This window comes from Allobosea sp. FW305-C-101, from assembly GCF_058783685.1.
The window spans coordinates 221,194-275,748 of the sequence record NZ_JBYSYT010000005.1 but is presented as its reverse complement, the minus strand read 5'-3'; the positions used below and the strand labels follow the sequence as shown (position 1 = coordinate 275,748).

At 66.9% G+C, this 54,555-nt stretch carries 59 protein-coding genes (2 of these 59 cut by a window edge); 28 read left to right on the top strand and 31 right to left on the bottom strand.

From position 1 onward, the window contains the following. Positions 1–166, top strand: partial view of a cellulose biosynthesis protein BcsS gene (gene bcsS, locus AC3WMA_RS21420; protein WP_492287354.1) — the 3' end only. It extends 566 nt beyond the left edge of the window; only the last 166 of its 732 coding nucleotides appear in the window; the start codon falls outside the window, past its left edge; the stop codon is at positions 164–166. A 9-nt stretch (positions 167–175) separates the two neighbouring features. Here bcsS and AC3WMA_RS21415 read toward each other — a convergent pair whose 3' ends face one another. The 10 genes from AC3WMA_RS21415 to AC3WMA_RS21370 form a co-directional block, all read right to left on the bottom strand. After that, on the bottom strand, positions 176–1,777 hold the full coding sequence (locus tag AC3WMA_RS21415) for an NTP transferase domain-containing protein (protein WP_492287353.1): 1,602 nt from the start codon (positions 1,775–1,777) through the stop codon (positions 176–178). 9 nt (positions 1,778–1,786) lie between these two features. Then, positions 1,787–2,479, bottom strand: a complete 693-nt coding sequence (locus AC3WMA_RS21410) for an XdhC family protein (protein ID WP_492287352.1) — start codon at positions 2,477–2,479, stop codon at positions 1,787–1,789. A 3-nt stretch (positions 2,480–2,482) separates the two neighbouring features. After that, a complete protein-coding gene (locus AC3WMA_RS21405; protein WP_454656424.1) occupies positions 2,483–3,112 on the bottom strand; it encodes a LysE family translocator in 630 nt (209 codons plus the stop codon). Between the two features lies 1 nt (position 3,113). After that, positions 3,114–3,437 carry an XdhC family protein gene (locus tag AC3WMA_RS21400; RefSeq protein WP_047574650.1) on the bottom strand — a complete coding sequence of 108 codons (324 nt, stop codon included), beginning with the start codon at positions 3,435–3,437 and terminating at the stop codon, positions 3,114–3,116. Between the two features lie 197 nt (positions 3,438–3,634). Continuing rightward, on the bottom strand, positions 3,635–4,834 hold the full coding sequence (locus AC3WMA_RS21395; protein ID WP_492287351.1) for a vWA domain-containing protein: 1,200 nt from the start codon (positions 4,832–4,834) through the stop codon (positions 3,635–3,637). Then, positions 4,831–5,211 (bottom strand): nuclear transport factor 2 family protein, encoded by a 381-nt coding sequence (locus AC3WMA_RS21390; protein WP_492287350.1) that lies wholly within the window; start codon positions 5,209–5,211, stop codon positions 4,831–4,833. Before AC3WMA_RS21390 ends, AC3WMA_RS21395 begins: the two co-directional genes overlap by 4 nt. A 32-nt stretch (positions 5,212–5,243) precedes the next feature. After that, complete coding sequence (locus tag AC3WMA_RS21385; protein WP_492287349.1) at positions 5,244–6,158, bottom strand: AAA family ATPase; 915 nt, start codon at positions 6,156–6,158, stop codon at positions 5,244–5,246. Positions 6,159–6,315: 157 nt separating this feature from the next. After that, the gene (locus tag AC3WMA_RS21380; RefSeq protein WP_492287348.1) at positions 6,316–7,119 is read right to left on the bottom strand and encodes an FAD binding domain-containing protein; all 804 of its coding nucleotides are present in this window, start codon (positions 7,117–7,119) and stop codon (positions 6,316–6,318) included. Between the two features lie 124 nt (positions 7,120–7,243). Then, entirely contained in the window at positions 7,244–9,607 is a 2,364-nt protein-coding gene (locus tag AC3WMA_RS21375) for a xanthine dehydrogenase family protein molybdopterin-binding subunit (RefSeq protein WP_492287347.1), read from the bottom strand. Between the two features lie 96 nt (positions 9,608–9,703). Further along, a complete protein-coding gene (locus AC3WMA_RS21370; RefSeq protein ID WP_492287346.1) occupies positions 9,704–10,216 on the bottom strand; it encodes a (2Fe-2S)-binding protein in 513 nt (170 codons plus the stop codon). 288 nt (positions 10,217–10,504) lie between these two features. Here AC3WMA_RS21370 and AC3WMA_RS21365 point away from each other — a divergent pair, with 288 nt between their 5' ends. Further along, positions 10,505–11,860 (top strand): methyl-accepting chemotaxis protein, encoded by a 1,356-nt coding sequence (locus tag AC3WMA_RS21365; protein WP_492287345.1) that lies wholly within the window; start codon positions 10,505–10,507, stop codon positions 11,858–11,860. Between the two features lie 122 nt (positions 11,861–11,982). Here AC3WMA_RS21365 and AC3WMA_RS21360 read toward each other — a convergent pair whose 3' ends face one another. After that, positions 11,983–12,435: an SRPBCC family protein gene (locus AC3WMA_RS21360; protein ID WP_199085851.1), complete on the bottom strand. Its 453-nt coding sequence runs from the start codon at positions 12,433–12,435 to the stop codon at positions 11,983–11,985. 146 nt (positions 12,436–12,581) lie between these two features. Between AC3WMA_RS21360 and AC3WMA_RS21355 the strand changes: the two genes are divergently transcribed. Together AC3WMA_RS21355 and AC3WMA_RS21350 are read left to right on the top strand one after the other, a co-directional pair. Next, complete coding sequence (locus AC3WMA_RS21355) at positions 12,582–13,841, top strand: aconitase X (protein WP_492287344.1); 1,260 nt, start codon at positions 12,582–12,584, stop codon at positions 13,839–13,841. Beyond that, positions 13,832–14,242, top strand: coding sequence for an aconitase X swivel domain-containing protein (locus AC3WMA_RS21350; protein WP_492287343.1), 411 nt, complete (start codon positions 13,832–13,834; stop codon positions 14,240–14,242). The genes AC3WMA_RS21355 and AC3WMA_RS21350 overlap by 10 nt, the downstream gene beginning before the upstream one ends. 15 nt (positions 14,243–14,257) lie before the next feature. Here AC3WMA_RS21350 and AC3WMA_RS21345 read toward each other — a convergent pair whose 3' ends face one another. Beyond that, the gene (locus AC3WMA_RS21345) at positions 14,258–14,773 is read right to left on the bottom strand and encodes a flavin reductase family protein (protein WP_492287342.1); all 516 of its coding nucleotides are present in this window, start codon (positions 14,771–14,773) and stop codon (positions 14,258–14,260) included. 273 nt (positions 14,774–15,046) lie between these two features. Here AC3WMA_RS21345 and AC3WMA_RS21340 point away from each other — a divergent pair, with 273 nt between their 5' ends. Continuing rightward, positions 15,047–15,373, top strand: coding sequence for a cupin domain-containing protein (locus tag AC3WMA_RS21340; protein WP_492287341.1), 327 nt, complete (start codon positions 15,047–15,049; stop codon positions 15,371–15,373). 22 nt (positions 15,374–15,395) lie between these two features. On the opposite strand, the gene AC3WMA_RS21335 is transcribed toward AC3WMA_RS21340, so the two are convergent. Then, positions 15,396–15,569 (bottom strand): hypothetical protein, encoded by a 174-nt coding sequence (locus AC3WMA_RS21335; protein ID WP_492287340.1) that lies wholly within the window; start codon positions 15,567–15,569, stop codon positions 15,396–15,398. Between the two features lie 213 nt (positions 15,570–15,782). Between AC3WMA_RS21335 and AC3WMA_RS21330 the strand changes: the two genes are divergently transcribed. The 6 genes from AC3WMA_RS21330 (at position 15,783) to AC3WMA_RS21305 (ending at position 21,437) form a co-directional block, all read left to right on the top strand. Continuing rightward, positions 15,783–16,706 carry an ABC transporter permease subunit gene (locus AC3WMA_RS21330; RefSeq protein WP_492287339.1) on the top strand — a complete coding sequence of 308 codons (924 nt, stop codon included), beginning with the start codon at positions 15,783–15,785 and terminating at the stop codon, positions 16,704–16,706. A gap of 4 nt (positions 16,707–16,710) precedes the next feature. Continuing rightward, on the top strand, positions 16,711–18,096 hold the full coding sequence (gene livM, locus AC3WMA_RS21325) for a high-affinity branched-chain amino acid ABC transporter permease LivM (protein ID WP_492287338.1): 1,386 nt from the start codon (positions 16,711–16,713) through the stop codon (positions 18,094–18,096). 5 nt (positions 18,097–18,101) lie between these two features. Beyond that, positions 18,102–18,962: an ABC transporter ATP-binding protein gene (locus AC3WMA_RS21320; RefSeq protein ID WP_492287446.1), complete on the top strand. Its 861-nt coding sequence runs from the start codon at positions 18,102–18,104 to the stop codon at positions 18,960–18,962. After that, a complete protein-coding gene (locus AC3WMA_RS21315; RefSeq protein WP_492287337.1) occupies positions 18,959–19,690 on the top strand; it encodes an ABC transporter ATP-binding protein in 732 nt (243 codons plus the stop codon). Before AC3WMA_RS21320 ends, AC3WMA_RS21315 begins: the two co-directional genes overlap by 4 nt. 127 nt (positions 19,691–19,817) lie before the next feature. After that, complete coding sequence (locus tag AC3WMA_RS21310) at positions 19,818–20,192, top strand: DUF6867 family protein (RefSeq protein WP_492287336.1); 375 nt, start codon at positions 19,818–19,820, stop codon at positions 20,190–20,192. A 129-nt stretch (positions 20,193–20,321) separates the two neighbouring features. Then, positions 20,322–21,437, top strand: coding sequence for a branched-chain amino acid ABC transporter substrate-binding protein (locus tag AC3WMA_RS21305; RefSeq protein ID WP_492287335.1), 1,116 nt, complete (start codon positions 20,322–20,324; stop codon positions 21,435–21,437). Between the two features lie 118 nt (positions 21,438–21,555). Here the strand turns inward: AC3WMA_RS21305 and AC3WMA_RS21300 are convergent, their stop codons facing one another. Continuing rightward, the gene (locus AC3WMA_RS21300; protein ID WP_492287334.1) at positions 21,556–21,768 is read right to left on the bottom strand and encodes a hypothetical protein; all 213 of its coding nucleotides are present in this window, start codon (positions 21,766–21,768) and stop codon (positions 21,556–21,558) included. Between the two features lie 188 nt (positions 21,769–21,956). Between AC3WMA_RS21300 and AC3WMA_RS21295 the strand changes: the two genes are divergently transcribed. Then, positions 21,957–22,598: a phosphoglycerate mutase family protein gene (locus tag AC3WMA_RS21295; RefSeq protein ID WP_492287333.1), complete on the top strand. Its 642-nt coding sequence runs from the start codon at positions 21,957–21,959 to the stop codon at positions 22,596–22,598. Between the two features lie 50 nt (positions 22,599–22,648). Here AC3WMA_RS21295 and AC3WMA_RS21290 read toward each other — a convergent pair whose 3' ends face one another. The 5 genes from AC3WMA_RS21290 to AC3WMA_RS21270 form a co-directional block, all read right to left on the bottom strand. Further along, positions 22,649–23,227 (bottom strand): RBBP9/YdeN family alpha/beta hydrolase, encoded by a 579-nt coding sequence (locus tag AC3WMA_RS21290; protein WP_492287332.1) that lies wholly within the window; start codon positions 23,225–23,227, stop codon positions 22,649–22,651. Positions 23,228–23,412: 185 nt separating this feature from the next. Continuing rightward, positions 23,413–24,720 (bottom strand): adenylosuccinate lyase, encoded by a 1,308-nt coding sequence (gene purB, locus AC3WMA_RS21285; RefSeq protein WP_492287331.1) that lies wholly within the window; start codon positions 24,718–24,720, stop codon positions 23,413–23,415. A gap of 149 nt (positions 24,721–24,869) precedes the next feature. Next, a complete protein-coding gene (gene rpe, locus AC3WMA_RS21280; protein WP_492287330.1) occupies positions 24,870–25,553 on the bottom strand; it encodes a ribulose-phosphate 3-epimerase in 684 nt (227 codons plus the stop codon). Between the two features lie 175 nt (positions 25,554–25,728). Beyond that, positions 25,729–26,421 (bottom strand): glutathione S-transferase family protein, encoded by a 693-nt coding sequence (locus AC3WMA_RS21275; RefSeq protein ID WP_492287329.1) that lies wholly within the window; start codon positions 26,419–26,421, stop codon positions 25,729–25,731. Between the two features lie 44 nt (positions 26,422–26,465). Then, the gene (locus AC3WMA_RS21270; protein ID WP_492287328.1) at positions 26,466–27,437 is read right to left on the bottom strand and encodes a hypothetical protein; all 972 of its coding nucleotides are present in this window, start codon (positions 27,435–27,437) and stop codon (positions 26,466–26,468) included. 264 nt (positions 27,438–27,701) lie between these two features. Between AC3WMA_RS21270 and AC3WMA_RS21265 the strand changes: the two genes are divergently transcribed. Both AC3WMA_RS21265 and AC3WMA_RS21260 read left to right on the top strand, forming a co-directional pair. Further along, positions 27,702–28,952, top strand: a complete 1,251-nt coding sequence (locus AC3WMA_RS21265; RefSeq protein ID WP_492287327.1) for an NAD(P)/FAD-dependent oxidoreductase — start codon at positions 27,702–27,704, stop codon at positions 28,950–28,952. 286 nt (positions 28,953–29,238) lie between these two features. After that, positions 29,239–30,378 carry a dipeptidase gene (locus AC3WMA_RS21260; RefSeq protein ID WP_492287326.1) on the top strand — a complete coding sequence of 380 codons (1,140 nt, stop codon included), beginning with the start codon at positions 29,239–29,241 and terminating at the stop codon, positions 30,376–30,378. Positions 30,379–30,454: 76 nt separating this feature from the next. On the opposite strand, the gene AC3WMA_RS21255 is transcribed toward AC3WMA_RS21260, so the two are convergent. Together AC3WMA_RS21255 and AC3WMA_RS21250 are read right to left on the bottom strand one after the other, a co-directional pair. Beyond that, on the bottom strand, positions 30,455–30,955 hold the full coding sequence (locus AC3WMA_RS21255; RefSeq protein ID WP_492287325.1) for a Clp protease N-terminal domain-containing protein: 501 nt from the start codon (positions 30,953–30,955) through the stop codon (positions 30,455–30,457). Positions 30,956–30,964: 9 nt separating this feature from the next. Continuing rightward, a complete protein-coding gene (locus tag AC3WMA_RS21250; protein WP_492287324.1) occupies positions 30,965–31,186 on the bottom strand; it encodes a hypothetical protein in 222 nt (73 codons plus the stop codon). A gap of 193 nt (positions 31,187–31,379) precedes the next feature. On the opposite strand from AC3WMA_RS21250, the gene AC3WMA_RS21245 reads away from it, so the two are divergent. Next, positions 31,380–32,207 carry an RNA methyltransferase gene (locus AC3WMA_RS21245; RefSeq protein ID WP_492287323.1) on the top strand — a complete coding sequence of 276 codons (828 nt, stop codon included), beginning with the start codon at positions 31,380–31,382 and terminating at the stop codon, positions 32,205–32,207. A 56-nt stretch (positions 32,208–32,263) separates the two neighbouring features. Here AC3WMA_RS21245 and AC3WMA_RS21240 read toward each other — a convergent pair whose 3' ends face one another. Continuing rightward, a complete protein-coding gene (locus tag AC3WMA_RS21240) occupies positions 32,264–34,552 on the bottom strand; it encodes a TonB-dependent hemoglobin/transferrin/lactoferrin family receptor (RefSeq protein WP_492287322.1) in 2,289 nt (762 codons plus the stop codon). A gap of 396 nt (positions 34,553–34,948) precedes the next feature. Between AC3WMA_RS21240 and AC3WMA_RS21235 the strand changes: the two genes are divergently transcribed. After that, positions 34,949–36,226: a flavin monoamine oxidase family protein gene (locus AC3WMA_RS21235; protein WP_492287321.1), complete on the top strand. Its 1,278-nt coding sequence runs from the start codon at positions 34,949–34,951 to the stop codon at positions 36,224–36,226. Between the two features lie 4 nt (positions 36,227–36,230). Here AC3WMA_RS21235 and AC3WMA_RS21230 read toward each other — a convergent pair whose 3' ends face one another. After that, positions 36,231–37,172: a bifunctional helix-turn-helix transcriptional regulator/GNAT family N-acetyltransferase gene (locus AC3WMA_RS21230; protein ID WP_492287320.1), complete on the bottom strand. Its 942-nt coding sequence runs from the start codon at positions 37,170–37,172 to the stop codon at positions 36,231–36,233. 136 nt (positions 37,173–37,308) lie between these two features. On the opposite strand from AC3WMA_RS21230, the gene murI reads away from it, so the two are divergent. From murI to AC3WMA_RS21215, 3 genes are all read left to right on the top strand, one after another. Continuing rightward, complete coding sequence (gene murI, locus AC3WMA_RS21225; protein ID WP_492287445.1) at positions 37,309–38,196, top strand: glutamate racemase; 888 nt, start codon at positions 37,309–37,311, stop codon at positions 38,194–38,196. A 175-nt stretch (positions 38,197–38,371) separates the two neighbouring features. Beyond that, positions 38,372–38,989: a 30S ribosomal protein S4 gene (gene rpsD / locus AC3WMA_RS21220; protein WP_199085872.1), complete on the top strand. Its 618-nt coding sequence runs from the start codon at positions 38,372–38,374 to the stop codon at positions 38,987–38,989. 141 nt (positions 38,990–39,130) lie between these two features. Continuing rightward, positions 39,131–39,349: a hypothetical protein gene (locus AC3WMA_RS21215; protein WP_492287319.1), complete on the top strand. Its 219-nt coding sequence runs from the start codon at positions 39,131–39,133 to the stop codon at positions 39,347–39,349. Between the two features lie 120 nt (positions 39,350–39,469). Here the strand turns inward: AC3WMA_RS21215 and AC3WMA_RS21210 are convergent, their stop codons facing one another. After that, the gene (locus tag AC3WMA_RS21210) at positions 39,470–39,622 is read right to left on the bottom strand and encodes a hypothetical protein (RefSeq protein ID WP_156407051.1); all 153 of its coding nucleotides are present in this window, start codon (positions 39,620–39,622) and stop codon (positions 39,470–39,472) included. Positions 39,623–39,822: 200 nt separating this feature from the next. Here AC3WMA_RS21210 and AC3WMA_RS21205 point away from each other — a divergent pair, with 200 nt between their 5' ends. Then, positions 39,823–40,065 (top strand): hypothetical protein, encoded by a 243-nt coding sequence (locus AC3WMA_RS21205; protein ID WP_492287318.1) that lies wholly within the window; start codon positions 39,823–39,825, stop codon positions 40,063–40,065. Positions 40,066–40,159: 94 nt separating this feature from the next. Here the strand turns inward: AC3WMA_RS21205 and AC3WMA_RS21200 are convergent, their stop codons facing one another. After that, positions 40,160–40,780: a Spy/CpxP family protein refolding chaperone gene (locus AC3WMA_RS21200; RefSeq protein ID WP_492287317.1), complete on the bottom strand. Its 621-nt coding sequence runs from the start codon at positions 40,778–40,780 to the stop codon at positions 40,160–40,162. Positions 40,781–40,955: 175 nt separating this feature from the next. Here AC3WMA_RS21200 and AC3WMA_RS21195 point away from each other — a divergent pair, with 175 nt between their 5' ends. From AC3WMA_RS21195 to AC3WMA_RS21170, 6 genes are all read left to right on the top strand, one after another. Next, positions 40,956–41,954: a P1 family peptidase gene (locus AC3WMA_RS21195; RefSeq protein WP_492287316.1), complete on the top strand. Its 999-nt coding sequence runs from the start codon at positions 40,956–40,958 to the stop codon at positions 41,952–41,954. A gap of 117 nt (positions 41,955–42,071) precedes the next feature. Continuing rightward, positions 42,072–42,386, top strand: a complete 315-nt coding sequence (locus AC3WMA_RS21190) for a hypothetical protein (protein ID WP_492287315.1) — start codon at positions 42,072–42,074, stop codon at positions 42,384–42,386. Then, positions 42,383–43,843, top strand: coding sequence for a methyl-accepting chemotaxis protein (locus AC3WMA_RS21185; RefSeq protein WP_492287314.1), 1,461 nt, complete (start codon positions 42,383–42,385; stop codon positions 43,841–43,843). Before AC3WMA_RS21190 ends, AC3WMA_RS21185 begins: the two co-directional genes overlap by 4 nt. 42 nt (positions 43,844–43,885) lie before the next feature. Then, positions 43,886–44,674, top strand: coding sequence for an ATP12 family chaperone protein (locus AC3WMA_RS21180; protein WP_492287313.1), 789 nt, complete (start codon positions 43,886–43,888; stop codon positions 44,672–44,674). Positions 44,675–44,679: 5 nt separating this feature from the next. Continuing rightward, positions 44,680–45,066 (top strand): DUF1801 domain-containing protein, encoded by a 387-nt coding sequence (locus AC3WMA_RS21175; RefSeq protein WP_492287312.1) that lies wholly within the window; start codon positions 44,680–44,682, stop codon positions 45,064–45,066. A gap of 98 nt (positions 45,067–45,164) precedes the next feature. Then, positions 45,165–46,694: an acyl-CoA carboxylase subunit beta gene (locus tag AC3WMA_RS21170; protein WP_492287311.1), complete on the top strand. Its 1,530-nt coding sequence runs from the start codon at positions 45,165–45,167 to the stop codon at positions 46,692–46,694. A gap of 9 nt (positions 46,695–46,703) precedes the next feature. On the opposite strand, the gene fabF is transcribed toward AC3WMA_RS21170, so the two are convergent. The 6 genes from fabF to AC3WMA_RS21140 form a co-directional block, all read right to left on the bottom strand. After that, positions 46,704–47,969, bottom strand: coding sequence for a beta-ketoacyl-ACP synthase II (fabF, locus tag AC3WMA_RS21165; protein ID WP_492287310.1), 1,266 nt, complete (start codon positions 47,967–47,969; stop codon positions 46,704–46,706). Between the two features lie 9 nt (positions 47,970–47,978). After that, complete coding sequence (locus AC3WMA_RS21160; protein WP_492287309.1) at positions 47,979–48,494, bottom strand: winged helix-turn-helix transcriptional regulator; 516 nt, start codon at positions 48,492–48,494, stop codon at positions 47,979–47,981. Positions 48,495–48,567: 73 nt separating this feature from the next. Next, positions 48,568–49,710: an ABC transporter permease gene (locus tag AC3WMA_RS21155; protein ID WP_492287308.1), complete on the bottom strand. Its 1,143-nt coding sequence runs from the start codon at positions 49,708–49,710 to the stop codon at positions 48,568–48,570. After that, positions 49,707–50,600 carry an ABC transporter ATP-binding protein gene (locus AC3WMA_RS21150; protein WP_492287444.1) on the bottom strand — a complete coding sequence of 298 codons (894 nt, stop codon included), beginning with the start codon at positions 50,598–50,600 and terminating at the stop codon, positions 49,707–49,709. The genes AC3WMA_RS21155 and AC3WMA_RS21150 overlap by 4 nt, the downstream gene beginning before the upstream one ends. A 29-nt stretch (positions 50,601–50,629) precedes the next feature. Beyond that, positions 50,630–51,589 carry an HlyD family secretion protein gene (locus AC3WMA_RS21145; RefSeq protein WP_492287307.1) on the bottom strand — a complete coding sequence of 320 codons (960 nt, stop codon included), beginning with the start codon at positions 51,587–51,589 and terminating at the stop codon, positions 50,630–50,632. Next, positions 51,586–52,248 carry a CerR family C-terminal domain-containing protein gene (locus AC3WMA_RS21140; protein ID WP_492287306.1) on the bottom strand — a complete coding sequence of 221 codons (663 nt, stop codon included), beginning with the start codon at positions 52,246–52,248 and terminating at the stop codon, positions 51,586–51,588. Before AC3WMA_RS21140 ends, AC3WMA_RS21145 begins: the two co-directional genes overlap by 4 nt. Positions 52,249–52,420: 172 nt before the next feature. On the opposite strand from AC3WMA_RS21140, the gene AC3WMA_RS21135 reads away from it, so the two are divergent. Next, complete coding sequence (locus AC3WMA_RS21135) at positions 52,421–53,794, top strand: MBOAT family O-acyltransferase (protein ID WP_492287305.1); 1,374 nt, start codon at positions 52,421–52,423, stop codon at positions 53,792–53,794. Continuing rightward, positions 53,769–54,555 carry the 5' portion of a hypothetical protein gene (locus AC3WMA_RS21130; protein ID WP_492287304.1) on the top strand. The gene runs 236 nt beyond the window's last position, so only the first 787 of its 1,023 coding nucleotides appear in the window; the start codon lies at positions 53,769–53,771; its stop codon lies off the right edge, out of view. The genes AC3WMA_RS21135 and AC3WMA_RS21130 overlap by 26 nt, the downstream gene beginning before the upstream one ends.

Sequence of the window (54,555 nt, the reverse complement as noted above, 5' to 3'; positions counted from 1 at the left end):
ACTCGAGGCCTATCGCGAGCGCGACTACCGCAAGCTGCGCCTCGGGCTGCACCTCACAGGCCTGCGTTTCCTCGGGCTGGAATGGCGCCTCTCCGGCGGCCTCCAGTCAACGAGCAATAGACCTTCCGAATATTACGGCACCTTCGGGCTGCACTGGCAGCGCTGACGCCCGCCCTCAACCCCGCAGCGCCCGCAGAGCCTCCGGCGTATCGACATCGATCGCGATCGCCGGGTCCTCGAACGCGACCTCGATGACACGCTCCGCGGCCTCGTCGAGCAGTCTCCGCGCCCCGCGATCGCCGCTCAGCAAGGATACGGCAGGGAAGATCGCCCGCGCGAGCAGCACAGGATTGCCGCGCTGGCCGAACAGCGTCGGCACGGCCGCCAGCGCCTCAGGCTGCCCGCGATGGGCGTCCATGAGACGCTCGATCACGGACGGCGTGACATTCGGCATGTCGCCGAGCGAGATCACCGCCGCCGGCACCTCGGACGGCAGCGCGGCGACGCCAGCCTTCAGCGAGCCGGCGAGTCCAGAGGCATAGTCGGAATTATGAACGAGCCGGACCGGCAATTCCGCCAGCGCGGTCTCGACCTCGGCGCGCTGATGGCCGGTCACCACGATGACGGGGCTCAGGCCCGCCTCGATCTGCGCCTCGACGGCATGGCGCAGGATCGGCTTGCCACGCAGCGGTTGCAGCAGCTTGTTCTCCGCGCCCATCCGCGTCGATTGCCCGGCCGCCAGCACGATCCCTGCGAGCGGCCCACTCTCGGCGGAGCCCGGAGCGCGCGGCTGCGGCCGGGAGACGATCTCCATCAGCAACCCGCCGACGCCCATCTTCTGGACGTCGCTGCGCCCGACGGGAACACCGGCGAGATAACGCTGCAACACCCAGTCGAAGCTGTTCTCCTTGGGCGAGCGGGCGCAGCCCGGAGCGCCGATCACCGGCTTGCCGGCGATGCGGCCGAGCATCAGCAGATTGCCGGGATCGACCGGCATGCCGAGATGCTCGACCTCGCCGCCGGCCTCCACCAGCGCCTGCGGGATCACGTCACGCCGATCGGTGATAGCGGAGGCGCCGAAGACGACGATGATATCCGCCTCTCCCGCTGCCTGTTCGGCGATGGCGGCAGCCAATGGCTCGGCCTCATGCGGCACGCGCTTATCCGCCGCCAGCACCGCTTCCGCCGGCTCCAGCCGGTCACGCATGATCCGAAGCGTCTTGTCGACCACGCTCGGCTTCAGCCCCGGCAGCAGCGTCGAAATCACCGCGACATTTGACCGACGATAGGGCGCGACCGAGACCGGCGCCGCCCTGCCGAACGCGGCGAGCGCCTGTTCCACCAGCGCTTGCGGCACCGCATAGGGGATGATCTTCACGGTGGCGACGAGCTCGCCCGCAACGACCGCCTTGAGCGCCGGCAAGGTCGCGACGGTGATCGCCTCGTCCACTGCATTGAAGGCGTCGATCGCCGCGACATCGATGCGCAGCACGCCCGCCTGCGTGGCGAACAGATTGACCCGCCCGGTGAAGGGCGCCTCCGCCACGATCGCCTCGCCGACCATCCGCTCGGCCAGTCGCGCCGCCGCGGCGTTCTCGTCGATATCGCCCGGCTCCAGCCGGACCGCGACGATTTCGGTGACGCCGGCCGCTGCAAGCTTCGCGGCCAGCTCCGCTGTGACGGTCGCGCCCTTCTTCACGATGGTTCCGTCGGCGCGGATGGTATGCGCCGCGATGCTGCCGACGGCGTCGGCGATGGCGACCGGTCCGAATTTCATGCTCGATCCTCAGGCCGGCTTGCGGCGCGGGCCGCGCAGCGTCTGGACGATCTCGGCCAGGATCGCGAGCGCGATCTCGGCCGGCGAGACCGCACCAATATCGAGCCCGATCGGCGCATGGATGCGGTCCGTCGCGGCAGCGTCGAAGCCCGCCTCCGCCAAGCGCTCCAGCCGCCGACCATGCGTCTTCCGGCTGCCCAGCGCACCGACATAGAAGCAATCGGAGCGCAGGGCCGCGACGAGGCCGGGATCGTCGATCTTCGGATCATGGGTCAGCGCGACGAAGGCGGTATAGGCATCGAGCCCGATCCGACCGATCGCCTCCTCCGGCCATTCGGCGAGCAGCGTCACCTCCGGAAAGCGCTCGGGCGTGGCGAAGGCGGTGCGCGGATCGATCACCACGAGATCGAGATCGAGCGCCCGCGCCATCGGCGCCATCGCCTGCGAGATATGGACGGCGCCGGTCACCACCACACGCGGATGCGGAGCCTGCACGGTCAGGAAATAGGATGTCCCCTCCGCCTCGACCATCCCGCTCTTGCCGGAGCGCAATTGCCGCTCCAGCACGTCCGCCAGCGGATCGCCGGCGATCGCGGCCTGCTTCACCAGCCTTTGCGTGCCACTGGCGAGGTCGCTGACCAGCACGGCCGCGCGGCGTGCCTGCCGCTCGGCGTTGAGCGCGGCGAGGATTGAAAGCTCCACCGCTCAGCCCCTGTCCGTCGCGAGCTTGAGACCGAGCGCGATCATCAGCGAGCCGCCGATCCAGCGCCCGAAGGCGAAGCTCGCCTTGGTCTTCTTCATCGCGCCGACGACGAGCGAGGCGCCGAAGACGGTGACGAGGTCGGCCGAGGAGAAGGCGAAATTCACGATCGTGCCGAGGATCAGGAACTGCACCCAGACCGGTAGCGCAGCGGCGGGATCGACGAACTGCGGCAGCAGCGCGATGAAGAACAGCGCGACCTTGGGGTTCAGGATCTCGACGATGAAGGAATCGAGCAGCGCGCGCTTCACCGTCTTGGGCGGCGCGACCGGCTGATCGGGCGAGCCCATGCGCGAGCGGATCATGCCGATGCCGATCCAGATCAGGTAGAGCGCACCGGCGATCTTCACGGCCATGTAGAGTTCCGGCACGTGCTTGAATACCGCTGAAAGCCCGAAGGCGGCGGCGAAGACATGCAGGTAGCAGCCGAGATGGATGCCGAGCATCGCCATCAGGCCGGCCTTGCGGCCATGGCTGATCGTCTGGGCGGCGGTGTAGAGCAGTGCCGGCCCCGGAAAATAGGCGACGAGGATCGTCACCGTCGCGAAGGCGACGAGGGTTTCCCAGGAGGCCATCTCAGTTCACCTTCTCGACATAGACCTTGATGCGCCCTCCGCACGAAAGCCCGACCTGCCAGGCGGTCTCGTCGGCGACACCGAATTCCAGCATCCGCGCCTTGCCGTCGGCGATGACATCGGCGGCCTCGGCCACCACGGCGCCCTCGACGCAGCCGCCCGAGACCGAGCCGAGGAAATTCCCCTCCCCGTCGATGACGAGATGCGAGCCAACGGGGCGCGGCGCCGAGCCCCAGGTCTCGACCACGGTCGCGATGGCAACGCCGCGTCCGCCGCGCGCCCAGTCCTCGGCAGCGCGCAGGATGTCGGTTTCGGTGCTGATCATGGTCGGAGGACCTTGTTGGCTCGCAGGGGAACGCGACCGGCCCCCTCTCCCCCTGCGGGAGAGGGTTGGGGTGAGGGGTCGCGCGACGCTTCTCGATATGTCGAGAGACCCCTCATCCGTCTCGGCTTCGCCGAGCCACCTTCTCCCGCAAGGGGAGAAGGGAGGCGCGCGGGACGGCATTATACAGACATCATGCCTCAACCGGCCTTCTTCAACCACAGGCGCGGATCGCTCTCCCGCCCTGCATCCAGCGAAAGCGCCGCGCAAAGATCGGCCATCGCCGCAAGGTTGTGGATCGGCCGGAACGAGTCGACATGGGGCAGCATTGCCCGGATGCCGCTCGCCCGCGCCGCGAAGGCATCGTAGCGCAGCAGCGGATTGAGCCAGACGAGCTGCCGGCAGGAGCGGTGCAGGCGGTCCATCTCGAAGCCGAGGCTGTCGTCGAGATGCCGCTCCAGCCCGTCGGTGAAGAGCAGGACGATCGCCCCGCCCGCCAGCACGCGCCGCGACCAGATCCGGTTGAAATCATGCAGGGCGGTCGCGATGCGCGTGCCACCCTCCCAGTCCGGAGCGGCCTTGCCGGCGAGCGCCAATGCCTCGTCGGGATCGCGCGCCCGCAGCATCCGCGTGACATTGGTCAGGCGCGTGCCGAACACGAATGAATGCACGCGCCGGCGCTTCTCGGTCAGCGCGTGCAGGAAATGCAGGAAGATGCGGGAATACTCCGCCATCGAGCCGGAGATATCGACCAGCGCCACAATTGGCGGATGCACCTCGCGCCGCTCGCGGAAAGCGAGATCGATCGAGCCGCCGCCGCCGCGCAGCGACTGACGGAAGGTCCGGCGCGGATCGATACGCGTGCCGCGATGCGCCGCCCGGAAACGCCGCGTCACGATGCTGTCATCGGGCAGCCGGAGCTCGGCGATCAGTTGCTTGGCCCGCGCGATCTCGGCCGCGCTCATCTGGGCGAAATCGCGCGATTTCAGCATCTCGCGATCGGAGACGGTCAGCCGCGCCGTCAGCTCGGTCAGCTCCTTCGGCGGCTCGTCCTCGCGCGGCGGTGGCGCGAAGGCCTCCGCCACTCTGAGCGCCCCGGCCTCGGCCTTCTCCGGCTGGCTGTCGGCGCGGGGCGAGACCGGCGACATCTGCGCCATGATCTTCTCGATCAGGTTGCGCCGGCGCCAGAACAGCCGGAAGGCCTGATCGTAGACGGGTGAATCCTCATGCTTCTTCACGAAGATCGCGTGCAGCGCCCAGTAGACATCGTCGCGCCCGCCGAGCGCACCGCCTTCCAGAGCCGAGATCGCCTCGACCACGGCGCCCGGCCCGACCGGCAGCCCCGCCGCGCGCAAGGCGCGAGCGAAATAGGCGACGTTCTCGGCGAGCTTGCCGCTCACGCGCCTCGCGTCTCCGTCATGAAGACCTTCTGGACGATCTGCCAGCGGCTCTCGATCTTCAGGAGCGAGAGCAGGTCGGTGAAATAGCGCGGCGGCATCTGGCACTTCACCTTGACCAGCGCCAGCGTCGGCCCGACGAGATCGATGGTCAGGATATGGTCGTCGCGCTGCAACCCGGCCGCCTGCGGCGCCGGCCGGTTGCGCACGGCGTCGAGCCAGGCATCGCGCGTCACGATCTGGATCGCGCCGTCGTCGCGCGCCGTGGTCAGCGCGCTCGTCGGATGGAAGACATGGGCGAGCTTCTCGGCATCGCCCTCATAGAGCCCATCGAGATAGGTCCGGACCGTCGCCTCGACGGCCTTGATGTCGGCGTTCATGGCAGCACCCTCTCGCTTCGCGGCGCGGGAAACTAGCGCCCCGCCTCCGCCTTGGCCCGATCCAGAAGCTCCTTCACCTGCGAGCCCTGCATCGCCTGGATATCGTCCTGATACTTCAAGAGCGCCCCCAGCGTATCCGAAACGATGGCCGGATCGAGCGCGACCGCGTCGAGCTCGACCAGGGCCGTCGCCCAGTCCAGCGTCTCGGCGACGCCCGGCGCCTTGAACAGCTCCTCCTTGCGGATCGCCTGCACGAAGGCAACGAGCTGCTTCGAGAGCTTGGCCGGCGCATCCGGCACTTTCGCCTTCAGGATCGCCAGCTCGCGCACGGCATCGGGATAGCCGACCCAGTGATAGAGGCAGCGGCGCTTCAGCGCGTCGTGGATCTCGCGGGTGCGGTTCGAGGTCAGGATCACGATCGGCGGCTCGGCCGCCCGGATCGTGCCGAGCTCGGGGATGGTCACCTGCGCATCGGCCAGAACCTCGAGCAGGAAGGCCTCGAAGGCCTCGTCGGTGCGGTCGAGCTCGTCGATGAGCAGGATCGGCGCCCCACCCTCCTGCGGCTCCAGCGCCTGCAGCAGCGGCCGCTTCACCAGATATTTCTCGGAGAAGATGTCGCCTTCCAGCCGCTCGCGATCGTCAGCGGCGCCGCCAGCCTCCGCCAGCCGGATCGCCATCATCTGCCCCGCATAGTTCCACTCGTAGACGGCGGAGGCTAGGTCGAGTCCCTCATAGCATTGCAAACGGATCAATCGGCGGCCGAGCCCTGCCGCCAGCACCTTGGCGATCTCGGTCTTGCCGGTGCCGGCCTCGCCCTCCAGCAGCAGTGGCCGCTTCATCCGGAGCGCCAGGAACAGCACCGTCGCGAGCGCGCGGTCGGCGACATAGCCTTGGCCCTGCAGGAGCGCGAGCGTGGCGTCGATCGAGGAAGGCAGCGGCAGGGTCATAGGTACTCGCGTCATTCCGGGGCGACCGCAAAGCGGTCGAGCCCGGAATCCATAACCGCCGACGGAGCCAATGACGAGCACCGACAGCGGTTATGGATCCCGGGCTCTTCGCTTCGCTCGCCCCGGGATGACACCGGTGGCGAGACCAATCGCACGCTTACTTCCCCGTCGCCTGCGCGACGGCCTGCTTGGCCATCACGCCGATGAGATGAGCGCGGTACTCGGCATCGGCATGGATGTCGCCGTTGATGCCCTTGGCGGTGTGCTTCAGCCCATCCAGCGATTTCGGCGCGAAGCGCGCCTTGAGCGCGGCCTCGGCCTCCGGCCAGCGGAAGACGCCGCCCTCACCCGCGCCGGTCACCGTGACGCGGATATCGCTGCCGCGCTTGGCGACGAAGACGCCGACCATCGCATAGCGCGAGGCCGGGTTGCGGAACTTGGCATAGCCCGCCTTCGAGACCAGCGGGAACGAGACCTTGGTGATGATCTCGCCTTCGTCCAGCGCGGTTTCGTAAAGCCCGGTGAAAAACTCCTCCGCCGTCAGCTTGCGCTGGTTGGTGACGACGGTCGCGCCGAGCGCCAGCAGCGCCGCCGGATAATCCGCCGCCGGATCGTTATTGGCGACCGAACCGCCGATCGTGCCGCGATGGCGCACATGCGGATCGCCAATACTGCCGGCGAGGAAGGCGAGCGCGGGGATCGCCTCCTGCACCTCGGCAGAGGATGCGACTTCGGCATGGGTCGTCATCGCGCCGATGACGATGTTGCGGCCCTTGCGATTGATGCCCTTGAGATCGGCGCAGGCACCGAGATCGACCAGCGCGGTCGGAGACGCCAGCCGCTGCTTCATCGTCGGCAGCAGGGTGTGGCCGCCGGCGAGGAGCTTGGCGTCCTCCTTCTTGGCGAGCAGCGTCGCCGCCTGCCGGGCGCTGGTGGGCTTGTGATAGGTGAAAGCGTACATGATGGGTCTCCGCTCTGTTCGGGAACCGTCATGCTCGGGCTTGACCCGAGCATCTCGTCCAGGAAAGCGCTATGGCGCCTCACCGCGATGAGATGGTCGGGTCAAGCCCGACCATGACGGAAAATCATTCGGCTGCCATACGATTCACGCTCTTCTGCGCCGCGCGCCACACTGCCTGTGGCGTCGCCGGCATCGCGATGTCCTCATGGCCGAGCGCGTCGGTGATGGCGTTGATGACGGCGGGCGGCGAGGCGATGGCGCCGGCCTCGCCGCAGCCCTTGATCCCAAGCGGGTTCGACGGGCACGGCGTCACCGTCATGCCGACATCGAAGGACGGCAGGTCGTCGGCCCGCGGCATGGTGTAATCCATGAAGCTCGCGGTCACGAGCTGGCCGTCGCTGTTGTAGCGCGCGCCTTCCAGCAGCGCCTGGCCGACGCCCTGGGCGATGCCGCCATGGACCTGCCCCTCGACGATCATCGGGTTGATGACATTGCCGAAATCGTCGACGGCGGCCCAGCGCTCGATCTTCGTGACGCCGGTCTCGGGATCGATCTCGACCTCGCAGATATGGACGCCGGCCGGGAAGGTGAAGTTGGTCGGATCGTAGAACGCCCCCTCCTTCAGCCCCGGCTCCAGCTCCTGCCCGTTGAACTTGTGCGCGACATAGGCCTGCAGGGCGCAGGAGCCGAAATCGAGCTTGCGGTCGGTGCCCTTCACCGAGAAATGCCCGTCCGCGAAATCGATATCGGCCTCATCGGCCTCCAGCACGTGGGCGGCGACCTTCTTGCCCTTGGCGATCACCTTGTCGATCGCCTTGAAGATCGCGGACATGCCGACCGCGCCGGAGCGCGAGCCGTAGGTGCCCATACCCATCTGCACCTTGTCGGTATCGCCATGGATGATCGAGACATTGTCGATGGGGATGCCGAGCCGGTCGCTGACCAACTGGGCAAAAGTCGTCTCATGGCCCTGGCCGTGGCTATGCGAGCCGGTGAGCACCTCGACCGTGCCGACCGGATTGACCCGGACCTCGGCCGATTCCCACAAGCCTACACCCGCGCCGAGCGAGCCGACCGCAGCCGACGGCGCGATGCCGCAAGCCTCGATATAGGAGGAGAAGCCGATGCCGCGCAGCTTGCCGGCCCGCGCCGAGTCGCGCTTGCGCTTGCCCAGCCCCTTGTAGTCGATCATCTCCAGCGCCTTCTTCAGCGAGGCGCCGTAGTTGCCCGCATCGTACATCATGATGACCGGCGTCTGGTGCGGGAACTTCTTGATGTAGTTCAGCATCCGGAACTTGGCCGGGTCCTTGCCGAGCTGGCGGGCCGTGACCTCGATCAGCCGCTCGACCACGAAGGTCGCCTCCGGCCGCCCCGCGCCGCGATAGGCGTCGACCGGGGCAGTGTTGGTGTAGACCGCGTCGACCTCGCAATAGATCGCCGGGATGTCGTACTGCCCCGACAAGAGCGGCGCGTAGAGATAGGTCGGCACCGACGAGGAAAAAGTCGAGAGATAGGCGCCGAGATTGGCGGTGGTCTTGACCCGCATGGCGAGGATCTTGCCCTCGGCATCGGTCGCGAGTTCCGCATGAGTGACATGGTCGCGGCCATGCGCGTCGGAGAGAAAGGCTTCGGTACGATCCGCCGTCCATTTCACCGGCCGCCCGACTTTCTTCGCCGCCCAGACGCAGACCGTCTCCTCGGCATAGATGAAGATCTTCGAGCCGAAGCCGCCGCCGACATCCGGCGCGATCACGCGCAGCTTGTTCTCCGGCGCGATGCCGATGAAGGCCGAGAGCACGAGCCGCGCCACATGCGGGTTCTGGCTGGTCGTGTAGAGCGTGAAGATGCCGTCACCCGCATCGTAGTCGCCGACGGCAGCCCGCGGCTCCATCGCGTTCGGCACGAGCCGGTTGTTGACGAGGTCGAGCTTGGTGACGTGCTTGGCGGCCCTGAAGGCCTTCTCGGTCGCGTCCTTGTCGCCGAGATGCCAGTTGAACACGCTGTTGTCGGGCGCCTCGTCATGGACCACGGTCTTGGCGCCGATCGCCTTGGCGGTGTCGACCACCGCCGGCAGCTCCTGATAATCGACCGCGATCGCCTCGGCCGCGTCGCGCGCCTGCGCCAGCGTCTCCGCCACAACAACGGCGACATGGTCGCCGACATAGCGCACCTTACCCTGCGCCAGCGCCGGATGCGGGCCGGCGCGCATCGGCGAGCCGTCCTTGTTGTGGATCATCCAGCCGCAGATCAAACCGCCGATCTTGTCGGTGGCGAGATCGTCTCCGGTGAAGATGCCGAGCACGCCCGGCATGCCGGCAGCGGCTTTCGTGTCGATCGACTTGATCTTCGCATGCGCATGCGGCGAGCGCAGGAAATAGGCATGGGCCTGGCCCGGCCGGTTGACGTCGTCGGTATAGCGGCCCTGGCCGGTGATGAAGCGGTGATCTTCCTTGCGGCGGACTGCGGCGCCGATTCCGGTGGCGGACATGGTGTTCCCTCCTCGCACGGCACCTCTGGCGGGCGCCTCATTGCCTGGAACGCAAGACAGACGGGAAACGCGCGCCGTTCGGCGCGGGCAGATGCCTCACTCGGCAGCGCGGCGGGGAGCTTCGCGGTCCTTCGATGATCCGCCGGCCATGGCCTCGGCCCCGGCGGCGATCGCCTTGACGATGTTGTGGTAGCCGGTGCAGCGGCAGATATTGCCGTCGAGATCCTCGCGGATCGTCTTCTCGTCGAGATCGTGGCCGCGGCGGTTCACCATGTCGACGGCGGACATGATCATGCCCGGCGTGCAGAAGCCGCATTGCAGCCCGTGATGCTCGCGGAAGGCTTCCTGCATCGGGTGCAGCTTGTCGCCTGCCGCGAGCCCCTCGATCGTCGTCACGGAAGCGCCGTCCACGGAGACGGCAAGCGTCGTGCAGGATTTCACCGCCTTGCCGTCGAGATGCACGAGACAAGCACCGCACTGGCTGGTGTCGCAGCCGACATGGGTTCCGGTCAGCCGCAGGTTCTCTCGCAGGAACTGCACCAGAAGGGTGCGCGGATCGATAGTGGCGGTGACGGCTTTGCCGTTCACCGTCAGCGAAACAGTGGCCATGAGCATATCTCCTGTGACCCGTCTCTGACGCCGATCCGTCCCCTCCCCGGGACTGGACCGTGCTGAAACCCAGGGAGTGGCCGGCCTCATCAGGCAGGCTTTCCTTGGAACAGCTCAAAAATGAATGTGGACCCGCGTTTTTCCGGGGTCAAGCGGGACGACGCGCTCCCAAAGCCCTGATTTTCGCCGAATTCCGGGAGATTTCGCCGCCCCGGTCTTCCCGTGGCGCATATTGGCGAAATCTTAATGAGCCCCTGTCAGGCTCTTCCGCGTGGCAGGCCTTCCCGCATGAGCGACTTCGTGCCTCTGATCATGGACCAGATCCAGCGTCGCCTGAGGGCGATCGGCTATGGGGAGGTGCAGCGCGAGCGCTTGCAGCGCTACCGGCCGCTCGTCGACCGGCTGATCGAGGGACTGGTCCAGGCCGATTTCGATCGGGCCTTCATCATCCACCCGCCGCTGCGCGATACGGTCCTCCCCGTTGCCGAGGCCCTCTACCCGGCTGAGGCGGCCCATTTCCGCCTGCTGTTCGTCGGCGCCTTCGACGCGACTTACCTCGACTCGATGGATCGGCTTTGCCAGCTCGAGCGGCAGGCCAATGTCCGCACCCGCGCCCGCGCCTCTATCGCCTTCTCGCTGGTGAGGGAGATCTGCCTGGCGAGCCGCAAGCGCTCGCTCGTCTCGCCCGCGAAATTCGCCGAGGACCTCTTCATCATCGAGCGAATCCTGACCTATGACGTCAACACGGCGATGACGATCAGTCAGGAGGTCGAGGCGAGCGACGCCCGCCGCCGCGTCGCCACGCTCGACGAGGCCGCGGTCAAGCTCAAGACCCGCATCGCCAATCTCGACGGCACGATCAGCGATGCCGTCGAGCAATTCGTCGCAACGGCCGACGAAACCGGGCGGACCACCAGCTTCATCAAGGACACCGTCGGGAAGGTCGCCAGCGCCTCGGTCATCGTGCGCGAGAAATCGCTCCAGACCGCGGCCGCGACCGAGGAGATGTCGGCCAACATCGCCGATATCGGCCAGCGCGCCCGGCAGAGCCTGTCGATCACGCATCAGGCCGTGCTCGATGCCGGCGAGATGAACGAGGCGGTCGTACGCCTGCGGGAAGCCACCGGCAGCATCGGCAAGGTCGTCGGCATGATCGCCGATATCGCCGCCCAGACCAATCTGCTCGCCCTCAACGCCACGATCGAGGCCGCCCGCGCCGGTGAGGCCGGGCGCGGATTCGCCGTCGTCGCCGCCGAGGTGAAGTCGCTGGCGACCCAGACAGCGAGCGCGACGCAGGATATCGCCGGCCAGATCGCCGAGCTTGCGGCCAGCGCAGAGGCTTGCGGCACTCACGCCGCCGCCATCGCCGCGACGGTCGATGCCATCCGCCTCGATTCCGAGGCGATCTCGGAAGCCGTCACCCAGCAGAGCAAGGTCACCGCCTCGATCGCGCACGACGCCGCCATGGTCGCGGATAGCTCGGACGCGGCGATCGAGAGCGCGAATGCCGTCAATGGCAGCCTCGACATGACCCAGACCGCGCTGGAGCGGGCCAATGCCGCCGCCGCCGATATCGCGCTTCAGGTCGGCGCAGCAGAAGCGGCCGTGACCCAGGCTCTGGCAGCGCTGCGCGAAGCCTCCTGAGACGTTACGCCGTCATTCTCGGGCGAAGCGAAGCGCAGACCCGAGAATCTCATGCAGGATAAAAAGCCCTTTTGGGCCTGAGATGCTTGGGTCAAGCCCGAGCATGACGAGCATGGAATTGCTCAGCCCTCGCTGACCGCCTTGGCGAAATTGGCGAAGAATTCGTCGGCCAACTTCTTCGAGACCGAATCGATCAAGCGCGAGCCCAACTGCATCAGCTTGCCGCCGACCTGCGCCTCGACCTCGTAGCGCAGCAGGGTCTGGCCGCCCTCCGCGTCGCTCAAGTGAACACGCGCGCCGCCCTTGGCGAAGCCCGCGATGCCGCCCTCGCCTTCGCCGGAGATGCGGTAGCCGTTCGGCGGATCGAGCTCGCTGAGCTCGACCTTGCCCTTGAAGGTCGCTTTCACCGGCCCGAGCTTGACCTTCACCACCGCCGAGAGATGCGTGTCGTCGTCCATGGTGAGCTGCTCACAGCCGGGGATGCAGGCCTTCAGCACCTCCGGGTCATTCAGCTTGGCCCAGACCACGTCCTTGGCCGCCGGCAATGTCGCCTCGCCATTCATCGTCATCGCCATGGCGTGTCTCCCGTATCAGGTCACCGCGACACGGACGATTGCGGCCGGCGCGGTTCGAAGGTTATCCAGTTCCTATCCATGGTCGCAAAGCCACCGCCTGCACAAGAGGCGCCCGGCATGGAGCTTGCGCCCATCCGGGAGAACCGATGCTGGAACTCACCCAAGACGAACGCGCGATCGCCGGCGGCGCTTCCGGAGAAGGCGCGGCCATGGCGATGCGGATCGTGGCCGAGGCCGCCCGCCTGATGGGCGCGCCGCGCCTGATCCCTGTCGCCTCCGCCCATATCGACGGCGCGCTCTACCATGGCGATTCCGGCACGCTCTTCGCCGAGAAGCTGGTCGCAGGCGGCGCGCGCGTCGGCGTACGCGCCAGCCTGAATGTCGGCTCGCTAGCTCCCGCCGGCTGCGCCGCGATCCGCTTGCCGCCGCATGAGCGCGACATGGCCCGGCGCATGATGCGCGCCTATGAGGCAATGGGCTGCGAGCCGAGCTGGACCTGCGCGCCCTATCAGGCCGGGCATCGCCCGGCGCTGGGCAGCGACGTAGCCTGGGGCGAATCCAACGCGGTCGTGTTCTGCAATTCCGTACTCGGCGCCAGGACCAACCGCTATGGCGATTTCCTCGACATCGCCTGCGCCATCGCCGGCCGCGCGCCGGATTACGGCCTGCACCGCCCCGAGAATCGGATCGCGACCCTGCTGATTGATGTCGGCAGCCTCTCCCGCGAACTCCGCTCCTCCGACGTGTTCTATCCCGTGCTCGGCACGATCCTTGGCCGCCGGGCCGGCAGCGACGTCGCGGTCATCGAAGGCCTGCAGGGCTGCACCAGTGAGGATCGGCTCAAGGCACTCGGCGCGGCGGCAGCCTCGGCCGGCGGCGTCGGGCTGTTTCATGTCGCGGGCGTGACGCCCGAGGCTCCGGACGCTGCGACCGCTCTGGGTGGTATTGCACCACGCGAGACGATCACCCTGACGCCGAACGATATCGCCACCGCCCTCGCCCGCCTCTCGACGGCCGGGCCGACCGACCGCGTCGATGCCGTCGCCATCGGCTCGCCGCATCTCTCGCTGGCCGAGATCGACGAACTCGAAGGCCTCATGGCCGGGCGCCAGCTGAGGGTGCCGCTCTACGCCAATACCGGCCGCCATGTCATTGGCCCGCTTGAAGCGCAAGGCCGGCGCGCAGCACTGGAAGCGGCGGGCGTGGTCTTCGTGGTCGATACCTGCGTCGTCGTCACCCCGATTCTGCCCGAGCTGGAAGGCGCGGTGCTGATGACCAATTCCGGCAAGTTCGCTCATTACGCGCCGGGCAATACCGGCTACGCCGTGACCTATGGCTCGCTCTCGGAATGCGTCGAGAGCGCCATTGCCGGCCGGCTCGTCAGGGAAACCCGCGTATGGAGCTGAAGGCGGAAATCCTCCTGCCTGGCGACGCCGTCACCGGCGCTTGCCTGGCCCTCACCGCCCCGATCAGCTTCTGGGGCGGTGTCGATCCGGCGAGTGGCGCGATCATCGATGCCCGCCATCCCGAGCGGGGACAGAACATCGCCGGCCGCATCCTCGCCTTGCCCGGCACGATCGGCTCGTCCTCGGCCTCGGCGGTGCTGCTGGAGCTGGTCCATGCCGGCAAGGCGCCGGCTGCGCTCCTGATGGATGCGCCGGACGCCATCCTCCTGCTCGGCCTCGTCGTCGCCCGCGAGATGGGTTGGCCGACGCCGCCGGCCTTCCGCTTGCCGGCGGTCGATCAGAAGGGACTCGCCGACCGCGGAATCGCGATCTCGGCAGAAGGGCTGATCACCGTCGTTTGAGGCGGAAAGCGCGTTCTAGACTGCGCTGAAGCGGCGATGCCGATAGATCAGCCCCGCCCCGCGCCCGGCGCCGCCGAGGCCGACGACCTCGCCGATCACGATGCGGTGGCTGGCGACGTCATGCGTCGCGACCAGCCGGCAATCGAAGGCCGAGATCGCGTCGAGCAGGATCGGCGCCCCGGTGGCGAGTGTTCCCCAGCGAGCGGTCGCGAAGCGCGCCTCGCCCTCGACACCCCGCCGGCTGGCGAAAATCTCCGCGAGTTCGACAAGCTGCTCCGGCAAGGTGTTGATGCAGAACGCCCCGCTAGCCTCGATCGCGGCCAGCGTACGGCTGCCCCGCGCGATGCAGGCGAGCACGGTCGGCGGCGAATCGGAAACGGAAGCGATGGCTGTCGCGGTCAGCCCGATGCGCCCGCCCGGCCCGTCGGTGGTCACCACATGCACGGCGCTCGCGACCTGCGCCATGGCATCGCGGAAGACATGGGGCTCCGGGTGGTCCAGCGGCGGCAGAGGGTGGACGGTCTTCGTCATCGGCTCGATCGGTTCACTGTCCCGCATCCGGCGGAACAGCTGTCCATGTAGAGATTCAGGGCTGCCGGCGCCAGCCACCGCAAGCCGAGGCATGGCGCCGGCTATAGCGGCAGCCCCGCTCCATCCGCTAACGGCCCGGCGCAACCGGGGGGCCGCGCCCGGTGGCTTGATCTCGCGAAGGCGATCGCTCACGCTCGACCGATATCGGCTGCCAGCGGCCGGGCCGGAGCCTGATCCGATGCCGGCGCGCGGCGTCCGATCGAGGAGATTCCGATGGCCTTCACCTGCACGATTCCCGCCACGCCCACCGTCCAGCAGGACGACGCGACGATCCGGATCACCCGCTGGGATTTCGAGCCCGGCGCCGTGACCGGCTGGCACGAGCATGGCTGGCCCTATTTCGTCGTCATGCTCGTGGCGGGCACGCTGCGCATCCATAACGGCACCGATGTCACCGACGTGCCGCTGGCGCAGGGCCAGGCCTATATGCGCCCGGCCGGCATCCGCCACGACGTCATGAACGGTTCCGATCACCCGATCGCCTTCGTCGAGATCGAGGTGAAGCAGCCCGACGCCCTCAAGGAACTCACGTTGCCGTGACGGCGGCAGCCACACGGCAGCCCTAGCCGGCACTGCCGAGGCCCGACGCGACGCGGTGCCGGTCCATGCATTTTTCCAATCCGACGATCAGCTTTTCGTATTCGTCTTTCGGATGATCCGCCTGCAAGCGCATGACAGGCCGCTGTCGCCGCGATGGCAGGAAATGCCGTTCGCTCAAGTTTTCCCAGCTCGCCACGCAATCATCATGCGCAGAATGCCCGCCACCCCGCAGAGTATTCTGCACATTTTCGCGCCGTTTGGTTCGTAATTGCTTTTGACAGAAATTTGGCGCGGAGCGATTGTCCCCGGCACGAGCCGTTGGTAGCTCTGCATAGAAATCGCATCCCGCATGCGCCGGTGTCATGCCGGTGACGAGAACGGGAGCTGGTTCGAGGGGTCGGCGTTTTTCATGGAAGTCTTCCTGCAGCAGCTCATCAACGGGCTGACACTGGGATCGATCTACGGTCTCATCGCCATCGGCTACACGATGGTGTTCGGCATCATCGGCATGGTGAACTTCGCCCACGGCGACATTTTCATGCTCTCCGCCTTCATCGCGCTGATCTTCTTCATGCTGATCACCGCGGTGGTCGGCACCGGCGCCGGCATGGTCATGCTGGCGCTGGTCGTGGTGCTGGGGCTGGCGATGTTCTTCACCTCGCTGTGGAATTGGACGATCGAGCGCGTCGCCTACCGGCCGCTGCGCGGCTCCTTCCGCCTCGCGCCCCTGATCTCGGCGATCGGCATGTCGATCTTCCTGATGAACTTCGTGCAGGTCGTGCAGGGCCCGCGCAACAAGTCGATTCCGCCGCTGCTCAACAAGTCGATCACCCTGATCGAGAGCACGACCTATTCGGTCCAGATCTCCTACAAGCAGATCGTCATCATCCTGACGACGGCGGTGCTGCTCGCGGCCTTCTGGTACATCGTGCAGAAGACGCCGCTCGGCCGGGCCCAGCGCGCCTGCGAGCAGGACCGCAAGATGGCGGCCCTCCTCGGCATCGATGTCGACCGCACGATCTCGATCACCTTCATCATGGGCGCGGCGCTCGCGGCGGTGGCCGGCGTGATGTACCTCGTGCTCTACGGCGTCGTGAACTTCGCCGACGGCTTCACGCCCGGCGTCAAGGCCTTCACGGCCGCGGTGCTCGGCGGCATCGGCTCGCTGCCCGGCGCGGTCATCGGGGGCCTGCTGATCGGCCTGATCGAGGTGATGTGGTCGGCCTATTTCACCATCGACTACAAGGACGTCGCCGCCTTCACGATCCTGGCGATCGTGCTGGTCTTCATGCCCTCCGGCCTGCTCGGGCGGCCGGAAGTCGAGAAGGTCTGACGCCATGGCGAACAACCCGACCGCAAACCCGGCCGCTCCCGGCCGCGACCTGAAGGCGGCCTTCAAGGAGGCCGGCTTCGCCGCCCTCGTCACGCTCGGCCTCTGCATCCCGATCATCGCCTGGGGCACGCGCCAGAACCTGGACAACGTCCTGGTGCTCGACCCACGCTGGGATGCCGTCGCCTGGGCCGTCGCCATCGTCTTCGTCGGCCGCTTCCTGGTCGCGCTGCGCAAGCAGGGCCAGCAGGAGGGCAAGGCCACGGTGCGCATCCTGCCGCACGGCACCGTCGCCTTCTTCCAGCGCCATTCCCGCATCTTCTCGCTGTTCGGGCTGGGCTTCCTCGTCACCTTCCCGGTGATCGCGATCGGGCTCGCCGGCTGGGGCGGCGCGCTGAAATGGATCGACAATTTCGGCGTCCAGATCCTGATCTACGTCATGCTCGGCTGGGGCCTGAACATCGTCGTCGGCCTCGCCGGCCTGCTCGACCTCGGCTATGTCGCCTTCTACGCCGTCGGCGCCTATTCCTACGCGCTTCTGGCCAAGAATTTCGGCCTGTCCTTCTGGCTGCTGCTGCCGCTGGCCGGCATCCTCGCCGCCTTCTGGGGCATGCTGCTCGGCTTCCCGGTGTTGCGTCTGCGCGGCGACTATCTCGCCATCGTGACGCTGGCCTTCGGCGAGATCATCCGCCTCGTCCTGATCAACTGGACCGAGTTCTCGAACGGCTATGCCGGCATCTCCGGCATCCCGCGCCCGACCTTCTTCGGCATCCCCTTCACGGCGGCGGATAATGGCTTCGCCGCCGTCTTCGGGCTGGAATTCTCACCGATCTACCGAACGATCTTCCTCTACTACCTCATCCTCTGCCTCGCACTGCTGACCGCCGTCGTCACGCTGCGCCTGCGCCGCCTGCCCGTCGGGCGCGCCTGGGAAGCCCTGCGCGAGGACGAGATCGCCTGCCGCTCGCTCGGCATCAACACCACCAACACCAAGCTCACCGCGTTCTCGATCGGCGCCATGTTTGGCGGCTTCGCCGGCGCCTTCTTCTCGGCGCGGCAGGGCTTCATCTCGCCTGAATCCTTCGTCTTCATGGAATCGGCGGTGATCCTCGCCATCGTCGTGCTCGGCGGCATGGGCTCGCTCTGGGGCTGCGCCATCGCGGCGATCGCGATGATCGGCGGCACCGAGCTCCTGCGCGAGCTCGAATGGATGAAGCAGATCTTCGGCAACGACTTCGACCCGACGAAGTACCGCATGCTGATCTTCGGCTTCGCCATGGTGGTGATCATGATCTGGAAGCCGCGCGGCCTGATCTCGATCCGCGAGCCCACCGCCTTCCTCAAGGAGAAGAAGGCGATCTCCTCCGATCTCGTCCAGGAGGGGCACGGCTGATGGCCATGAACGCTCCCCAATTGACGCCGCAGGGCCGCGCCCTGCTGGAGGTCGAGCAGGTCACCATGCGCTTCGGCGGCCTCACCGCCGTCAACGCGCTGTCCTTCCAGGCGCGCAAGGGCGACATCACCGCGCTGATCGGCCCCAACGGCGCCGGCAAGACCACGGTCTTCAACTGCATCACCGGCTTCTACAAGCCGACACAGGGCATGGTCTCGCTCAACCATGACGACGGCTCGAGCTACCTGCTCGAGCGCATGCCGGATTTCCGCATCTCCTGGAAGGCCAAGGTCGCCCGCACCTTCCAGAACATCCGCCTCTTCGGCGGCATGACGGTGCTGGAGAACCTGCTGGTCGCCCAGCACAACCCGCTGATGGCTGCCTCGGGCTTCACCTTCCTCGGCGTCCTCGGCATCGGCGGCTACAAGGCGCGCGAGAAGGAGGCGATCGAGAAGGCCAAGTTCTGGCTCGACAAGATCAACCTGACCCATCGCGCCGACGACCCCGCCGCCGATCTGCCCTATGGCGACCAGCGCCGGCTGGAGATCGCGCGCGCCATGTGCACCGACCCGGTCCTGCTCTGCCTCGACGAGCCGGCCGCGGGCCTGAACCCGCGCGAGAGCCTCGACCTCAACACGCTGCTGCTCTCGATCCGCAAGGACCTCGGCACGGCACTGCTGCTGATCGAGCACGACATGTCGGTCGTCATGGAAATCTCGGACCATGTCGTGGTCCTCGACTACGGCATCAAGATCGCCGACGGCACGCCGGCCGAAGTACAGGCCGACCCGAAGGTCATCGCCGCCTATCTCGGCGTCGATGACGAGGAGGTCGAAGAGGTCGAAGCGGAGGTCGGCATCTCGTGACTCAAGCCCAACCTCTTCTGGCCGTCCGCGGCGTCAAGACCTATTACGGCAAGATCATCGCGCTGAAGGGCGTCGACATCGACGTCAATCCCGGCGAGATCGTCACCATGATCGGCGCTAACGGCGCCGGCAAATCCACGCTGATGATGACGATCTTCGGCAATCCGCAGGCCCGCGAAGGCTCGGTCACCTATGAGGGCCGCGACATCACGCGCATGCCGAGCCACGAGATCGCGCGCCTGGGAATTGCTCAATCGCCGGAAGGAAGACGCATCTTCCCGCGCATGACGGTGTTCGAGAACCTGCAGATGGGCGCCTCCGTCCGCAATTTCGAGAACTTCGACGAGGATCTCGAGAAGATCTGTGTGCTCTTCCCGCGCATCAAGGAGCGCCTGCAGCAGCGCGGCGGCACGCTCTCGGGCGGCGAGCAGCAAATGGTCGCGATCGCGCGCGCCCTGATGGCACGCCCGAAGCTCCTCCTGCTCGACGAGCCATCGCTCGGCCTCGCGCCCCTGATCGTGAAGCAGATCTTCGAGGCGATCCGCGAGCTCAACAAGACGCAAGGGCTCACCGTCTTCCTGGTCGAGCAGAACGCCTTCCACGCGCTGAAGCTCGCCCATCGCGGCTACGTGATGGTCAACGGCGTCATCACGATGAGCGGCACGGGCAAGGAATTGCTCGCCAACCCGCAGGTGCGCGCCGCCTATCTCGAAGGCGGCCGGCACTGACATGAGACGGCGGAGGATCATCTCTCCTCCGCTGCAACTTTTTGATGAGAGACGGCCGCACGCCACCCATGCCATCGCTGTGGTGATGTCAGCCGCTTCCAAAGCCGCTTGAAGCGGGGAGCACGAGATGCAGGGCATCCTCTACGAAGAACCGACGATCTGGCTCTTCCTGCTGGTGACCGTCGTCATGGGCGGCTGGCTCGCCTGGATGGCCGGCCGCGCGATCGCCCTGACCTGGCGGCCGAACTGGCAGCTTTTCGTCTACATGCTGGTGCTCGGCCTGTTCGTGCGCTTCATCCATTTCGCCCTGTTCCAGGCGACGCTGCTGACGCTGCACTACTACATCGTCGACACCATCCTGCTCATCGGCTTCGGCTATGCCGGCTGGCGCTACACCCGCGCCAAGCAGATGACGCGGCAATATCACTGGCTGTTCGAGCCTGCGGGCCCCTTCGGCTGGAAGCCCCGCGCGGGCGCCGAAATACGACCGGAATTGCTCTGAAGGAGCTTGAGTGCTTGGTGCGTGACAGACCCCTGAAAAAGCGCAAGACTGACGCTTAGGGTGACGAGAACGCACCGAGACGGGTGGACCGTCCAGCCCGTTGTCAATCATACAGGGGAGTTGCATCACATGAAGAAACTGCTGTTGGGCGGCATTGCGCTCGGCGCGGTCCTCGCCTTCTCCGGCGTGGCCAACGCACAGATCAAGCTCGGCGTCGGCGGCCCGATCACCGGCCCGAACGCGGCTTTCGGCGCGCAGCTCAAGAATGGCGCCGAACAGGCCGTCGAGGACATCAACGCCGCTGGCGGCGTCCTCGGCCAGAAGATCACGGTGACCGTCGGTGACGACGTCTCCGATCCGAAGCAGGGCGTCTCGGTCGCCAACAAGTTCGTCGGCGACGGCGTGAAATGGGTGCTCGGCCACTTCAACTCCGGCGTCACCATGCCGGCCTCCGAAGTCTATGCCGAAAACGGCATCCTGATGATCTCGCCTTCGGCCACCAACCCGAAGATCACCGAGCGCGGCCTGTGGAACACCTTCCGCACCTGCGGCCGTGACGATCAGCAGGGCAGCGTCGCCTCGGCCTATCTCCTGAAGAACTTCAAGGACAAGAAGATCGCCGTCGTCCACGACAAGACGACCTATGGCCAGGGCCTCGCCGACGAGACCAAGAAGGGTCTCAATGCCGGCGGCGTCAAGGAAGTGCTCTACGAAGGCATCAACGCCGGCGAGAAGGACTTCTCGGCGCTCGTCTCGAAGATCAAGGCCTCCGGCGCCGACTACCTCTACTGGGGCGGCTTGCACACCGAAGGCGGCCTGATCGTGCGCCAGATGCGCGACCAGGGCCTGAAGACGGTCCTCGTCTCGGGTGACGGCATCACCACCGACGAGTTCGCCACCATCGGCGGCCCCGGCGTCGAAGGCACCCTGATGACCTTCCCGCCGGACCCGCAGAAGCGTCCGGAGGCGGCTGCCGTCGTCCAGAAGTTCGCTTCCAAGAACTTCAAGCCGGAAGCCTACACGCTCTACAGCTACGCCGCCGTCCAGATCATGGCCGAAGGCGCCAAGCGCGCGAACTCGACCGATCCGAAGAAGATCGCTGCGGCGCTGCATGGCGGCCAGCCGGTCAAGACCGTGATCGGCGATATCGGCTTCGACAAGAAGGGCGACATCACCCGTCCGGACTACACCGTCTACACCTGGAAGAAGGGTGCCGACGGCAAGATCACCTATGTCGAGAATTGATCTCGGCGGCTGATCCAGCCTCTTGAATGAAAGAGCCCGCTTCGGATCATCCGGAGCGGGCTTTTTTTAATGGGCTTTTGTCGAGGCTTTCCCGTTCAAGCCCGCGGCAGCAACGCCCTCAATGGCGGCCTCCCCCGCGGCCACCGAAGCGGCCCAGCAGGGTAGCTGCTTCGATGAGCGCCATGTTGACGAAGAGCCGCAGGCTCGACGCCTGAGCGCGATCGGTTTCGCGCCGAGCCTCGATCAGATGGTCGCTGGCTCTTTCCAGGGCAGCCGCACGGTCGTCATCCTCGTCGCCATCTCCGTCCGGTCGTCGTTGCGCTTGCGGCATAGGACGCTCCAGTTCTGGTTCGGGAGATAACGAGCACGATTTTCCGTTGTTCCGAACGGATTGAATCCGCCAGTGTCATTCCGACGTAGGCAACCAGGCAGCAAAATGCGGAGCCCGGATAAAGCAAGCGCCCTCCGTTTCTGCCGCATTGCACAAAAACCGAAAGATACACTTAGCCGCCTGGAGCGTTGAGTGAGCAGGAAACGGCCGTCGCTATTCCGATTTACACCTGTGAAGCGGCAGCCGAATATCGCCTCCGGCTGACTCTTGTTTCGCGAGGCTTCATGAAGATACTGGATATTCGGCGGCATGCGATGCGCCAGAAGCCTGGCCAACATTTATCGCAGGACGGGATTGAATTGGCTCGACAAGTAGGAGCTCACCTCGGCCCCTATGATGCCGTTCTCACAAGCAATTTGGCACGAGCAATAGAAACTGCTGTGGCAATGGGGTTTTCCGTCAGTAACACCTCCGAGGAACTCGGCCTGTATCCGGAAGCTCTGCCGGATCGAATTGCATGGCCATCCTCATTGGAGAACATCAGCAATCACCTTGCTCGATTTCATGAGTACCAGACGCTTGCCGCCAGACAGCTTGTGTCATGGAGGAGTATCCTTCCTCAGGTCCGCGAAAGAGGTGCCGGTCTGGTCGTGACCCACGGAGCGTTGCTCGAAATCGGAACAATCGCTCTCTTCAACGAGATCGAGATGCCTATCGAAGGTGCCGCTTTTGCATATTGCGAAGGGTTGCGTATTCACGTTGACGGCGAAGTGGTCAAGACCGTCGAGTTTACCCGACTGCCCGAACAACAGCGGCTGGTCAGCAACTAGTCTATATCCTGCTAGCCTCAGGGCCTTCACCTAGAGCGAAGCCGGCCCGCCTATTGACTCAATGTCTGCGGAACCACGCTCAAGCTCTTGAGAAAGCCTGCGAAACGCAGAAGCCCGTCAGGCCAGGGGCCATGCCCGGATTCGCTGTTGAGATGGCCGCTATCGCCGGCATCGACGAATTCCGAGCCCCAGGCTTCGGCCAGCGCCTTCGCCTCGTCCTGCGTGCAATAGGGGTCGGTCGCGCTGCCGATCAGCACCGACGGGAACGGCAGCTTCTCGCGGCGATGCGCGATGAAGTCCGGCCCCATGCCGGGCACGGCGCCCTTCGCCTTCTCGGAAGCCGGTGCGACCAGGAAGGCGCCGGCGACCTCGCCGGGATGCAGATGCTCGGCGGCGAAGGCGACGGCGCTGCATCCGGCCGAATGCGCGACGAGCACGACGGGGCGCGTGGCTGAGCGCACGGCCTTCACGATCTCATCGGCCCAGACATGGCGGGAAGGCTTGTACCAATCCGCCTGCTCGACGCGGCGCGCCGTCTTGAGCCGGGTCTCCCAGCGGCTCTGCCAATGGTCGGGCCCGGAGCCCGACCAGCCGGGGATGATGAGGATATCGACGTCGGAGGATTTCATGATGGATCAGTAGAGCTGTCTTCCCGTGCGCGCTGCAGCGTGAAACGCTGCTGCGCAGACACGGGACCGTCTCACGAAGAAGCGCCTTTCCGTCATGCGGTTCCGCATCTGCGCAGCAGCACTTGCGTGCTGCGGCGCGTGCGGGATGACGAACCGGTCCAAAATAAGTTGCCCCACCAACGGGTTCAAGCGTCCCCGAACACCCGGCGGAAGATCGTGTCGACATGCTTGAAGTGATAGCCCTCGTCGAACATCGCCTTGAGTTCGGAAGCTGAAAGCTTCTCGGCGACGTCCTTGTCGGCCATCAGGTTGGTCAGGAAGTCCTCGCCATGCTCCCAGGTGCGCATCGCGTTGCGCTGGACCATGGAATAGCTGTCCTCGCGGCTGGCGCCGGCCTGGGTCAGGGCCAGCAGAACGCGCTGCGAATTGTGCAGGCCGCCGAGCCGGTCGAGGTTCTTGCGCATGTTCTGCGGGTAGACCAGCAGCTTGTCGACGACGCCCGTGAGACGCGCCAGCGCGAAATCGAGCGTCACGGTGGCGTCGGGGCCGATCATGCGCTCGACGGACGAATGCGAGATATCGCGCTCGTGCCAGAGCGCCACGTTCTCCAGCGCCGGCGTGACCATGCCGCGCACGAGGCGAGACAGGCCGGTCAGGTTCTCGGTCAGCACCGGATTGCGCTTGTGCGGCATCGCCGAGGAGCCCTTCTGGCCCGGCGAGAAATACTCTTCCGCCTCGTAGACCTCGGTGCGCTGCAGGTGGCGGATCTCGGTCGAGAGGCGCTCGATGCAGGAGGCGACGACGCCGAGCGTCGCGAAATACATCGCGTGCCGGTCGCGCGGGATCACCTGCGTCGAGACCGGCTCGACGGTGAGGCCCATCTTCTCGGCGACATACTCTTCCACGCTCGGGTCGATATTGGCGAAGGTGCCGACGGCGCCCGAGATCGCGCAGGTCGCGATCTCCGCGCGGGCCGCGACGAGGCGGGCGCGGCAACGGTCAAACTCGGCATAGGCCTGCGCCAGCTTCAGCCCGAAGGTCACCGGCTCGGCATGGATGCCGTGCGAGCGGCCGATGGTCGGGGTGAGCTTGTGCTCGAAGGCGCGGCGCTTGATCGCAGCGAGCAGCGCATCGACATCGGCGATCAGGATATCGGTGGCGCGCGCGAGCTGGACAGAAAGCGTGGTGTCGAGGATGTCCGACGAGGTCATGCCCTGGTGGACGAAGCGTGCTTCCGGCCCAACGATCTCGGCGAGATGCGTCAGGAAGGCGATGACGTCATGCTTGGTGACGCGCTCGATCTCGTCGATGCGCGCGACGTCGAAGACGGCGTCCTTGGCCTTGGCCCAGATCGTCGCGGCGGCTTCCTTCGGCACGACGCCGAGCTCGGCGAGCTTGTCGGTCGCATGCGCCTCGATCTCGAACCAGATGCGGAAGCGGGTCTGCGGCTCCCAGATGGCGACCATCTCGGGGCGGGAATAGCGCGGGATCATCGCAAGCCTTTCACACAATGCGCGCCGTCATCCCGGACGACCGCAGGTCGCTCCGGGATCCATCATAGGGCTCGGCGCCCTATGATGGATCCCGGCACTCCGCTTCGCTACGGCCGGGATGACGGCCGCTATCTCCAGTCAAAAAAAGCTCAAACCCACGACCCGCGCGCAGCCTCGGCCGCCTTGCGGATCGCTTCGATATTGCCGGCATAGGCCGAAGGCCCGCCCTTGAACACGGCCGAGCCCGCGACCAGCGTATCGGCGCCGGCCTTCACGACCAGTGGCGCTGTCTCGGGCGTCACCCCGCCATCGATCTCGATGGAAATCGGCCGGTCGCCGACCAGCGCCTTCACCTGCGCGACCTTCTCGACCACCGAGCGGATGAAGCTCTGCCCACCGAAGCCCGGATTGACCGTCATCAGCAGGATGAGATCGACATCCTCGATCAGGGCCTCGGCGGCGCTCGCCGGCGTGCCGGGATTGAGCACGATACCGGCTTGCTTGCCCTGCGCCTTGATCGCCTGCAGCGTGCGGTGCGGATGCGGGCCCGCCTCGACATGGAAGGAGATCAGGTCGGCGCCGGCCTTGGCGAAGGCTTCGACATAAGGGTCGACGGGCGCGATCATCAGGTGCACGTCGAAGAACTTGCTGGTGTGCGGGCGGATCGCCTTCAGCACATCGGGACCGAAAGTGATGTTCGGCACGAAATGCCCGTCCATCACGTCGCAATGAATCCAGTCGGCGCCAGCAGCGTCGATCGCGCGCACCTCCTCGCCGAGCTTGGCGAAATCGGCCGAGAGGATCGAGGGGGCGATACGGATGGGGCTGGTCATGGCCGGGGGTTTAACGCCCCGAGCCGCCTGCCGCAATCGCGAAACCAGGCCAATACAACCTCGTCATGCTCGGGCTTGACCCGAGCATCTCATGACACGGAGGCTCCTATACCCCCTCCTGCAAGAGATTCTCGGGTCTGCGCTTCGCTCCGCCCGAGAATGACGGCCTCGATGTTCAGGCGCTCCGCTGCTGCCGCTGGGCCACAGGCACGGACAGCCTGCGGTCCGCTTCCGCCGTCTCCGCCACCACCTGCGCGAAAGACGGACGCAGCTTCAGGCGCGCATACCACTCCGCCAACCCGGGATAGCCGTCGAGCGACGGCCCACCGAGGCGGCGGATGAAGAGCATGCTCATGAAGATCGCGATATCCGCCACCGAAAGCCGGCTGCCGAAGAACGGACGCCCCGCCAACTTCTGCTCCAGCACGTCGTAATGGCGCAGCAGCCCCTCCTCGGCGATCAGCGCATCCGCCTCCTGGGCGATGCGGCGGTCGCGATCCGGCGAAGGCGGCTCCGTGCGGTACATCAAGGGCTTCAGCGCCTGGAACAGGATCTCGTCGCCATAGAGCTCGTCGAGCCGGCAACGCGCTCGCTCGACCGGCGTATCCGGCATCAGCTTCGGCTCGGGATAGGCCTCGTCGAGATATTCGTTGATCACGGTGGAATCGTAGAGGACGAGCCCGCAATCGGTCAGGATCGGCACCTGCCGCTTCGGATTGAGCGCCAGCACCTCCGGGTGCCGGGGATCGTAGCCGGTCGTCTGGTTAAACGGCACCATGATGCGCTGGAAGGCGAGGCCCTTCTCGGTCAGCGCGATCTCGACCTTGCGTGAGAACAGGCTCAACGGCCCGGAATAGAGGGTGATCATGGCGCGGCTCTCCTGCGACGGGGAAAGCCTCGCAAGCCGCTGCGTCAACGCCCGTCAGCAGCCTCCCGGCGCCGAATCCGCGCTGCGATGCCGCCAAGCAGCCAGGGCAGCAGGTAGATCGGGAACTGCGCCAGCGCGAAATAGAGGAAGGTCGTCGGCGAGACCCCTGCCCCCAAAGCCGCGACGAGCAGGCCCATGTTCCGCTGTCCCGTGCCGTAGCCGATCATGAAGCGCTCGGAGGCCGGCAGCAGCCGCAGCACCAGCCAGCTCGACGCCAGCCCCGCCGCCGAGACCGCGAAGACGCACCCGAGGACGAACAGCACGAGCCTGGGATTGTCGAGCGCAGCCTTGGTCACGCCGTCCATCGCGGCGATGGCAAAGATGAAATACATCAGCACGCCGAAGCCATCGAGATTGGCCTTCATCGCCTTGATGCGCGTAAGGCCGAGCCAGAGCCGGATCGCGGAGGCCACCGCCATGCCGCCGCCGATGAAGATCAGGAGGCGCAGCGTCAGCGCCCAGCGGTCGAGCGGCACCGCTGCCCCCGCCAGCAATTCGACCAGGATCGGCGCGACGATGGGGCTGACGATCGTGGTCAGGATCACGCTGGCGATGATCAGCGAGGGCTCGAAGCCGTAGAGGATCGCGACCGCCGGCGAGGACATGATCGGCGGCGCCGCGCCCATGATGGCGAGCCCGAGCACGATGCCGGGATCGAGGTTCTCGCGCCCGACCAGCAGGAGCGCCCCGCCGATCAGCAGCACCGGCCCGGCGATCAGCCAGGCGCAGCTCGCCGCGAGCTTGGCCGGGCGCCGCAGCAGCCCGAGCGTCACGCTCATGTCGAGCCGCATGAACACGACCGTGGTGAAGCAGAAGATCGTGATCGGCAGCGCCGGCCGCGCCATCGCCGAGAATTGCGGCAGCGCGAGGCCAAGGAAGATCGAGAGCGCGAAGCCTTGCGTGCCATGGCGGCCGAGCCACGCGAGCGCGGCAGCGATGAAGGCAGCGGGATGCATCGGCCGGGCTCTGGAATCGTTTGCGAAACAGACGCACACTGGCTGAAGGCGCGCGCAGCGTCACCTGCGGCAGACGCAAGCCAATCCTGCGCCGGCATAAAATTGCGCAGTCTTTCAGCGATTGCAGCCCATGACCGGACACTCCGGAAAACTGGCGCAGAAATTGCGAAAGATTAGGCTGTTCCGCGCAAAATCCGGTCGCGCCGCTGACAAGCCGGCGCAAACCGGTATCCTTGCGGGAAAAGGGGCTGGCAGGAGCAGGTCATGAAGGTGGATACGATCGTTCTCGGCGCCGGTGTCGTCGGCATTTCGGTCGCGCTTCATCTCCAGAAGGCCGGGCGCGCCACCTTGCTCGTCGACCGTCGTGCTCCCGGCGAGGAAACCAGTTACGGCAATGCCGGCCTGATCCAGCGCGAGGGCGTCTACCCCTACGGCTTCCCGCATGATTTCGGTGCGCTCATCCGCTACGCGATGAACAACACCATCGACGCGCATTATCACTGGAGCGCGATCCCGAAGCTCGCCCCGTTCCTGTTTTCCTACTGGATGCATTCGCGCGCCTCGCAGCATCAGGCGATCGCCCATAAATACGCGACGCTGATCGAGCATTGCGTCACCGAGCATGACGCGCTCGCCCAGGAGGCCGGTGCCACGAACCTGCTGCGCCGTGACGGCTGGATGAAGGTGTTCCGCACCGAGAAGGAGCGCGACACCCGCCTCGCGGAGGCCGCCCGCTGGAACAGCGAATTCGGCCTGAACTACCGGGCGCTCGATATGGCGACACTCAAGGCCGAGGAGCCGCATCTCGACCATGGCAGCCTGATCGGCGGCCTGCACTGGACCGACCCGACCACCGTCGTCGATCCGCTCGGCCTGTCCAAGGCCTATGTCGCGCTGTTCGAGAAGCTCGGCGGCAAGCTCGCCATCGGCGATGCCGGCACGCTCCAGCAGAATGGCGCCGGCTGGATCGTCACCCTCGCCGACGGCACCACGGCCGAGGCCAAGGATGTCGTCGTCGCGCTCGGCCCCTGGGCCGACGTGCTCAGCAACAAGCTGGGTTACCGCCTGCCGCTCGCGGTCAAGCGCGGCTACCACATGCATTACAAGCCGCAGGGCAATGCCGTGCTCAACCATCCGGTGCTCGACACCGAGCGCGGCTACTTCCTCGCCCCGATGCTGCAGGGCATCCGCCTGACCACCGGCGCCGAATTCGCCGACCGCGATGCGCCGAAGACCCCGGTCCAGCTGGCCCGTGCCGAGCCGATCGCGAAGCAGCTCTTCCCGCTCGGCGAGCGTGTCGATGCCGAGCCCTGGCTCGGCCGCCGGCCCTGCACGCCGGACATGATGCCGATCATCGGCCCGGCGCCGAAGCACAAGGGCCTGTGGTTCTCCTTCGGCCACGCCCATCACGGCCTGACGCTCGCCGCCGTGACCGGCCGCATGATCGCGGAAATGGTGACGGGCCAGAAGGTCTTCGTGGATCCGACGCCGTTCGCGCCGGCGCGGTTCGTCTAAGGCGCCGCCTGCTGAAGGGCACCTGTCATCCCGTGCGCGCTGCAGCGTGAAACGCTGCCGCGCAGACACGGGACCGTCATCCGGAAGAGGCGCCTTCTCGTCGGACGATCCCGCATCTGCGCAGCAGCACTTCGTGCCGCAGCGCGTGCGGGATGACACCCTTCACGTGCGAGGTGCCACCCGGCATCGACGCCTCGTCGTCATGGCGCCCCTGCGTCCCGCCCCCTCGCCTCCCGGCGCGCTCCCTGCCACGATCCGGCTCCCGATTCCCGACCGAGACCTCGCCATGGCCCTCGCCAAACCGCCCGTCCAGGACAATGCCTACGCCGCCGCGCTCGCTTTGCTCGACCGCGTCCCGCTGATCGACGGCCATAACGACCTGCCCTATGTCATCCGCAAGGACGCCAGGGCGAAGGGCGATGTCGCCACCTACGGCCTCGACAAGGTCCATGCCGAGGGCGACACCGACATCCCGCGCATGCAGGCCGGCAAGATGGCGGCGCAGTTCTTCGCGGCCTATGTCCCGCCGAAACAGGCCAATCCTGCCGGCTTCGCGCTCGCCCAGATCGCGCTGATGCGCGACATCCTCAAGCGTCACGCGAACGTCTTCCGCCCCGGCCTCTCCGCCGCCGATGTCGAGGCTGCCAAAGCCGAGGGGCGCATCGCCCTGTTCATGACCATCGAGAACGGCTCGGCGGTCGATGGCGAGCTCGACGCGCTCGACGCCTATTACGATCTCGGCGTGCGCCTGATGACGCTCTGCCACAACGATACCACCGACTGGTGCGATTCCGCGACCGACGCCCCGCGCCATAACGGGCTCACCGGCTTCGGCAAGGACGTGCTGCGCCGGATGAACAAGCTCGGCATGGTCATCGACCTCGCCCATGTCGCGCCGAAGGTGATGCATGACGCGCTCGACGTCTCCAGCGCCCCACTGGTCTGGTCGCATTCCAACGCCTTCACGCTCTGCGACCACCCGCGCAACGTCCCCGACGACGTGCTCGACCGCGTCGCCGGCAACGGCGGCGTGGTGATGGCGACCTTCGTGCCGGATTTCATCAGCCAGGCCTCGCGCGACTGGCACCGCCCGGCCAAGGACCAGTACGGCAAGAGCCCCGAAGGCGTTGACCATGACAAGGTCGAGGCCGAGATCGCCGCCAAGTCCGGCCCGCGCCCGAAGGCGACGCTGCCGGAGTATTGCGACCATGTCGAATACCTCGCCAAGCGCATCGGCCACGACCATGTCGGCATCGGCTCGGATTTCTTCGGCTGGATCAACCCGGACGGACTGGAGGACACCACGACCTTCCCGTCGGTGATCGCCGAACTGATCCGCCGCGGCTGGTCGGAGGAGAACCTGACCAAACTCGCCGGCGGCAACATGCTTCGCGTGCTCCGCGCCGTCGAAAAGGCGGCAGGCTAGTTCAACCGGACGATCCGCCGGCACCTTGGGCCGGCTTGGGGGCTGCCCGCACGGCAACGCGCGGGCAGCGACGCGTTCATAGGTTACTCTTCCCGACGATCGCGTCGGCGCTCGATTTCAGAACGGCGGGATCGACGCCGAGGGCACGCAGCGCCCGCAGCGCCACGCCCTGCGGCATGGCGGCGACGATGCTGACGACGTGAGCGCCGAGCAGGGGCGCGTGATCTCTTCGGGCTTCCGCCAGCTCTTGCATCACGACCTGCCCGGACGGCGCGGCATGATAGGCGCTGGCATGGGCCGAAACCGGCATGTCGGGCGGCGCGTCCACCGTCAGGCCGATCGAGAGAAGGGCATCGCCATATTGCCGTTCGATCGCGGCTTTCAGGGCGTCAGGCTCGGCCCCCGCCTGCTCGAAGGCGAGGCGGGCCGTGCCGTCCGGGAGATCGAGGGCGGCAAGCAGGAAATGCTCTGCCCCCGGCTCCCGCTGCTGGTCGTGCAGGGCATGAGCTTCAGCCCGCTCGCAGAGGCGCTTGATCGTACCCATGTCGCCAAGCTTCGATCTGATGCGTTCGAACATCGATTCTCCCTAAGTGGAGCGGTCATCCGCCACCACATCCGAAAGCCTTTTATGGGCGGCTTGCTTGGTGACCCCGAGAGCCAGGGCGATCCGCGACCACGGCCAGCCTTGCTGCAGGGCCGACCGCACGGCCCCGCGCTCGATCCGATCCGCCAGGCGGCGCAAGGCGACGACGGCCGCCAGGGCTTCCTCGGGATCGGTCGGGATGGCGATGTTGCGCAGATCATCCATCCGTCAACCTTAGTTGACGAGCGCGCCGCCGTCAACAAAAGTTGACAACCCGGCTCTCGGCAGCTCTCGGGCAATGCTGCGTCCGTGGCTCTCGCGACCTCGCCGGGCTCGCCATGAGAACCGGCTTGACGTATGGCCTCCCGCGGCAGCCCGTTTGGGTGCTGCACCGAAGATCAGACGAAGCGACTGTCCCATGACCGGTTCCGGCACCGACCGCACCCGCCCAGCCGTCCAGGCCCCTGCCCCCATCGTCATCCTGGTCGAGCCCCAGCTCGCCGAGAATATCGGTATGTGCGCCCGCGCCATGGCGAATTTCGGCTTATCCGAGATGCGTCTCGTCGCCCCACGCGACGGCTGGCCGAGCGGCGGCGGCCTCAAGAAAGGCGCGACGGCAGCGGCCTCCGGCGCGACGCATATCCTGGAGAACGCCCGGCTCTTCGATACCGCCGCCGAGGCGATCGCCGACCTCAACCACGTGCTGGCGACGACGGCCCGCGAGCGCGGCCAGATGAAGCGCGTCCTGACCCCGGCCGAGGCCATGCCGGAGGTCGCCGGCCGCATCGGCTCCGGCGAGCGCGTCGGCATCCTGTTCGGACGCGAGCGCATCGGCCTCACCAACGAGGAGATCAGCCTCGCCGACGCGATCCTGACCTTCCCGGTCAATCCCGCCTTCGCCTCGCTGAACCTCGCCCAGGCCGTGCTGCTCAACGGCTATGAATGGTTCAAGACGACGGGTGGCGAGCCGCCCTTCCGCGAGAATAACCCCTCGCCGCCGGCCAAGCGCGAGATGGTCCTGTCGATGTTCGACTATCTCGAAGGCGAGCTTGATCTTTGCGGCTTCTTCCCGGCCGGCAAGAAGCCGGTGATGACGGCGAACCTGCGCGATATCCTGCACCGCCTCGACATGACCGAGCAGGAGGCCCGCACGCTGCGCGGCGTCTTCAAGTCGCTGGTCGAGGGACCGAAGAAGGCCCGGCTCCTGGCGCGGCAAGCGGATGAGGCGGACGGCGCCGAAGGATAAAAAAAGCCGGCCCCGAAGGGCCGGCTCGTCTGGTCGGGGGGTCTCGAAACGCCCGGTCAGAACTGGTACTTCAACGTAGCCTTCACGGTGCGGCCCGGCTCGCTGTAGTAGTCGCGGGCCTGGGTCAGAGCACCGGTCGGGACGTTGACCGCGTCGAAATACTTGCGATCGAAGATATTGTAGACGCCGACCTGCAATTCAAGGTCGGCGATCTGCGGCGCGGGGCGCCACCAGGCCGAGGCGTTGAACACCGCATAGCCCGGCGTCTTGAAGCCGGCATTGGTGCCGGTCGTCGCGGCGACGTCGTCACGCGCGGCGGCGAGCTTGGCCGAGACCTCGGCACCCCAGCGATCGGTGCCATAGGCGACCGCGACGATGCCCTGCACCGGCGGGATCGAGTTCAGGAAGACGTCATCCGTCTTGTTGCGGCCGCGGGTATAGGCGAACGAACCACGCACCAGCCAGTTCTGCGCGAAAGCGTACTGACCGTTGATCTCGATGCCCTGGATCTCGGCCTTGGGGATGTTCCGGAAGCCGAATTCGCCACCCTGCGGATAGAGCCCGCCAGCCGGGGCAACCTGATAGCTCTCGATGAAATTGTCGTAGTTCGTGTAGAAATAAGCGATCGAGCCGCCGAGCTGTCTGTCGCCGAAGCGGACGCCGACATCGACGCCATTGCCCTTTTCCGGACGCAGCGTGGGATTGCCGGCGCGCAGATAGGTGCCCGGCCCGCCGAAGCGGCCGTAGAGCTCGTTGGCCGTCGGCGCGCGGAACGTCTTGGCCCATTGCGCGAAGACGGTGACGTCCTTCACCCAGGGCGCGTTCTTCAGGATGTCGTATTCGAGCCGCAGGCGCGGCGACCAGGCCGAGTCGCTCGACGACGGCGGCAGGCCGACGGGCTGCGAACCGCCCATCGAATAGGCCGGCGTCTGCTGCGGCTTCTCCTCATACCAGTCGAAACGCACGCCAGGCGTGATGCGCAGGCGGTTGTCGAGCAGGCCGATCTCGTCATGCACGTAGAGGCCGAACAGCTTGCCGTCGACATCGGGCTGGTCGGCCTGGTTGGTGTGCAGGTTGTTGCAGGTCGTGAACGGCGCCAGGAAACGTCCCGAAGCCGGGCGCGCCGGGCAGTTGTCGAGGCCCGAAGAATACTGCTTGAGCGACGAGGCACGCAGCTCCGTGCCCAGCGTCACGCGGTGCGACAGCACGCCGGTCTGGAAGTTCTTCACCACGTAGCCGTTGAAGCCGTAGGCGTTCTCCTCATTCTCGTTGTCGCGAATATGGGGGCCGACGATGCTGGTGAAGCGATAGGCGTGGACGATGTCGTTGCGGACCAGGCGCTGCCAGTAAAGCGTGGCATGTGCCTCGTCGAAGAAGCCGCCGGGCTGCTTGTAGTCATAGGAGAGCGAGATGCGGTTGCGCTCGGTATCCTCGCCTGTGACGTAGTTGCCCGGACGGAAATTCCCGGTCAGCGAGACGCCGGTGCCGGTGAGGGTCTGGGTCCGCTCGGCGCGCTTGAAGAGCTCGCCGGTCAGGCCGAAGCGATGCACCCCGTCGATGGTGTGATAGATCTTGCCGAGGAGGTTGTACTGGTTGAAGTCGCTCGGGCTCGGCGCCGTGCGGGTGACGCCGACCGTCTTGATGTTGCCCTTGCTGTCGATCTCGTGGCCGTCGCGGAAGCCGCCCTGCAGCAGCAAGGAGGTGTTGCCCATGCGCGCCGCCACGGCCGCGCTGCCGAACCAGGCCCGGTCCGTGCTGTCATAGCCGGTCTTGGCCAGCGCGCCATAGGAGCGGCCGGCCTTGATCAGGTCCTCCGGGTCGAGCGTGCGGACCGCGAGCGCGCCGCCGAGCGCACCATTGCCGAGCGTGGCGCCGCCGCTGCCGCCGCGCAGCAGGTCCAGCGTCGACAGCGAGTCGAAATCGAAGGCAGCGCTTCCGCCGCGATTGACGCGCGTATCGATCAGGAAGGGCTGGCGGATGCCATCGACCGTCGTCAGCACGCGCGCGCCGTCGAGGCCGCGGATGTTCAGCGAATTGTTCTGCCGGTTGAAGGTGATGCCCGCCTCGACCCGGTTGGCGAGATCGGTCAGGCTCTGCACCTGCTGGCGGTCGAGTTCCGCCCGCGTCGTGCGCGTCGTCGTCGGGCCGTTGAGCAGCGCGCCCCCGGGGATGCCCTCACCCTGCACGTTGATCTGGTCGAGAACGACTGGACCTTCCGAAGCCTGCGCCGCAGGCGCGATGCGGGTCCGGCCTTGCTGCTGCGCGATCGCAGGCGAAGCCAGCAGCACCACCATCAAAGCGCCGAGCGCGACGCCTTCGCGCAATGTGCCGGAATACGTCCCCATGGCCTTGACCCGTCCTTCTGAACGCTACGGGCCGGAGCCGCCGCGCTTCACAGTTTTAAATTAATACAAACAAGATCTTATCCGCCCCGATAAGACAATATTCGGATATGGAGCGACTCGATAACTGTCAATTGGCTGCCACACGAAGGATATCTTCCGATGCAGGAAGATCACAATAGTAGAATTTCTCTAAAGAATAATATTGGATCGCATCGTTCTAAGCTGACCCTCGCAACCCCGCCTCACCATCCCGTGAGGCTCCCGATCTCGTGATCGCGGCCTGCCTCCCGCTCGCCAGCTTCCCGTTGCAATGCGATGGCAAGGCTCCAACATGCGGGGCAGCACGGGACTTCAGAGATGCTCGACCGCCGGACGATCTTGACGGGAACAGGCGCCATGGCCGCGAGCTTTGCCGTTGCCGGCCGGGCAGCCGCCGCGACAGATGCCGATGTCGTGGTGATCGGCGCCGGGGCGGCCGGCATTGCCGCCGCTCATGCCTTGCGCGCCGCCGGGCGGCAGGCCGTCGTGCTCGAAGCGCGTGGCCGCACCGGCGGGCGCGCCTTCACAGACGCCTCGCTTGGCGCCGCCTATGATGCCGGCGCGATGTTCATCCACTGGGCGGAACGCAACCCCTGGGTCCAGATCGCCCGCGACCTCGGCATTGCAACCCCCGCCGAATCCTGGGGCAGCGGCTTCAGGGTTTTCGCCGACGGCCGGCCCATGGCCGAGCCGGAACGCAACCGCCGCCGCAGTGCCTTCGGCCAGATCGACCGCCGGCTGGAGACGGTCGATCTCACCCAGCGCGACATGTCGATCGCCGAATTGCTCGGCGATCTCGGTCCGGAGCTGGCGCCCGTCGCCGCATCCGGCCTGCTGCTCTCGATCGGCGAGGAATCGAGCCGGATCTCCGCGCGCGACTACCAGCGCCTGTGGTCGGGGGAGGATCTCATCGTCCCCTCCGGCTACGGCAATCTCGTCGCGCGCTCGGCCGCCGGGCTCGATATCCGCCTGAACGAGCCGGTCGAGGCGATCCGCTGGGACGGCCCGGGCGTCACCGTCACCACCCGCTCCGGGACGTTGCGGGCCAATGCCTGCATCGTCACGGTACCCGTCGGCGTGCTGAAGGCCGGCGCCATCCGCTTCATCCCGGAGCTGCCTGCGGCAACGCGCGACGCCCTCGGCGGCCTGCATATGGGCGCGCTGACCAAGATCGCGCTCAAGGTCGAGGGTGACCGCTTCGGTATCGCACCGGGCACGAGCTTTCTCGAAGCGGCGGCGCCGGAACGCCTGATGAATCTCGACATGTTCCCGGGCGGCCAGGACATCGTCATCGGCTATTGCGGCGGCGACTATGCCCGCAAGCTCTCCGAGGCCGGCACCGACGAGGCCCGCGCCCATCTCGTCGATCTCCTCGTGAAGATGGTCGGCGCCGATTTCCGCAAGACGGTGAAGGAGGCCTCCTTCCCGGCCTGGTGGACCGATCCCTTCGCCCGCGGCTCCTATTCGATCTGCGACCCCGGCCACGAGGCGGCGCGCGACGCCCTCGCCCAGCCGATCGGCAACCGCCTCTTCATCGCCGGCGAGGCGACGGCGGGCGGCGGCGCCATGACGGTCGGCGGCGCGACGCTGGCAGGCCGCACCGCAGCAGCCGCAGTCGCCCGCCTGAAGGCCTGACGCGTCAGGCCGCGGTCGGCCGGAGCGTCAGTTCCCAGTTCTGGCCGACAAGGTCCTGGCCGAAGGAATGGTGCTTTTCCTCGGCCACCAGCCGAAAACCCTCGCCGACATAGATGCCCCGCGCCGCATGCAGGATGTCGTTGGTCCAGAGCACCATGCGCTCGTAGCCGGCGGCGCGGGCAAAACCGATCGCCTCGCGGACGAGCCGCTTGCCGAGCCCGAGCCCATGCGCCCGCCTTTCGACCAGCACGAGCCGGAGCTTGGCGGTCGCCCCGTCCTCCTGCACGACGAAGGCCGAACCCACGGGCCCACCGTCCAGCTCGGCGATGAAGCAGCGTTCGCGACCGGGCTTGAACTCCCGCAGGAACTTCGCGGCGATCTCCGCGACGAGCGCCTCGAAGGAGATGTCCCAGCCATAGTCCTCGGCATAGAGCCGGCCATGGGCGCCGATGACCCAGCCCATGTCGCCAGCGCGATGCTCGCGGATGATGGGGACGGGACGGGTGCGCGTCTCTCCTGAAAGAAGGTGTTCCGTATCCGCAAGCGCGGCAACAAGTCTGGCCTGCTCGGACGGCGCCAGGCGTTGCAGGATGGCCCCCGCCTGCGCGCTGGAAGCCTGGTCCAATGGCTGGAAGGCCGCCCTGCCCTGCTCCGTCAAACGCAGGCGCAAGGCACGCCCATCGGCGGCCGAACGAGTCCGTTCGAGCCAGCCCTGACCCGTGAAACGCTTGAGGATGCGCGAGAGATAGGCCGGATCGAGATCGAGCACCCTGGCCATCTCGCCCGCCTGCCAGTCGTCGCGCTGCGCCAGTTCATAGAGTACGCGCGCCTCGGCCAGCGCGAGACCCGAACCATGCAGGCTGCCGCCGAGCGCCCCCACCCAGCGGGTATGAAAGCGGTTGAAGCGGCGGATCGCGGCGACGGCTTCGGTCTCGACGGCATCCATGGCGCACCTCCACACCAATGCCAGTCCATTTAGTGGACGGAGTCAACTAAATTTCGAGACAGTGGATAAACGCGCCATTGACCGTCTCTTAACCGGTGTCTGGCGGAGTCGGGCTTTGAAATCCCTCGGCATCATCATGCAAGTCGATCTCCTCGCCGGCACGGGCCACCGCCCCCTTGCGATCCCCCGGCCCCGGCCGACCATCCTCGTCTTCGATTCCGGCCTCGGTGGCCTCACCGTGCTCGGGCGCACCACAAGGGCCTGCCCCGGCGCCCATACCGTCTATGCCGCCGACGATGCCGGCTTTCCCTATGGCCGCCTGAGCGAAGACGAGCTCGTCATTCGCGTGCTCGCGGTGATGGAACGCCTCATTGCGCGCTTCCATCCCGATCTCGTGGTCATCGCCTGCAACACCGCCTCGACCCTGGTGCTCCCGGCGCTCAGGGCGCGCTTCGCGATTCCCTTCGTCGGCACGGTGCCCGCGATCAAGCCCGCCGCCGCCGCGACCCGCAGCGGCATGATCTCTGTCCTCGCCACCCCCGGCACGGTGGCGCGCGACTACACACGCGAACTGATCGAGACCTATGCGGCCAGTCACCGCGTCACGCTCGTCGGCGCGACGCGCCTCGCCGGGCTCGCCGAGCAGGCCCTGAAGGGCGAGACCGTCGACGACGCGGTTCTCGCCGCCGAGATCGCGCCCTGCTTCGTCGAATCGGACGGCCGCCGCACCGATGTCGTGACGCTCTCCTGCACGCATTACCCCCTGCTGCTGGAGCGGATGAAGCGGCTCGCGCCCTGGCCGGTGGAATGGATCGATCCGGCGCCAGCGATCGCGCGCCGCGTCGCCGATCTGTTGTCCGGCGCCCGCGAGCCTGATCTTGCCTGCCCGGAGGCTGTCGCCGTCTTCACCAACGGTTCCGGCCTCACCGGTCCCTTACGGATCGCGCTGGCCGGCTATGGCCTCGCGCAGGTCGTCGTCGAGCCGATGCCGCTGGCGAACGGCTTTTCGTCGTCCCGGAATTGACTCGAAGCCGGCTTTCCGTCATAGGCCCTCTCGTCGCGCGGCTCCTCACGGGGCCGCGTGGCTTTTTCCGCACCCGTGATCCGCTCTTCTTCGGAAGCTGGATCTGTCGCCTCGGCCAAAGTCGAGGAGCAGGAGGGCGCGGTCCTCAACTCGCGAACCTGAGAGGACACGCGATATGTCGAAGCGCCATGAGGCGAAGTACAAGATTGACCGCCGCCTCGGTCAGAACATCTGGGGCCGCCCGAAGTCTCCGGTCAACCGTCGTGAATACGGCCCCGGTCAGCACGGCCAGCGCCGCAAGGGCAAGCCGTCCGACTTCGGCACGCAGCTGCGCGCCAAGCAGAAGCTGAAGGGCTACTACGGCTCGATCTCCGAGAAGCAGTTCCGCCGCTACTACGCCGAGGCGATCCGCCTGAAGGGCGACTCGGGCGAGAACCTCGTCGGCCTGCTCGAGCGCCGTCTCGACGCGGTGATCTACCGCGCCAAGTTCGTGCCGACCGTCTTCGCCGCCCGCCAGTTCGTCAACCACGGCCACATCACCGTGAACGGCAAGCGCGTCAACATCGCTTCCTATCAGGTCAAGCCGGGCGACGTGATCGCGGTCAAGGAGAGCTCGCGCCAGCTCGCCATCGTCATCGAGTCGGCTGCTCTCGCCGAGCGCGACGTGCCTGACTACATCGACGCCGACCACAGCAAGTCGACCGCCACCTACACCCGCACCCCGACCCTGTCGGACGTGCCCTACGCGGTGCAGATGGAGCCGAACCTGGTCATCGAGTTCTACTCGCGCTGATCGGCGGCAACGCCCTCAGCCTTTCGAGGCCGAGACGCAATTCAGGGGATGGCCTTCGGGCCGTCCCCTTTTTCGTTCTGGAGCCGAGCTTCTCGGGATGATGCGGCCGTCGACTGCAATCGGGAGGATGGCGTGAGGGTTTTGAAAGCGATTGCCGACGCGTTAGCGACCGCCGCATTCCTGCTCGCGATGACGGTGGGATTGAGCGTTGCGCAGCCGTCGGCCGCCTCGGCCGAAGTCCGCTTCGGGCGCAATGTCCGCGTCGGCGGACACGACTTCTCGAATCAGAGCTTCAACCGGAAGCGACGCGCGGAGATTCATCTCTATGACCGCACGCCGTCTCGATCGGGCTGCGTCTAGCGCTCGGATGGCCGCGGCGGCAAGGTGAAGACCTGTCACCTGCGCCGGATCAGGTAGAATGGGCCGCATGACGAAGCGGCGAAGGCGGTCCCGGTCGGAATGAAGCGGACTATCCGCGACTCAGAGATGCGAGCCGACCTCGTTGCGGAAGAAGTAGCAGCCCACGCCCACGCAGCCGATCAGGATCGACAGTGCGTAGGGACCGAACAGGCAGACGATGAAGACGGAGCCGATGAAGGCCCGCATCGCCCAGCATGACCATGTCTGCTTCATGGTTCACCTTTCGCATCGCAATCACTGACAAAGCGTAAATGGCGAGCCGTGAATCCAACCTGAATGGATATGGTAAACGCCTGAATTCCCAGCGAATTCCATGCGTTAGTAATTTTGGCGAAAGCGGGGCGAGATCGGTCTTCTCCGTATCTCCCGGTCGCGGGGTAGCGTAGCGTCATCGTCCCGGAGAGGAGATTCGCATGAAAAGACTTCTGCTGACGGCCTTCGCCCTGTGCTGCATGGCCGGCGCCGCCCAGGCGCAAAGCTGCAACCTTCAGGCCTCGGACAAGAAGCTCGCCGGCGCCGCCAAGACGAGCTTCCTGACCAAATGCGAGAAGGATGCCGGCGCCGCCTGCGACAAGCAGGCCGCCGACAAGAAGCTGGCGGGCGCCGCCAAGAACAGCTTCACCAAGAAATGCGTCTCGGATGCCGTCGGCACCTGAAGCCAACGCCGTCTAACCACATGACGAGAGCCGCGTCCGGATCCGGACGCGGCTCTCGTCAATAATGGGTCTGGCAACGGGTTGAGGTCAGCGCTCAATCGTCGTGCTGGTCGTCGCGATCGCGCCACTGCCTGCGCTCGCCACGATCCCGGCGCTCGCCGCGATCGTCGTCATGCCAGCCGCCGCGCCAGGCGCGCATCTCGCGGAAACGCTCGCGCCCTTCCGCCATCGCCTCGCGTACCGAGCGGCGCAGCACCGTCTTCTGCTCGTCGCTGAGCGTTGTCCAGAGCGGGCGCACGGCATCGGCGAGTTCCTTGGAGCGGGCAGCGCGCTCGCCCTGCTGGTTGGCGGTCGCGTCGAGCCGCTCCATCAGGTCGGCATGGCGCAACGCCTCGCGCCGCTCGCGCATCTGGTTCCAGAGAGCGCCACGATCGGCGCTGCGCTGCTTGATGAGGCCCTCGACCTTATCGAACAGCGCCGTCTGCTCGGGCCTCAGCTTGAGATCGGCCCGCACCTTCGACAGGCGCTCGTCGAGCCGCGCCTTGGCACGCTCGGCCCGGCGCTCACGCCATTCCTCGCGGCGCTGCTCGCGGCTTTCGGTGCGCTCCTGCTTCTGGTCGCCGCCGGCAGGCGGAACCGGTTGCGGCTGCGCCAGCGCGAAGCTGCCGGCGAGCATCGCGATCGACGATGCGGCGATGAGGGCGATGGGTTTCACGGAGCAACCTCCCTTGAAGCAGTCAGTCGAAGCGTCGCGCAGCGGGTCTCGAAGCCGATAGGCGATGACATAAGCCTGATCCTGCAGGCCTGACCCGGCAATGGCCAGCAGATGAAAAGATCGTAATGTAGCGACAACGCCTTCGGCGCGATTCGGTTCGCCATCGGGTTTCCTCATGCACAACCTCATCACCGATGTTCGCGGCCTGCTCGTTGGCCAGGCGCATGACGCTACGGCAGCGACCGGCGTCACGGCCGCGATCTTCGAACGGCCCACCATCGCCTCGGCCGCCGTGCTAGGCGGCGCGCCCGGCACCCGCGACACCGCCCTGCTCATTCCCGAGATGACCGTCGAGCATGTCGACGCGATCGTGCTCTCGGGCGGATCGGCCTGGGGCCTTGGCGCGGCAGACGGCGTCATGCGCTGGCTGGCCAAGGAGGGACGCGGCTTTCCGGTCGGCGCCTTCCGCGTGCCGATCGTCCCGCAGGCGATCCTGTTCGACCTGATGAATGGCGGCGAAAAGCCCTGGGCGCGTGGCGAAGGCGAGACACCCTATGCCAGCCTCGGTGCCCAGGCTGCCGCCGCCGCTTCCGCCAGTTTCGCGCTCGGAACCGCCGGAGCCGGCTATGGCGCGACGACCGCGACCTTGAAAGGCGGCCTCGGCTCGGCGAGCGCGCGTGCGGCGACCGGGCAGATCGTCGGCGCGCTCGTCGCAGTCAACGCCGTCGGCAGCGCCACGATCGGCGACGGCCCGCATTTCTGGGCAGGCCCTTACGAGCGCGATGGAGAATTCGGCGGCCTCGGCTGGCCCGCGACCATCACGCCTGACGACACGGCCCTGCGCTTCAAGGGCGGCACCGGCCAGAACACCACGATCGCGCTCGTCGCGACCGATGCCGTGCTGACCAAGCCGCAGGCGCGCCGCCTCGCGCTTGCCGCCCATGACGGGCTCGCGCGTGCGCTCCGCCCCGCCCATGCACCGCTCGACGGCGACATCGTCTTCGCCGCGGCGACGGGCTACAGCGGCGCTCCCTCGGATGCCTTCGCGATGACGGAGCTTTGCGCCACCGCGGCCGATGTGCTGGCCCGCGCCGTGGCGCGCGGCGTCCATGCCGCCACAGCCCTGTCCTTCCCCGGCGCCAGGCCCGCCTGGCAGGATCGCTTCAGACCCTGAATCGGAATCAGGCACATACCGCAACGTTAGCGAAGCAATTTACCAAGCATAAAGCCGGCCTCCGTAACCTGCCCGTCTAGGTTTCCGTCTGCCTGACCGGACAACCGGGAGGATCATATGCGCGAGATCGGTTTCGGCCTGATCTGCGGCGTCGCGATGGCGGTCGCCGCTCTCCTGATTGCAGCCTGGCCCGCGCCGGGGCGGCCGATGGCGGCCTTCTTCCCCGCTGGAACCGGTACGGCGGAAATCGCTCAGGCCGTCACCGGCGCGAGCGGCAGCCTCCTGCAGATCGATTCAGGCTCCTCGGTCGCCTTCACCATGGGAGAACGCGACGGCTTCGTCTCGGCGCTCTACGGCGCGGGAGCCTGGCTCGTCATCGATGCGGCCTTTGCCAAGCTCTGCACCGGGAGTGCCCCAGGGAGCAGCCGATGAACGACGTCCTGCGCTTTCGCGAGCGCTTCTCCCGCTTCCTGATTGCGATCCTCTGGGCGAACGCCGCCTTTCTGGCGCTCGGAACGCCGTCGGGCTCGCCGCTGAGAAGCCCCACTCTCGTACTCGCAGTCGTCGTGCTGGCGGTGCTGGGGACGATGGTCTGGCGCATCGAGCGCACCGGCTGGATCACGCGCCAGATCACGAGCATCGTGACCATGGGCCAGGTCATGCTGCTGGTCTATGCCTTCGCCGGCCATCCCTACCAGTCCGACATGCACATGTACTTCTTCGCCATGCTGGCGGTGCTCGCCGGCTGGCTGGACTGGCGCATCTTCATCCCCGCGACACTGGCCATCGTCGTGCATCACCTCGCATTGAGCCTGCTGTTCCCCGGCGCGGTCTTCCTCAACGGCAACCAGATCGACCGCGTGCTGCTGCACGGCCTGATCGTGGCCGTGCAATCGGTCGCGCTGAGCTGCGTGGTCTGGTCGCTTCGCCAGTCGCTCGAGATTTCGGAAGACGAACGTCATGCGGCCGACGCCGCCCGCGCCGCGGCGGATGAGGCCCGTCAGGATCTCGCCGAGACGATGGAACGGGGCGCCCTCGTCCGCCGTCAGGTCCTGCACAGCGTCGCCGACGATTTCGAGCGCGAGATCGCCGGCATCGCGCGCGACGTCATCGCTTCCGTGCAGTCCCTGCGCATCGCCTCGCAGCAGATGAAGACCGGCGCGGTCGAGGTGTCCGAACGGTCCAGCGCGGCGTCGCAATCCTCGCGCCAGACCTCCTCCAACGTCGTCGCCGTCACGCAAGGCACGGCGGAGCTGGCGCATTCCTTCGCCGAGGTCGACCGTCAGGTCGCGGAAACCACCCGTGTCGTCGGCGAGACCACCCGGCAGGCTCAGGCCGTGCTCGATACGGTCGGCGAGTTGTCGCGCAAGGCCGGCCAGATCGGCGACATCACCGACGCGATCTCGACCATCGCCAAGCACACCAACCTGCTCGCGCTGAACGCCTCGATCGAGGCCGCCCGCCTCGGCCATTCCGGCGGCGGCTTCACCATCGTCGCCCAGGAGATCAAGTCGCTCGCCAACCAGACCTGGCGCGCGACCGAGGAAATCCAGAACCAGATCGGCGCCATCCGCGACTCCAGCTCCGAGGCGATCGGCGCGATCGACGCCATGAACGCCACCGTCGGCTCGCTCAACCAGATCTCCGGCAATGTCGCGACGGTGGTCGAGCAGCAGAATGCCGCCGCCGCCAACATCGCCCAGATCATCCGGCGCGCGGCGGACGAGACCGTCTTCGCCGCCGGCCATATCGACATCGTCAGCCGCATTGCCGCGGAAACCGACGAGGCCGCCAGCCATGTCGCCGAATCCGCCGACAAGCTCTCGCGCCAGTCGGTGCATCTCGACACGGAGGTCGCGCAGTTCCTCGGCCGGATCCGCGCCGCCTGAGGCGGGTTTCCCTGCCGGGCGCGAATGCGCTATGGCGGGGCCATGTCCACCGATGATTTCCTCGCCCGTTTCGGCTCGCCCGGCGCCAGCCAGCCCGACCCCGTCGCCGCAGCCCAGCAGGCGATGCGCAATCCCCTGCCCGCCCGCTTCTACAAGGAGGCCGGCGTTCTGGAGCGGGACGGCCTCTTCCATGTCGCCCTCGACGGCAAGACAGCGCGGACCCCGGCCCGCAGACAGCTCGCGGTGACCTCCCGCCCCGTCGCGGAAGCTCTCGCAGTCGAATGGCAGGCACAGGCCGAACGCGTCGACCCCGCCCGGATGCCGCTGACCCGGCTCGTCAATTCGGCGCTCGACGGCGTCGAGGACCAGCAGGAGGCCGTGCGCGCCGAGATCGTCCGCTATGCCGGCTCCGATGCGCTCTGCTACCGCGCCGGCGAGCCCGAGGCGTTGGTCGAACGGCAGAACGAAATCTGGCAGCCGATCCTCGGCGATATCGAGGCGCTGATCGGCGCCCGCTTCCTGCTGGCGGAAGGCATCGTCTTCGCGCAGCAGCCGGAGGAGACGCTCGCGGCCGTCGCCCGCCACGTCGGGAAAATCCCCGCCCCGCTCGCGCTCGCCGGCGCCCATAACGTCATGACGCTGACCGGCTCGGCCATCCTCACGCTGGCGCTGGCAAACCGGCGGATCGATCCGGACGCCGTCTGGGACGCCGCCCATCTCGACGAGGACTACCAGATCGGCATCTGGGGCCAGGACGAGGAAGCAGTAGAGCGCCGCGTCATCCGCCGCCGCGAATTCGACGCGGCCGTACTGTTGCTGCTGAAAGGCTAAACCTGATGGCAATGGGACCCGCGGCGACATCTCCCGATGCCTATGTCGCGGCCCTCTCCGGCTGGCAGCGCACCCTCGTCAAGCAATTGCGGCGGGATGTCCGCGCTGCCGCCCCGCTCGACGAGCGGATCAAATGGACCCATCTCGTCTATTTTTCGAACGGCCCGGTCCTTCTGATCCGCGCCGAGGAGAAGCGCGTCCTCTTCGGCTTCTGGCGCGGCAAGCGACTGCGCGAGATCGCGCCCCGCCTCAAGGCCGGCGGCAAATACGAACTGGCGACCTGGGAACTCCGCGAAGGCGACAGCGTCGACCCCGCACTGGTGACGACACTGGTGCAGGAGGCCGTCCGGCTGAACGACGCGCTCGGCAATCCGGCCGCACGTTCCGCATGATTGCGGTTCCCGCTTCAGCAAACGTCGTAATGGACTCATGCGCGATGGCCGCTTAAGCCGGCTTTCGAGACGCGATTTCCGGCCGGGAGCCTGCCGCCATGAAGGACATCCTCGAACAGCTCGAAACCCGCCGCGAGGGCGCCCGCAAGGGCGGCGGCGAGCGCCGCATCGAGGCGCAGCACAAGCGCGGCAAGCTGACGGCGCGCGAGCGCATCGAGCTGCTGCTCGACAAGGACTCCTTCGAGGAGTTCGACATGTTCGTGCAGCACCGCGCCGTCGATTTCGGCATGGACAAGGCCGAGAAGATTCCCGGCGACGGCGTCGTCACCGGCTGGGGCACGGTCAATGGCCGCACCGTCTTCGTCTTCTCGAAGGACTTCACCGTCTTCGGCGGCTCGCTGTCGGAGACGCACGCCCAGAAAATCATCAAGATCCAGGACATGGCGCTGAAGATGCGCGCGCCGATCGTCGGCCTGTTCGATGCCGGCGGCGCCCGCATCCAGGAAGGCGTCGCGGCCCTCGGCGGCTATGGCGAGGTCTTCAAGCGCAACGTCCAGGCTTCCGGCGTCATCCCGCAGATCTCGGTGATCATGGGCCCCTGCGCCGGCGGCGACGTCTATTCGCCGGCGATGACCGATTTCATCTTCATGGTCCGCGACACCTCCTACATGTTCGTCACCGGCCCGGAGGTGGTGAAGACCGTCACCAACGAGACCGTGACCTCCGAGGAGCTCGGCGGCGCCAAGGTCCACACGTCGAAGTCCTCGGTCGCCGACGGCTCCTTCGAGAACGATGTCGAGGCGCTCCTGCAGGTGCGCCGCCTGCTCGACTTCCTGCCGGCGAACAACACCGCGGGCGTGCCGGAATGGCCGTCATTCGACGTGCCTGATCGCGTCGACATGAGTCTCGACACGCTGGTCCCGGACAATCCGAACAAGCCCTACGACATCAAGGAACTGATCCTGAAGACGGTCGATGAGGGCGACTTCTTCGAGATCCAGCAGGCCTATGCCGGCAATATCGTCACCGGCTTCGGCCGCATCGAGGGCCGCACGGTCGGCATCGTCGCCAACCAGCCGATGGTGCTGGCCGGCGTGCTCGACTCGGACGCCTCGCGCAAGGCCGCCCGCTTCGTGCGCTATTGCGACGCCTTCGAGATTCCGATCGTCTCGCTCGTCGACGTTCCCGGCTTCCTTCCGGGCACGGCGCAGGAATATGGCGGCCTGATCAAGCACGGCGCCAAGCTGCTCTTCGCCTACTCCGAATGCACAGTGCCGCTGGTCACGATCATCACCCGCAAGGCCTTCGGTGGCGCCTATGACGTGATGGCCTCGAAGCATATCGGCGCCGACGTCAACTATGCCTGGCCGACGGCGCAGATCGCGGTGATGGGCGCCAAGGGCGCGGTCGAGATCATCTTCCGTGGCGGCGATGCGGAAACCATCGCGCGCCAGACCAAGGAATATGAGGACCGCTTCATGTCCCCCTTCGTCGCGGCCGAGCGCGGCTATATCGACGAGGTGATCATGCCGCACTCGACACGCCGCCGCATCGCCCGGGCCCTCGCCATGCTGCGCACCAAGAGCGTCGAACGCCCCTGGCGCAAGCACGACAACATTCCGCTCTGAATCGGCTGCCTACGGCCAGCGCCTGAACACGGCGCTGGCATTCACGCCGCCGAAGCCGAAGCCGTTCGAGATAGCATGCTCCATCGCGAGCGGCCGCGCAGCCTTCGCCACGAGTTCGAGCCCGGCCGCCGCCTCGTCGGGGTTTTCGAGGTTGAGTGTCGGCGGGGCGATCTGGTCGCGCAGGGCCAGGATCGTGAAGATCGCCTCCAGCCCGCCGGCCGCGCCGAGCAGATGGCCGGTCGCGGATTTCGTCGCGCTGATCGCGATGCCGCCCTCATCACCGAACACCGCCTTGATCGCGGCAAGCTCGCCGCGGTCGCCGACCGGCGTCGAGGTCGAATGGGCGTTGAGATGGGCGACATCGGCCGGACGCAGCCCCGCCTGCTTGAGAGCTGTCTCCATGGCGCGTCGCGCGCCGGAGCCGTCCTCGGGTCCCGAGGTGATGTGATAGGCGTCGGCGCTGGTGCCGTAGCCGGTCAGCTCCGCCAGGATCGTCGCGCCGCGCGCCTGCGCATGCTCCAGCGCCTCGATCACCAGAAGCCCGGCGCCCTCGCCCATGACGAAGCCATCGCGATCCCGGTCGAAGGGTCGCGAAGCCTTCTCCGGTTCGTCGTTGAAGCCGGTCGAGAGTGCGCGGGCCGCCGCGAAACCGCCGAGCGCGACGAGATCGACGCAGGCCTCGGTGCCGCCGCAGAGCGCGATATCGACCTCGCCAGCCCGGATCATGCGGGCCGCATCGCCGATCGCCTGCACGCCGGCGGCACAGGCCGTGACGGGCGCGCCGATCGGCCCCTTGAAGCCGTGTTCGATCGAGACATGGCCGGCGGCCAGATTGACGAGGAAGGACGGGATCGTGAAGGGCGAAAGCCGGCGCGCGCCGCGCTGGTCGACGGTCCGCACCGCCTCGGCGATCGCCGGGAAGCCGCCGATGCCGGAGGCGATCACCGTCGCGGTGCGCTCGCGCTCGGCCTCGCTCTGCGGCTGCCAGCCGGCCTGAGTGAGCGACTCCTTGGCGGCGACCAGCGCGAACTGAATGAAGCGGTCCATCTTGCGCTGGTCCTTCGGCGCGATCACCGCATCGGGATCGAAGCCGCCCTCGGCATCCTCGGCCTTTGATGGCACCAAGCCCGCGATCTTCGCCGGCAGCGTCTCGACGATCGCATCCGGCAGGCGGCGCAGGCCGGAACGCCCGGCCAGCAGGCGCTGCCAGGCGATCTCGGTTCCGCAGCCGAGCGGCGAGACCACGCCCATTCCGGTGACGACGATACGGCGCATGGGAAGCTCCTATATGTGGGAGGCCGGCGCAGCCGCATCTCGCGCCGCCACGATGGCGAGGCGTTGCAGCATGCCGGGGCTGGCCTGAGGGCCGGCGATGACGGTGACGTTGTCGGGATTCACGGGCTGCAAGCTCTGCGCATCGGCATAGGTCGGCACGACGGCCCGCCCGCTCTCGCGATCGGCGAGCAGCAGGGCCTGCCCTTCCGGTGCGAGATGCCGGTTGCCGAAGGCGACCAGCGCCGCGACCACGGGGAAGAAGTCCCTGCCCTTCTGCGTCAGCAGGTACTCGTAGCGCTTCGGCCGCTCGCTATAGAGCCGCCGCTCGAACAATCCGGCTTCGGTGAGATGCTTCAGGCGCCGCGCCAGCATGTTCGGCGCGATGCCGAGGCTGCGCTGGAACTCGTCGAAGCGGGTGAAGCCCTGCAGCGCATCGCGCAGGATCAGGATGCTCCACCATTCGCCGACGGCCTCGACGGCGCGGGCGCAGGGACATTCGGCAAGCGGGATGAGCCGGGGCTGCATACGCCCCAGCTAATGCAGTGACTATCATTTTGCAAGTCACTGCCTCGACCCGAACGTCACGCAGTGACTTCGCTCAGTCCAGCGTGCTCCGGAACCGCATCAGCGCGAGCCCCGCGTAAACCGGCACGAACAGGCTGAGATAGACCACCTCGTCGCCGATATCGCCGAGGCCCGCGCCCTTCAGCATGATCGCGCGGATGATCCGCAGGAAATGCGTCAGCGGGAAGAGTTCGCCCAGCGCCTGCGCCCAGCCCGGCATGCCGGCGAAGGGGAACATGAAGCCGGACAGCATCAAGGACGGCAGGAAGAAGAAGAAGGTGAGCTGCATCGCCTGAAGCTGCGTGCGCGCCACCGTCGAGATCGTGTAGCCGAGCAGCACCAGCGCCAGCACGAAGATCAATACGCAAGTGAGCAGCAGCCCGAGCCCGCCGAGGAACGGCACGGCGAATAGCAGCTTCGCCGCTCCCAGCACGATCACCACCTGCACGGCGCCGACGGCGAGATAAGGCAAGACCTTGCCGAGCATGATCTCGCCCGCCGTCGCCGGCATGGCAAGCAAGTTCTCCATGGTGCCGCGCTCGATCTCGCGGGTCAGCGCCATCGCCGTCATCATCACCATGGTCATCTGCAGGATGACGCCGAGCAGGCCCGGCACGATGTTGTATTGGGTGATGTTCTCCGGGTTGTAGCGCCGGTGCACGACGAAGGAGAGGCTGTCGCCGCTGGCGCCGGCCGGATCGGTGACTGGCTCGCGCCCTTGCGCCCGCTGCAAGGCCCGGCTCGCGATCGTGCCGAGCGCCGAGACCGCGCCGCTCGCCGCCGCCGGATCGGTCGCATCGGCCTCGACCAGGATGCGCGGTTTGTCCGCCCGCTCGACGCGCGCGCCGAAATCGCTGGGAATGGTGACGAGGAAGGAGATTTCGCCCTTGGCCATCAGGCTCTCGGCCTCGGCTGCGCTCTGCGGCCGCTCGCCGAAGCGATAATAGTTCGAGACCTCCAGCGCCGAGACCACGGCGCGGGTATAGCGGTCCTGCCCGAGCGCCAGGATCGCCGCCGGCAGGCCGCGCGGATCGTTGTTGATCGCATAGCCGAAGAGCAGGAGCTGGAGGATCGGCACCGCCAGCATCATGGCGAAGGTGATGCGGTCGCGCCGCATCTGCACGAATTCCTTGGCCAGCATCGCGCCGAGCCGGCGGGGCGAGAACAGGGAGATCATGCCGCCCGCTCCTGCGCGCCGGTCATGAACTTGATGAAGACATCCTCGAGGCTGGTCTCGCCGGGCTCGACCTTGAGGCCGGCCTCGTTTTTCAAGGGCGCCAGCGCCGCTTCCAGCTTGCTCCGGTCGGCGCCGACGACATGCAGCGTCGCGCCGAAGGGCGCCACCTGCTCGACGCCCTCAGTCGCCTCCAGCGCCCGGATCTGGGCAGGCTTCAGCGCGCCATGCACAACATAGGTCACGAGCCCGGAGCCCTTCACCACCTCCTCGACGGTTCCCGTCGCCAGCATGCGGCCATAGGCGATGTAGCCGATGCGGTGGCAGCGCTCGGCCTCGTCCATGTAATGGGTCGAGACCAGCACGGTCAGCCCATCGCCGGCCAGCCGATGGATCTCGTCCCAGAACTCGCGCCGCGCCTTGGGATCGACGCCGGCCGTCGGCTCGTCGAGCAGCAAGAGCTTGGGCTGGTGCATGATGCAGGCGGCGAGCGCCAGGCGCTGTTTCCAGCCGCCCGAGAGCGTGCCGGCGAGCTGGTCCTTGCGCGAGGTCAGGCCCAGCCCGTCCAGCGTCTTGGCGACGGCCTCGTCGACCGGATCGAGCTCGTAGAGTCTGGCGACGAAGGTCAGGTTCTCGGCGATGGTCAGGTCTTCGTAGAAGGAGAAGCGCTGCGTCATGTAGCCGACCTGACGCTTGATCGCAGCGCTCTGCGTGCGGACATCGAGCCCGAGCACCGTGCCCTCCCCGGCATCGGGCTTGAGCAAGCCGCAGATCATCCGGATCGTCGTCGTCTTGCCCGAGCCGTTGGGCCCGAGGAAGCCGACGATCTCGCCCGTTGCCACCGCAAGGTCGACATCGTCGACCACCGTGCGCTTGCCGAAGCGCTTGGTCATGCCGCGAACATCGATGGCGAGCGGCGCGCTCACCGCTGCCCCCTGAGCGTCACATCGACGATCTGGCCGGGCTGAAGTGCCGATTGCGGGCCGCCATCCGGCCGCGCCTCGACGAGATAGACCAGCTTCTGGCGCGTCTGCGCCGAATAGATCACCGGCGGGGTGAACTCGGGCTCCGGCGAGACATAGGTCACGGTCGCGGTCAGGCCGGGCGCGCAACCGTCGCAGCGGACATCGAGCTTCATGCCCGTCGTCACGCCGGAGACCCGCACTTCCGGCACATACAGCATCAGCTTGGCGGCGCCGTCCGGCAGCATCAGAAGCACCGGCGCGCTCGGCCCCGCGAGCTCGCCGACCCGGCGCAGCACGTCGCTGATCCGCCCGGCCGAGGGCGCGACGAGCTGGCGCTGCGACAGCCGCCAGCGCGCCTGCGCCAGCGCCGCCTTGGCCTGCTCGACCGCGTTCTCGCTTGCCTTGATCTCGTCCGGCCGCGCCGGCAGGCGCGCGACATCCAGATTGGCGGCATTCTGGCGGACGCTCGCGGCGGCGACATCGCGCGCCGTTTCCGCCTGGTCGAAATCGGCCTGGGTGGAGACACCGCGCCGCAGCAGGTCCTGCCGGCGGTCGAGCGCCCGCTCGGCCTCGCGCTGCTGCGCCTTGGCCGAAGCGAGATTGGCCTCGATCACCGCGATCTCCTCCGGGCGCTTGCCGCTGCGCAGGTTGTCGAGCTGCGCCTGCGCCTGGACCAGTCGCGCCTCGCTCTCGCGAACTGCGTTCTCGGCGTCGGTCGTCTCCAGCCCGGCGACGACCTTGCCGGCCTCGACGCGGTCGCCGCGACGGATATCGATATGCTCGATGCGGGCGGTGTCGATCGGGCCGAGCCGCACGTACTCGCCCTCGACATAGCCGGCGATCCGGACCGTATCGCCGCCACAGGTGGAGAAGCTCCCGGCGATCAGGCCGAAGGAGCAGAGGAAGCCGAGGATCATGACCTGTTCTCCCGCATGCCGGCGATGCTCGCGCGGACATTGGCGCGGATGACGCCGGCGATCGCCTCGCTCTCAGCCGTGTCGATCGTGCTCCAGCCCATCCGCCGCATCACGGCCGGCCGGGCGAGCCGGAAATAGAGCACCTGCCCGATCGTCGCGAAGACCGCGAGCTTGGTGTCCTGCGCCTCCGGCGCCATGCCGGTCGCGGCTGCCCAGAGCCGGCAGAGCTGGCCGTGGACCGGGCCGACGAGCCCCTCGTAAAGTGTCTCGAAGGCCGAGGTCGGCTCCATCATCTCGCGCAGGACGAAGCGGGCGATGGTCTCGCTCTCCTGCGCCTGCGTCGCGAAAGCGGCGACGCGCCCGACAATGCCGAGCAGCAGTTCCACAGCCATCTCCGGCGCGAGCCCGTCGAGCGGCGGCATGGCGGCAGTGGCACCGAAGACCCGCTGCTTCATCGTCGCGACGACGGCCTCGGCGCAGGCCTGGCGCAGGCCGTCCTTGCCGCCGAAATGATAGGCGATGCCGGCGCTGTTGACGCCCGCCGCCTGGGCGATCTCGCGGATCGAGCTTGCCTCGAACCCGTGCCGCCCGAACAGGTCGAGCCCGGCCCGGATCAGCGCCTCGCGCGTTCCCGCATCACTTTCGGAAGCAGCTTTCATGCCGCTCCCATAGCATCAATCACAGTTTCAATCAATCGATTGATTGAAACTGCGGACCGAGGAACTCGCGGCCCACGCTTCCGCTCCTCTCCCCCTCGATGCCAGCCGCGACATGACTCGCCGCCGATAATGGTCTAAGGCGGCAGCCATCCTTTGATCCGCTCCCCGCCCGATGCTCTTCAACTCCTTTGCCTTCCTGCTCGCCTTCCTGCCGCTCGCGCTTGCCCTTCACTGGGGGGCAGAGCGCTTTGCGCCGAGCCTGCGGCTGCCGGTGCTGGTGGTGCTGTCCTTCGCCTTCTACGGCTATTGGGACTGGCGCTTCCTGCCGCTGCTGGCGCTCTCGATCGGGCTGAACTGGCTGATCGCCGAGGCCTTCCAGAAGACGAAGTCCGGGGCGCTGATCACGCTCGCGATCGTCCTGAACCTCGCCGTGCTGGCGGTGTTCAAGTACTTCAACTTCTTCGCGGATCTCGCTGGAATGATTCCCGGATTGCCGGCGCCGAAATTCGACATCGCGCTGCCGCTCGGCATTTCGTTCTTCACCTTCCACCACATCATGTACCTGACGGATCTCCGGCGCGGGCAGGCGCCGCGCTACGATCTCGTCCGTTACGCGCTCTACATCGCCTTCTTCCCGCAGGTGCTCGCCGGCCCTTTGGTGCGCTGGCGCGAGATCATGCACCAGCTCGACGAGCGGCCCTATCAGCGCCCGGACGCGGCCGAGCGGATCGCGCGCGGCCTGATGCTGCTGACCTTCGGCCTCGCCAAGAAGGTGATGATCGGCGATCCCCTCGCCGAATATGCCAACCCGGTCTTCGCAGCGGCCGCCGCCGGCAAGGTCATCAGCTTCATGGAGGCCTGGCAGGCGACGCTCGCCTTCACCTTCCAGATCTATTTCGACTTCTCCGGCTATACCGACATGGCGCTGGGCCTCGCTTTGCTCTTCGGCGTCGTGCTGCCGCAGAATTTCGAGGCGCCCTATCGCTCGCTCTCGATTCAGGATTTCTGGCGGCGCTGGCACATGACGCTGTCGCGCTTCCTGCGCGACTATCTCTACATCCCGCTCGGGGGCTCGCGCAGCGGCCTGCCGACCCAGGTCTGGGCGCTCTTCGCCACCATGGCGCTGGGCGGCCTCTGGCATGGCGCCGGCCTGACCTTCGTCGCCTGGGGCGTGGCGCATGGGCTGGCGCTGATCGTCGCGCTGTTCTGGCGCCGGGCCAACCTGCCCATGCCGGCGGCGCTCGGCTGGCTGCTGACCTTCCTGTTCGTGGCGCTGTGCTGGGTGCTGTTCCGGGCCACGAATTTCCAGGCTGCGCTCGCGATCTACAAGGGCCTGTTCGGCTTCGCGCCGATCGGCACCGGCTTCAAGTGGCGCGCCCTGCTGCCGGCGGCGGCCTTCGCCATCATCGGCCCCACCGCCTGGAACCTTGTCCACAAATTGCCGCCGGCCCGTTGGCTGGCCATCCTGTGCGGGCTCCTGTTCGTCATCATCCTGCTGAAGATCGGCGAAGACGCCAATTATGAGTTCATCTACTTCCAGTTCTGAGCAGGCCGCTCGGGCGGCGAAGTGGACGGGCTTCACCGGCGCCTTCCTCGGCGCGGCGGTGCTGATCGCTGCCGCCTTCCTCACAGCGGCCTTCCTGATCGACCCCTATGATTCCGGCCGCTCGCCCTTGAAGTTCAAGGAGGGCGTGCGCCCGCAGGGGCCGCGCACGGCACTGGCCAGCCGCGGCCGCGATCCGAGTTTCACGGGTGCCATCTTCGGCAACTCGCATATCCAGCTGATCTCGCCGGAGGAATTGCGCACGAGGACCGGCATCCCCTTCGTCTCGCTGATCGCGCCGGCGACCATGCCGAAGGAGACCTTCGCGACGATCGACTGGTTCCTGCGCCATCACCGCAAGACGCCGCCGAAGGCGATCGTGATCGGCATCGACAATTACTGGTGCACGGCGAATCCCGCGCTGCCCAACGAGAAGCCCTTCCCCTTCTGGCTCATGAGCCGCAGCCTGTCCGATTATGTCGGCGGGCTGATGCGCTTCGACCTGCTGGAGGAATTGCCCCGCCGCATCTCCTACTTGACCTCGCGCAAAGCCGAGCGCGCCCGCCCGGACGGCTACTGGGACTACGAATCGGGCTACGGCGTGCAGGGCTACGGCACCAATCCCGAGATCATCGCCCGGCTGCAGAAGCCGCTCGAGACCGGCGGCGGCAATGTCGATGGCCCCTTCCCGGCAGCGACGGAGCTGGAAGCGCTGATGCAGGCCGCTCCGGCCGAGACCGCGCTGATTCTCCTGCGCCCGCCGG

Coding starts and splice junctions, on each gene's coding strand:
- AC3WMA_RS21415 (WP_492287353.1), bottom strand. CDS start 1,777: ATGAAATTCGGACCGGTCGCCATCGCCGACGCCGTCGGCAGCATCGCG.
- AC3WMA_RS21405 (WP_454656424.1), bottom strand. CDS start 3,112: ATGGCCTCCTGGGAAACCCTCGTCGCCTTCGCGACGGTGACGATCCTC.
- AC3WMA_RS21400 (WP_047574650.1), bottom strand. CDS start 3,437: ATGATCAGCACCGAAACCGACATCCTGCGCGCTGCCGAGGACTGGGCG.
- AC3WMA_RS21390 (WP_492287350.1), bottom strand. CDS start 5,211: ATGAACGCCGACATCAAGGCCGTCGAGGCGACGGTCCGGACCTATCTC.
- AC3WMA_RS21385 (WP_492287349.1), bottom strand. CDS start 6,158: ATGACCCTGCCGCTGCCTTCCTCGATCGACGCCACGCTCGCGCTCCTG.
- AC3WMA_RS21380 (WP_492287348.1), bottom strand. CDS start 7,119: ATGTACGCTTTCACCTATCACAAGCCCACCAGCGCCCGGCAGGCGGCG.
- AC3WMA_RS21375 (WP_492287347.1), bottom strand. CDS start 9,607: ATGTCCGCCACCGGAATCGGCGCCGCAGTCCGCCGCAAGGAAGATCAC.
- AC3WMA_RS21370 (WP_492287346.1), bottom strand. CDS start 10,216: ATGGCCACTGTTTCGCTGACGGTGAACGGCAAAGCCGTCACCGCCACT.
- AC3WMA_RS21365 (WP_492287345.1), top strand. CDS start 10,505: ATGAGCGACTTCGTGCCTCTGATCATGGACCAGATCCAGCGTCGCCTG.
- AC3WMA_RS21360 (WP_199085851.1), bottom strand. CDS start 12,435: ATGGCGATGACGATGAATGGCGAGGCGACATTGCCGGCGGCCAAGGAC.
- AC3WMA_RS21355 (WP_492287344.1), top strand. CDS start 12,582: ATGCTGGAACTCACCCAAGACGAACGCGCGATCGCCGGCGGCGCTTCC.
- AC3WMA_RS21350 (WP_492287343.1), top strand. CDS start 13,832: ATGGAGCTGAAGGCGGAAATCCTCCTGCCTGGCGACGCCGTCACCGGC.
- AC3WMA_RS21345 (WP_492287342.1), bottom strand. CDS start 14,773: ATGACGAAGACCGTCCACCCTCTGCCGCCGCTGGACCACCCGGAGCCC.
- AC3WMA_RS21340 (WP_492287341.1), top strand. CDS start 15,047: ATGGCCTTCACCTGCACGATTCCCGCCACGCCCACCGTCCAGCAGGAC.
- AC3WMA_RS21330 (WP_492287339.1), top strand. CDS start 15,783: ATGGAAGTCTTCCTGCAGCAGCTCATCAACGGGCTGACACTGGGATCG.
- livM (WP_492287338.1), top strand. CDS start 16,711: ATGGCGAACAACCCGACCGCAAACCCGGCCGCTCCCGGCCGCGACCTG.
- AC3WMA_RS21320 (WP_492287446.1), top strand. CDS start 18,102: ATGAACGCTCCCCAATTGACGCCGCAGGGCCGCGCCCTGCTGGAGGTC.
- AC3WMA_RS21310 (WP_492287336.1), top strand. CDS start 19,818: ATGCAGGGCATCCTCTACGAAGAACCGACGATCTGGCTCTTCCTGCTG.
- AC3WMA_RS21305 (WP_492287335.1), top strand. CDS start 20,322: ATGAAGAAACTGCTGTTGGGCGGCATTGCGCTCGGCGCGGTCCTCGCC.
- AC3WMA_RS21300 (WP_492287334.1), bottom strand. CDS start 21,768: ATGCCGCAAGCGCAACGACGACCGGACGGAGATGGCGACGAGGATGAC.
- AC3WMA_RS21290 (WP_492287332.1), bottom strand. CDS start 23,227: ATGAAATCCTCCGACGTCGATATCCTCATCATCCCCGGCTGGTCGGGC.
- purB (WP_492287331.1), bottom strand. CDS start 24,720: ATGATCCCGCGCTATTCCCGCCCCGAGATGGTCGCCATCTGGGAGCCG.
- rpe (WP_492287330.1), bottom strand. CDS start 25,553: ATGACCAGCCCCATCCGTATCGCCCCCTCGATCCTCTCGGCCGATTTC.
- AC3WMA_RS21275 (WP_492287329.1), bottom strand. CDS start 26,421: ATGATCACCCTCTATTCCGGGCCGTTGAGCCTGTTCTCACGCAAGGTC.
- AC3WMA_RS21270 (WP_492287328.1), bottom strand. CDS start 27,437: ATGCATCCCGCTGCCTTCATCGCTGCCGCGCTCGCGTGGCTCGGCCGC.
- AC3WMA_RS21265 (WP_492287327.1), top strand. CDS start 27,702: ATGAAGGTGGATACGATCGTTCTCGGCGCCGGTGTCGTCGGCATTTCG.
- AC3WMA_RS21260 (WP_492287326.1), top strand. CDS start 29,239: ATGGCCCTCGCCAAACCGCCCGTCCAGGACAATGCCTACGCCGCCGCG.
- AC3WMA_RS21255 (WP_492287325.1), bottom strand. CDS start 30,955: ATGTTCGAACGCATCAGATCGAAGCTTGGCGACATGGGTACGATCAAG.
- AC3WMA_RS21250 (WP_492287324.1), bottom strand. CDS start 31,186: ATGGATGATCTGCGCAACATCGCCATCCCGACCGATCCCGAGGAAGCC.
- AC3WMA_RS21245 (WP_492287323.1), top strand. CDS start 31,380: ATGACCGGTTCCGGCACCGACCGCACCCGCCCAGCCGTCCAGGCCCCT.
- AC3WMA_RS21240 (WP_492287322.1), bottom strand. CDS start 34,552: ATGGGGACGTATTCCGGCACATTGCGCGAAGGCGTCGCGCTCGGCGCT.
- AC3WMA_RS21235 (WP_492287321.1), top strand. CDS start 34,949: ATGGCCGCGAGCTTTGCCGTTGCCGGCCGGGCAGCCGCCGCGACAGAT.
- AC3WMA_RS21230 (WP_492287320.1), bottom strand. CDS start 37,172: ATGGATGCCGTCGAGACCGAAGCCGTCGCCGCGATCCGCCGCTTCAAC.
- murI (WP_492287445.1), top strand. CDS start 37,309: ATGCAAGTCGATCTCCTCGCCGGCACGGGCCACCGCCCCCTTGCGATC.
- rpsD (WP_199085872.1), top strand. CDS start 38,372: ATGTCGAAGCGCCATGAGGCGAAGTACAAGATTGACCGCCGCCTCGGT.
- AC3WMA_RS21210 (WP_156407051.1), bottom strand. CDS start 39,622: ATGAAGCAGACATGGTCATGCTGGGCGATGCGGGCCTTCATCGGCTCC.
- AC3WMA_RS21205 (WP_492287318.1), top strand. CDS start 39,823: ATGAAAAGACTTCTGCTGACGGCCTTCGCCCTGTGCTGCATGGCCGGC.
- AC3WMA_RS21195 (WP_492287316.1), top strand. CDS start 40,956: ATGCACAACCTCATCACCGATGTTCGCGGCCTGCTCGTTGGCCAGGCG.
- AC3WMA_RS21190 (WP_492287315.1), top strand. CDS start 42,072: ATGCGCGAGATCGGTTTCGGCCTGATCTGCGGCGTCGCGATGGCGGTC.
- AC3WMA_RS21185 (WP_492287314.1), top strand. CDS start 42,383: ATGAACGACGTCCTGCGCTTTCGCGAGCGCTTCTCCCGCTTCCTGATT.
- AC3WMA_RS21180 (WP_492287313.1), top strand. CDS start 43,886: ATGTCCACCGATGATTTCCTCGCCCGTTTCGGCTCGCCCGGCGCCAGC.
- AC3WMA_RS21175 (WP_492287312.1), top strand. CDS start 44,680: ATGGCAATGGGACCCGCGGCGACATCTCCCGATGCCTATGTCGCGGCC.
- AC3WMA_RS21170 (WP_492287311.1), top strand. CDS start 45,165: ATGAAGGACATCCTCGAACAGCTCGAAACCCGCCGCGAGGGCGCCCGC.
- fabF (WP_492287310.1), bottom strand. CDS start 47,969: ATGCGCCGTATCGTCGTCACCGGAATGGGCGTGGTCTCGCCGCTCGGC.
- AC3WMA_RS21160 (WP_492287309.1), bottom strand. CDS start 48,494: ATGCAGCCCCGGCTCATCCCGCTTGCCGAATGTCCCTGCGCCCGCGCC.
- AC3WMA_RS21155 (WP_492287308.1), bottom strand. CDS start 49,710: ATGATCTCCCTGTTCTCGCCCCGCCGGCTCGGCGCGATGCTGGCCAAG.
- AC3WMA_RS21150 (WP_492287444.1), bottom strand. CDS start 50,600: ATGACCAAGCGCTTCGGCAAGCGCACGGTGGTCGACGATGTCGACCTT.
- AC3WMA_RS21145 (WP_492287307.1), bottom strand. CDS start 51,589: ATGATCCTCGGCTTCCTCTGCTCCTTCGGCCTGATCGCCGGGAGCTTC.
- AC3WMA_RS21140 (WP_492287306.1), bottom strand. CDS start 52,248: ATGAAAGCTGCTTCCGAAAGTGATGCGGGAACGCGCGAGGCGCTGATC.
- AC3WMA_RS21135 (WP_492287305.1), top strand. CDS start 52,421: ATGCTCTTCAACTCCTTTGCCTTCCTGCTCGCCTTCCTGCCGCTCGCG.